This window comes from Variovorax pasteuri (assembly GCF_051216435.1).
In the GTDB taxonomy this organism is placed as follows: domain Bacteria; phylum Pseudomonadota; class Gammaproteobacteria; order Burkholderiales; family Burkholderiaceae_C; genus Variovorax.
The window spans coordinates 55,226-112,080 of sequence record NZ_JBPJZS010000014.1; the positions used below are offsets into that span (position 1 = coordinate 55,226).

Below are 56,855 nucleotides of genomic sequence, written 5' to 3' on the forward strand. Positions count from 1 at the left end.
CCGAGGCCAGCGCGGGCAGCGAGTCTTCGAGGTAGCCGTCGTCGTTGAGCGACTCGATCAGGAAGCGCAGCGCGGCGCTGTCGTTCTCGTTCAGGCGCAGGCTCAGCGCCTGGCGGTGCAGGAACGACTGCAGCGACTCCTGGCTGCGCGCGAGCTCGGTGGCGTCGGCGCGCTCGTCGTCGCCCAGGTTGTTCTGGCGCGCGGGGGCGTCGCTGCCCCACTCGCTGTCGTCGGGCGCGGCCATGTCGACGGTGCCGTCGCCTTCCCAGTCGGGCTCGCGCTCGGTGATTTCCGTGGCCGGGCCGTCGGAGTCGGCGGTGCTGGTCGTCGTCTCGGTGGAAGAAGTGGAGGTGCTGGTCGCAGGCGGGGCGAAGTCGCTTTCACCTTCGATGCCGTCGCCTCCATCGCCGCCGCCGTCATCGCGCGGGACCGGCGCATCGGCCGTGTCGAGCCCGAATTCCTCGCGCGCCGCTTCTTCCGCGGTGCGTTCGAGGAACGGGTTCTCGTCCAGCATCTGCTCGACCTCCTGGCTCAGTTCGAGCGTGGAGAGCTGCAGCAGCCGGATCGACTGTTGCAGCTGCGGCGTCAATGCCAGGTGCTGCGAGACGCGAAGGGACAGCCCTTGCTTCATGGAGAGCCCACCCGCCCTTACATCCGGAAGTGCTCGCCAAGATAGACGCGTCGTACCTCGGCGTTGTCGACGATCTCCGAAGGCGTGCCTTGTGCCAGCACATGCCCGTCGCTGATGATGAACGCGTGGTCGCAGATGCCCAGCGTCTCACGCACATTGTGGTCGGTGATGAGCACACCGATACCGCGTTCCTTCAGGAAACTGATGATCCGCTGGATCTCGATCACCGCGATCGGGTCGATGCCGGCAAAGGGCTCGTCCAGCAGGATGAAGCGCGGCTGGGTGGCCAGCGCGCGTGCAATCTCCACGCGGCGGCGCTCGCCGCCCGACAGCGCCAGCGCGGGCGAATCGCGCAGGTGGTCGACCCGCAGGTCGGACAACAGTTCGGACAGGCGCTCCTCGATGTGCTGGTTGGACAGCGGCGCCATCTTGCCGTTGGCGTCGGGCTCGCTCTGCAGCTCCAGCACGGCGCGCACGTTTTCCTCGACCGTGAGCTTGCGGAAGATCGAGGCTTCCTGCGGCAGGTAGCTCAGGCCCATGCGGGCGCGCCGGTGGATCGGCATGTGGGCGATGGGCTCGCCGTCGATGGTGATCTGGCCCGCGTCGGCACGCACCAGCCCCACGATCATGTAGAACGACGTGGTCTTGCCCGCGCCGTTGGGCCCGAGCAACCCGACCACTTCGCCCTTCTGCACGTCGAGCGAGACGTCCTTCACCACCGTGCGGCTGCCATAGCTCTTCTTCAGGCCGCGCGCCACCAGGCGGCTGCCCGGCGCGCCGTTGGCGTCGTGCGTTCCAGCGGTTTCGATCACTTGCGGGTTTCTCCGTCGTCGAGCGTGGTGCTCTGGCGCAGGCCCTTGCCGGGCGCCGGGGTGGGTGCCGGCGGCGCCTTCGCGCCGGCCGGGGCCGAGGCACCGGCGGCCGGTGCGGCCGCAGCCTTGGGGGTCAGGATGGTCTTCACGCGCCCGCCGGGGGTGGACGCGTTGACGGCGGTGTTCGCCGGCACGGTGGAACCGTTGACGGTGTAGGTGTCGTTGCTCTGGTCGTAGACGATCAGCGCGCCCTGGCTCTCGTCGTTCGGCGTGGCGCCCAGCAGGCGGCGCATGACGGCGTTGCGGATGAACTTGACGTTGTCGGCGCGGCTGTCGTACTCGATGACTTCGGACTCGCCCTCGATCCACTCGTCGGGCGCATTGCGCTTCTGCTTGTAGTAGGCGCGCTTGCCGGGCGCCGCCGTGACCACGCCGTACTGGTAGCCCTCGGCGTCCTGGCGCACGTCCATGCGCGCGCCGCGGATGATGATCGTGCCCTTCGTGACCAGCACGTTGCCGGTGAACACGCTGGTCTGCTTCAGGTCGTCGTAACGCATGGCGTCCGACTCGATGTTCATCGGCTTGGTGCGGTCGGCGGTTTCGGCCAGGGCGCCCGAGGCGAAGCCGGCCAGCAACAGCGCGGCGGCAGCCAGGCGGCCGATGCAACGGAGGAAGGAGGGAGTGGTGGGGTAAGAATGCAATGTCATAGAGGCACGAAACTTGCTCGGCATTGTATGCGGCTGATTGCGCCAGCCCCGCACGCACAGATGAAAAAGCCCGCCGAAGCGGGCCAGGTATCCCTTGCAAAAAGGGAGAAGGCAGCGGCAGGAAATGCGCGCAGCCCCGGGGGTCAGCCTTTTTTCGCTTCGCCGATCAGGTAGTTGACGACCTGCAGCACCTTGGTCATGTTACCGGCGGTCTCGCCATCCACATACCAGCGACCGGCCACGGCCATCGCCGGCACGCCCGCCACCTTGTAGGCGTCGGTCATCTGCGAAGCGCGCTTGGCCTTGCTGGCCACGCTGAACGAGGTGAAGGTTTCCTTGAACTTGGCGCCGTCCAGGCCATTGGCCGAAGCCCAGGCAATGATGTTGGCGTCGCCGTTCACGTTCTGGCGCTGGGCATGGATGGCATTGAATACCTTCGGCTGGAACTCGTCGACCTTGCCCATGGCTTCGAGCGCGTAGTACAGGCGCTGCTTGGCTTCGACGTCGTTGCCCACGAACGGCACGGGAATGCGGCGGAAGGCGACTTCCTTCGGCAGCGTCTTGACCCAGGCTTCGAGCGCCGGTTCGAAGTCGTTGCAATGCGGGCAGTTGTACGAGAAGAACTCGACCACTTCGATCTTGCCGGCCGGTGCGTCGACCGGTGCGCGCTTGTCGAGCACCAGGTACTCGGTGCCTGCCTTGGGCGCGCGCGCCTGGGCGTGGGCCGGGTTGGCGGCCAGGGACAGCAGCCCGAGCGAAGTGGCGGCCAGCGAAAAGTCACGACGTTTCATTGAAAGGGTTCTCCAGTTGGTACGGCAGACTGAGCCGGCGCGCGGCGGGGAGTTCCCGCGCAGCCGGTGCGCCCAGGCGCGATCGGGTCGATGAATGGTGGCGGCAAACGCCGCGGCGCGAAGCTTAAGGGCTATTCGTGTCGGAGGCCGGGGTCAGCGCTGCACGCGGACCAGCGCCGACTCCATGCCGCCGCCGTCGAGCCGGTCCTTCAGGCGGTCGGCGTCGTCCTTCTTGTTGAACGGGCCGGCGCGCACACGGTAGACGGTGCGGCCCGCCTGCTCACGCTCGGTGACCCGGGCCTCCACGCCCATCAGCGACAGCTTGGCGCGCTGCGCCTCGGCGTCGTCGGTGGTGCGGAAGGCGCCGGCCTGCACGAAGTACATGAACGGATCGGCGCCGGAGCTGCTGGCGGCGTTGCTGTTGGTGCTGCTGCTCGGGGCAGCAGACGCGGTGGTCACGCTGCCCGAGCGCGCGCGGGCGAGGTCGCCCAGCGGGTCGTTCGAAGCCGGCAGCGCGTTGGCCTCGGCCGGCACCGGCGCCGTGCGTGGCGGCTTGGGCGCCACCACCACGGGCACCGGCGGTGCGGTCGTGGGCGGCGGGGCGCCCGGTGCCACGGCGGCGGCCGGCTCGCCGGTGACCGGGTTGACCGGACCGGTGGCGACCGGCGCGGGCTTGGCTGCACCGGCCTTGCCAGCCAGCGGCGCATTCGGGTCCCAGTCGCGGTTCTTGCGGGCTTCGGCCTCGTCCTGTTCGGCGCCGCCCTTCTGCGTCTTGGTCACGAACGGGATCGGCACCTTGGTCACATAGACCGCGATGCCCAGCGCGACGCCAAGGCCGAGCACCAGCCCGATGATCAGGCCGATGACGATGTTGCCGCGTTGTCTGGTTGTCTTCTTCATGTTGAGGTTCACATCTTGCTCGGCGCACTGACGCCGAGAATCGCGAGGCCATTGTGCAGCACCTGCGCGGTCGCGGCGACAAGCGCCAGGCGGGCCAGTTTGACCTTTTCGTCGTCCACCAGGATGCGCTCGGCGTCGTAGTAGCTGTGGTAGCTGGCGGCCAGTTCGCGCAGGTAGAAGGTGACGTCGTGCGGGGCGAAATCCTTCGACGCCGCAGTGAGCATGGCCGGGTACTTGGCCAGCAGCAGCATCAGCGCCTGCGCGGCCGGGCTCTCGAGCGGCGACAGTTCGACATCCTTCAGCGTAGCGGCGTCTCCGCCCCAGCCGGCCAGCACCGAGCAGATGCGCGCATGCGCGTACTGCACGTAATAAACCGGGTTGTCGTTGTTTTTCGTCACCGCGAGGTCGACGTCGAAGGTGTATTCGGTGTCGGGCTTGCGGCTCAGGAGGAAGAAACGCACGGCATCGGTGCTGGTCCACTCGATCAGGTCGCGCAGCGTGACGTAGCTGCCGGCGCGCTTGCTGATCTTGACCTCTTCGCCGCCCTTCATCACGCGCACCATGGTGTGCAGCACGTAGTCGGGGTAGCCCTCGGGAATGCCTTCGCCCGCGGCCTGCAGCCCGGCGCGCACGCGCGCGATGGTGCCGTGGTGGTCGGTGCCCTGGATGTTGATGACCTTGTGGAAGCCGCGCTCCCACTTGGCGATGTGGTACGCGACGTCGGGCACGAAGTACGTGTACGTACCGTCCTGCTTCTTCATCACGCGGTCCTTGTCGTCGCCGTAGTCGGTCGACCTGAGCCACAGCGCGCCGTCCTGCTCGTAGGTCTTGCCGGCGGCCACCAGCCTGGCGACGGCCGCCTCGACGCGCCCGCTGGTGTACAGGCTGGACTCCAGGTAGTACTGGTCGAAGCGCACGCGGAAGGCCTGCAGGTCCAGGTCCTGTTCGCGGCGCAGGTAGGCCACGGCGAACTCGCGGATGGCGTCCAGGTCCTCGATGTCGCCGCTGCCGGTGACCTCGCGGTCTTCGGACTTGACGGTCTTCTTCGCCTTGAAGTCTTCGGCGATGTCGGCGATGTAGTCGCCGTTGTAGGCCGGGGCTTTTTCGCCGCTGGGCCATTCCGCGTCACCGGGCTTGAAGCCGCGCGCGCGCAGCTGCGTGCTGTTGGCCAGCGTCTGGATCTGCACGCCGGCGTCGTTGTAGTAGTACTCGCGCCAGACGTTTTCGCCCTGCGAGGCGCGCAGGTTGCAGATGGCGTCGCCCAGCGCCGCCTGGCGGCCGTGGCCCACGTGCAGGGGGCCGGTCGGGTTGGCCGAGACGAACTCGACCAGCACCTTCTCGCCCGTGGCCGGCTGCCGGCCGAAGGCCTCGCCCGCGGACAGCACTTCGCGCACGATCTGCTGCTTGGCGGCCGTCTTGAGGCGGATGTTGAGAAAACCGGGGCCGGCGATCTCGATGGCCTCGACCCATTGGCCGAAAGCGGGGGTGGCGAGCAGCGCGGTGCTCAGACGCTCGGCTAGCTCGCGGGGCTTCTGGCCCAGCGGTTTGGCGAGCTGCATGGCGGCCGTGCTGGCGAAATCGCCATGGGCAGCCACCTTGGGCGATTCGAACGCGGCTTTGGAGCCAGCGCCGGGCGAGAGGGATTCGAGCGTGTTCGCGAGCGCCGCGAGCAGCTCCTGTTTGACCAATAGCATCCGGGAATTTTACCGGGGGCAAACCCGGACTCAGTTGACGATCGTCATCCGATTGTTGCCTTCGCCCGTTAGGGTGGTCGGCCCCGGGGCGGGGCAACCGTCACTCCACCCAACCTTGCAAGGACACATCCCACCATGAAAAAGCTCCTTTCCCTGGTCGCCTCCACCGTCGCGCTCGGCGCCTGCCTGTCGTTCAGCGCCTTTGCGCAGGACAAGGCCGCCGCGCCCGCAGCAGCGCCCGCCGCCATGGCCGCCCCCGCCGCCGGCGGCAGCTGCGACGCCAAGGCCATCGACAAGAACGGCAAGCCCCTGGCCGGCGCCGCCAAGGCCAGCTCCATCAAGAAGTGCGAGAAAGACACCAAGGCTGCCGCCGCTCCCGCCTGCGCCGCCAAGGCCATGGACAAGAACGGCAAGCCGCTGGCCGGCGCCGCCAAGAACAGCTTCGTCAAGAAGTGCGAAGCGGACGCAGCCAAGGGCTGAAACAGCGTTGCGCTGAAGTTGTCGCCCAGCAGGCCCGCCGAGTGCGGGCCTTTTTCATGCGCGAGGCGCGAACCTACTTATCGAAACCGCGCGCCAGGAACACGGCCACCAGCGGAATCAGCGCGATCAGGTGGGCCTGCACCATCACCAGCTTGCGCGTCTTCCTGATGTCTTCTTCGGCCGGCAGCTTGCCGGTGGCGCGCAGCGTCTTGCGCCAGCGGAAGTAGGTCAGCGTCGGAAAGATCGAGAGCACGCCGACGATGATGAAGAGCCCCAGCTTCACGTGCAGCAGCGGGTTGGTCCAGTACCACGCCGTGCCCTTCACGCCCCACCAGGTGCGCGCGAGACCGGTGGCGAGCACCGCGATGGCGGCGATGCCGTAGACCATGTCGACCTTGGCGAGCCGCTCGACCACGGCCGCGTTGAGCCACTGCACGCGGCACAGGGCCGCTTCGCTCGAAATGAACACGACCATCGTGAGGATGGCCAGCAGATGAAGGTAGGCGAGGATGGCTTCGAGGGTCATCGATGGCTTTCTTCCGGAACGGGTTGCAAATGCAAACTCATTGTGACGCCGCTCACGCCTGTTCAGGCCGTCCGCCCCAGAATTCGGGCTGTCCGTATTGGTCCTTGAGGAAATCCAGCCACAGCCGCACCCGCAGCGGCAGGTGCTTGGCGCCTGCGAACACCGCGTAGATGCCGTTGGGCGGCGCGGCAAAGTCGTCGAGCAGCGGCACCAGCAGGCCGGCGTCGATCTCGGCCTCGACCTCCCAGGTGCTGCGCCAGGCAATGCCGTGGCCGGCCAGGCACCAGTCGTGCAGCACCTGGCCGTCGGAGCAATCGAGCGGGCCGCTGGGGCGCAGGTGGATCAGCTCCTGCGCGCCGCCCTCGGTGGTAATGCGAAAGGCCCAGCCGCGCGTCTGCGAGGCGTCGCTCGACAGCGTGAGGCAGGCAAAGCGCGACAGCTCGCCGGGGTGCAACGGCCTGCCGTGGCGCCGCACGAACTCGGGCGTGGCCACGCAGCGGCGGCGGTTGTCGGCCAGCCGCACGCTCACCAATGAAGAATCGGGCAGGTCGCCCACCCGCACCGCGCAGTCGAAGCTTTCGCCCGTGACGTCGACCACGCGGTCGCTCAGGTTCAGCGAAATGGTCACTTCCGGATGCAGCGCATGAAAGCGCGGCACCAGCGGCGCGACGTGGCGGCGGCCGAAGCCGGCCGGCGCGGTCACGCGCAAATGGCCGCTGGCCTTGACGCCGCCGGCGCTCACGCTGGCCTCGGCGTTGGCGAACTCGGTGAGCAGCCGCTGGCAGTCTTCGAGGAAGGCGCTGCCCTCGTGCGTGAGCGTGATGCGCCGCGTGGTGCGCACCAGCAGCTTCACGCCCAGGCGCTCTTCCAGCGCGTCGAGCCGCCGCCCCATGATGGCCGGCGCCACGCCCTCGGCCTTGGCCGCGGCCGTGAGGCCGCCCCGGGTCGCGACCGAGACGAAGGATTCGAGCTGCTTGAGACGGTCCATGGCGGCGGAACTATATCGCCCACGGCCGGGCAGGCTCGGCCTGTTCGGGCCTATTCAGGACGAACGCCGGCCGCGCGCACCGCCGCGCCCCAGCGCGCATGCTCCGACTTGATGTATTGCGCCGCCTGCTCCGGGCTGCCGCCGACGGGCGTGCTGCCTTCGGCCAGCAGCTGCGAGATGGTGGCCGGCTTGGCCAGCGCCTTGTCGACGGCGGCGTTGAGCTTCTTCACGATGTCGGCCGGCGTGCCGGCCGGCACCACCAGCGCCTTCCAGTCCACGGCCTCGAAGCCCTTGTAGCTCTCGCCCACGGTCGGCACCTCGGGCATCACCGGCAGGCGCTTGGCCGAAGTGACGGCCAGCGCGCGCAGCTTGCCGCCCTTCACCATGGCCAGCGCCCCCTGCGGCGTGGCGAACATGTAGTCGGTCTGCCCGCCGAGCAGGTCGGTGATGGCGGGCGCCGCGCCCTTGTACGGCACGTTCAGCACCTTGAAGCCGGCGCGCTGCGCCAGCACCTCGCCGGCCATGTGGCCCAGCGTGCCGGTGCCCGCGAGCGCCTGCTTGATCTCGCCGGGCTTGGCCTTGGCGGCGGCAATCAGCTCGGCGAGCGACTTGTACGGCGCGTCGGCGCGCACCACCAGCACCACGGGCTGCGAGGCCACGACCGCCACCGGCACCAGGTCCTTCAGCGCGTCGTAGGGCATCTTGGGAAACAGCGTCGGGTTGATCGCCAGGTTGGCGGTCTGGCCCAGGCCGACGGTGTAGCCGTCGGGCTTGGACTTGGCGACCACATCCATGCCGATGTTGCCGTTGCCGCCCGCGCGGTTGTCGACGATGAAGGTCCACTTCGTGTCCTCCACCAGCTTCTGCGCGATGAGGCGCGCCACGATGTCGGTGGCGCCGCCGGGCGTGTAGGGCACGACGAGGCGCACGGGCTTGTCGGGCCACGCCGTGTCGGCAAGGGCGGGTGCGGCGTTCAGGCATGCGGCGGCCGCGGCGCAGGCGAGCAGTGCGCGCCGTGTGGTGAAAAACATGGGGTCAGTCTCCGAGGGTGATGTGGCGTGTCTGGAGCGCAGCGATTTCTTCATCGCTGTAGCCCACTTCTTTCAGCAGCTCGCGGCTGTGCTCGCCGATGTGCGGCGGCTGCAGCCGGATGCCGGGCCGTTCGCCGCCCAGCGTGAACGGCGCCAGCGGCACCTTGGCCATGCTGCCGTCGTTCATGCGCACCGGCGCAAGGCCGCCGGTGGCGTTCAGGTGCGGGTCGTCGAACAGGTCCTGCGGCTTGGTGATGGGGGCGAAGGGCAGTTCGTTCTGCTCGAACACCGCCGCCAGTTCCGCCGCGCTGTGGTTCGCGAGGTGCGAGCGCAGGATCGGCATCATCCAGTCGCGCGCGCGCACGCGGTCGTTGTTGGTCTTCAGGCGCGGGTCGGCCAGCATGTCTTCCAGGCCGAAGGCCTTGCAGAAGATGGCCCACTGCTTGTCACTCACGGCCGCTAAAAAGATCTGCTCGCCGTCTTTCACCGTGAACACGTCGTACACGGCCCAGGCCGAGATGCGGCTGGGCATCGGGTCGGCGGGCTTGCCGGTGGCGGCGAACTGCATCATGTGTTGCGCGACCAGGAACACGTTGTTCTCGAACAGCGCGGACTGCACCTCGCAGCCCTTGCCCGTGAGGTCGCGCTGGCGCAGCGCGGCCATGGCGCCGATGGCGCCGAACATGCCGCCCATGATGTCGTTCACGCTGGTGCCCGCGCGCAGCGGGTCGCCCGAACGGCCGGTCATGTAGGCCAGCCCGCCCATCATCTGCACCACCTCGTCGAGCGCGGTGCGGTGGTCGTACGGGCCGGGCAGGAAGCCCTTGTGGCTCACGTAGATGAGCCGCGGGTTGAGCTTGGCCAGCGTGTCGTAGTCGAGCCCCAGCTTCTTCATGGTGCCGGGCTTGAAGTTCTCGCTCACGATGTCGGCCGTGGCAATGAGGCGCAGCGCGGCCTCCACGCCCTCGGGTTGCTTCAGGTCGAGCGCGATGCTCTTCTTGTTGCGGTTGAACGTGGGAAAGAAGCCCGAGCCCGAGCCGAGCAGGCGGCGGGTGTTGTCGCCCTCGATGGGCTCGACCTTGATGACCTCGGCGCCCAGGTCGGCCAGCAGCAGGCCGCAGGTCGGGCCCATGACCATGTGGGTGAACTCGACGACGCGGATGCCGGCATAAGGCAAGGTGTTCGCAAGCGGGTTGCTGGTGGGGGCTTCAGACATGTGCGGTGTATTCCTGGACAAAACCCTTGGGCAGCCCGGCCTCGGGCGTCATGCCGTAGACCGGTTCGCCGGGCAGGCCGGCCATGAGCGGCGCGCGCGCCGCGATGAGTTTTTCGATGTCGATGCCGGTGCGAACGCCCATGGCCTCGAACATGAACACGAGGTCTTCGGTGACCGCGTTGCCCGAGGCGCCGGGCGCATAGGGGCAGCCGCCGAGGCCGCCGAGCGACGCGTCGAAGGTGCGCACCCCCTCGTCCCACGCCGCCAGGCAGTTCGCGATGCCGAGGCCGCGCGTGTTGTGCATGTGGGCCGCGCCGGCGTGCTGGCCGATCTCGGCGCGCAGGCGCTTGAAGAGCCTGCGCACCTGCGCGGGGTTGGCATAGCCCACGGTGTCCGAAAGACCCGACTCGTCGGCCCCGGCCTCGATGCACTGCGCGGCCAGGCGGATCACGTCGTCTTCGGGCACCAGGCCCTGCAGCGTGCAGCCGAAGGCGGTGGAGATGCCGGCCTCCAGCTTCACCTGCGGCGCGATGGCGCGGCGCAGGTCGGCAATGGCGCGCACCTCATCGACCATCTCGGTCGGCGTCTTGCGCACGTTGGCCAGCGAATGCGCCACGCTGGCCGACACCGGCATCGTGAGCTTGTGCACGCCGGCTTCGAGCGCGGCCTGCGCGCCCTTGCGGTTGGGCACCAGCGCCATCACCACCAGGCCGGGCAGCGTGACGGCGTGGCGCACCACGTCGGCTGCGTCGGCCATCTGCGGCAGCAGCTTCGCGGGCACGAAAGAGGCGACTTCGATCTCGCGCACGCCGGCGGCGTAGAGCGCGTCGATCCAGCGCAGCTTGTCCGCGGTCGGCATGATGGCCTTGACCGATTGCAGGCCGTCGCGCGGGCCGACCTCGCTGATGAGGACGTCGGGGGGTGTCATCGACTTTGTCTCCTTGAAGCGGTCTGGCGTGGACCGCTTGACAGTTCTGTTAGACAGAACTAAATTCCGTTAAACAGAATTAGACCGCCGATCGACTTTCACTGTCAAGTCCACCCATGCCCCGCAAAGCCCAGACCGAGTCGGTGTCCGACCTCAATGCCGCCCCCGGCGGCGCCGCCGCGGTCGACCGTGCGCTGAGCCTGCTGTCGGCCTTTCAGCCGGGCGACGAGGCCCTGTCGCTCGCGCAGTTCGCCGAGCGCACGCAGCTCTACAAGAGCACGGTGCTGCGGCTGCTGGCCTCGCTGGAGCACGCACGGCTGATCCGCCGGCAGGACGACGGACGCTATGCGCTGGGCATGGAGATCGCGCGGCTGCACGGGCTGTACGCGGCGTCGCAACCGCTCGACCGCATCGTGCTGCCGGTGCTGCGCGCGCTGGCCGCGGCCACGGGCGAAAGCGCGGCGTACCACGTGCGGCAAGTCCAGGGCGACAGCTGGGCGCGGCTGTGCCAGTTCCGGGTCGATTCGTCGCACGTGGTGCGCGACCACGTGCGCGTGGGCGACCTGCTGCCCAACGACCGTGGCGCGGGCGCGCGGGTGCTGATCGCCTTCGGGCCCGAAGCCGAGCTGCCGCGCGGCGCGAAGGAGCGAAAGCTGTACGACGGGATTCGCGCGCAGGGCTACTGCGCGGTGGTGGGCGACCGCACGGCCGAGCTGGCCGGCATCTCGGCGCCGGTGTTCCATGCGGACGGCAGCCTGGCGGCAGCCGTCACGTTGACGATGCCCACGCACCGCTACGACGAGCGCCACATCGAGCCCGTGCGCGCCGCGGCGAAGGAACTCGGCGGACAGGTCTGAGCGCCTTCTTTTTCTTGCTCCTTCCCCTCCCGGGGGAAGGCTGGGATGGGGGCACGCGGCCTTCGATGAGCTGCTGATCTGCGATACGCCGCCTGCCCCCACCCCGACCCTCCCCCGAAAGGGGAGGGAGAAAGACCTCGGCGCATTCGCAGTCGGTGCGTTGTCTTGCCCCTTCCCCTCCCGGGGGAGGCTGGGATGGGGGCACGCGGCCTTCGACAAGCCGCTGGTCTGCGATACGCCGCCTGCCCCCACCCCCACCCTCCCCCAGCGGGGGAGGGAGAAACACAAACAAGGTCAGCGCAGCGCGGCGAGCAAAGCCTTGTTCTGGTCCGGCAGGCCGACGCTCACGCGCAGCCACTCCGGCAGGCCGTAGGGGCCGAGCAGCGAAACCTCGATGCCCGCGGCCAGCAGCCGCGCGTGCACGGCCTGCGCATCGCCGACCTGCACCATCAGGAAGTTGCCCGACGAAGGGATGTACGCCAGGCCCCGTTCGGTGAAGCCCGCGGCAAGCTGGTCGCGTCCGGCGGTGTTGAGTTCGTAGGTGCGCGCCAGAAAGTCCGCATCGCCCAGCGCGGCCACCGCCGCGGCCTGCGCCGGCGTGGTCACGTTGAAACGCGGGCGCTGCGCGTTCATGCGCAAGGCCAGCGGCGGCTGCGACACGCCGTAGCCGATGCGCAGCCCGGCCAGGCCGAAGGCCTTGGAAAAGGTGCGCGCCACGATCAGGTTCGGAAAGCGCCGCACCCACGCGATGCTGTCGTAGCGCTGCGCGGGCGAGAGGTATTCGGTGTAGGCCTCGTCCAGCAGCACCGTCACGTGCGACGGCACCGACTGCAGGAAGGCCAGCAGCGGCCCGGCGTCGATGAAGGTGCCGGTCGGGTTGTTCGGATTGGCGACGAACACCAGCCGGGTGTCGTCGCCGATGGCGGCGCGCATGGCGCCCAGGTCGTGGCCGAGCTCGCGCGCCGGCACGACGGTGGCATGCGCATGCGCGTGTGCCGCGGCCTGCGCATAGACGATGAAGCCGTATTGGGAATAGACGACGCCCTCGCCCGGCTTCACACTCACCTGCGCCGCCAGCTCGAGGATCTCGCTCGACCCGCTGCCCAGCGTGAGCCAGTCGGGCGGCACGTCGAGCCGGGCCGCGAGCGCGTTCTTCAGTGCGGTGCCGTTGCTGTCGGGATAGTTGCCCGCGCCTTCGAGCGCCGCGGCGGCCGCGCGCCGGGCCGATTCGGGCATGCCGAGGGGATTTTCGTTGGAAGCGAGGAGGATCGTGGGGATCATGGGAGCGAATCCGGATTCATTTAAGAAGTTAAATATATCCCGCGCATCCCGGCGGCCCGTCAGGGCCTACCCTTTGCACACCGGGGCCGCACGCCGTCGATTACATGCATTTTTGTCACAGATAAATCCCGCCGCCGGCTCTTACTGGCCAGCAAAGTATCGAATAAAGTTCGACCCAAGACTGCATCTTTCTCAAGGAGAACCCCCATGACTGCCCGCACCACCGCCCACGGACTCCAGGTCGCGACCGAGCTCCACCGCTTCATCGAAGACAAGGTCCTGCCCGCCACCGGCGTGGCCAGCGACGTGTTCTGGAAGGGCTTCGACGCCATCGTGAGCGACCTCGCTCCGAAGAACATCGCCCTGCTGGCCGAGCGCGACCGCCTGCAGACCGAGCTCGACGGCTGGCACAAGAAGAACCCAGGCCCGATCAGCGACATGCCCGCGTACCGCGCCTTCCTCGAAAAGATCGGCTACCTGCTGCCGGCCCCCAAGGGCGCCAAGGCCACCACCGAGAACGTCGACTCCGAACTCGCGCTGCAGGCCGGCCCGCAACTGGTGGTGCCGATCCTGAACGCGCGCTATGCGCTCAACGCCGCCAACGCGCGCTGGGGCTCGCTGTACGACGCGCTCTACGGCACCGATGCGATTCCCGAAACCGACGGCGCTGAAAAGGGCAAGGGCTACAACCCCGTGCGCGGCGCCAAGGTCATCGCCTTCGCGCGCGATGTGCTCGACCAGGCCGCACCGCTGGCCAACGGCTCGCACAAGATGGCCACCGGCTACAGCGTGAAGGACGGCCAGCTGGTCGTCGCGCTGCAGAGCAGCAGCACCGGCCTGGCCGACCCCGCGCAGTTCATCGGCTACCAGGGCGATGCCGCGGCGCCGTCTTCGGTGCTGCTGAAGCACAACGGCATCCACCTGGACATCCGCATCGACCGCAGCACCGCCATCGGCAAAAGCGACGCGGCCGGCGTGAGCGACCTGGTGCTCGAAGCCGCGCTCTCGACCATCCTCGACCTGGAAGACTCGGTCGCCGTGGTCGATGCGGCCGACAAGGTGGTCGCTTACTCGAACTGGCTGGGCATCGTCGAAGGCTCGCTCACCGAGGAAGTCGCCAAGGGCGGCAAGACCTTCACGCGCGGCCTGAACCCCGACCGCGAATACACGGGCGCCAACGGCCAGCCCGTGAAGCTGCACGGCCGCTCGCTCATGTTCCTGCGCAATGTGGGCCACCTGATGACCAACCCGGCCGTGCTGTACGCAGGCGGCAAGGAGATTCCGGAAGGCATCCTCGATGCCGTGGTCACCACCACCATCGCCACCATCGACCTGAAGCGCAAGGGCAACTCGCGCACCGGCAGCATCTACATCGTCAAGCCCAAGATGCACGGCCCGGCCGAAGTGGCCTTCGCGAGCGAGTTGTTCGGCCGCGTCGAACAACTGCTCGGCCTGCCCGCCAACACCGTGAAGCTCGGCATCATGGACGAAGAGCGCCGCACCAGCGTCAACCTGAAGGCCTGCATTGCCGAAGCGGCTGCGCGCGTGGCCTTCATCAACACCGGTTTCCTCGACCGCACCGGCGACGAGATGCACACCGCCATGCAGGGCGGCCCGATGATCCGCAAGGGCGACATGAAGTCCAGCGCGTGGATCGGCGCTTATGAAAAGAACAACGTGCTGGTGGGCCTGTCGTGCGGCCTGCGCGGCAAGGCGCAGATCGGCAAGGGCATGTGGGCCATGCCCGACCTGATGGCCGCGATGCTCGAGCAGAAAATCGCCCACCCCAAGGCCGGCGCCAACACCGCCTGGGTGCCCTCGCCCACCGCCGCCACGCTGCATGCGCTGCACTACCACCAGGTGAGCGTGACCGCGGTGCAGCAGGAGCTGGAAAAGATCGACGCCGACGCAGAGCGCGACAACATCCTGAACGCGCTGCTGCAGGTGCCCATCGCGGCCGAGGCCAAGTGGACGGCCGAGGAGCGCCAGCAGGAAATCGACAACAACGTGCAGGGCATCCTCGGCTACGTGGTGCGCTGGATCGACCAGGGCGTGGGCTGCTCCAAGGTGCCCGACATCCACAACGTGGGCCTGATGGAAGACCGCGCCACGCTGCGCATCTCGAGCCAGCACATCGCCAACTGGCTGCTGCACGGCGTGGTCACGAAGGCGCAGGTCGACGAGACCTTCCAGCGCATGGCAAAGGTGGTGGACGAGCAGAACGCGGGCGACGCGCAGTACCTGCCGATGGCCGGGCACTTCGACACCTCGGCGGCCTACAAGGCGGCGCAGGACCTGGTCTTCAAGGGTATCGAGCAGCCCAGCGGCTATACGGAGCCGCTGTTGCATGCGTGGCGCCTGAAGGTCAAGGGCGAGGCCTGATCCTTTCCCTGCCCGGCACCCCGCCGGGCTGGAGCGAACGAACCGAACGAACGGCGCCCCTGGGCGCCGTTCTGCATGAAGGGCGGCATGCCATTAGCATCCATGCCGCTCTCTCTTCTTCCAGCGCCCTCCCCTCTCGATGAACACGAACGCGGCCCCGCCGCCCCCGCCGCGCCCCGGCCATGCCGCGCAGGCATCGCCTCCTCCCCGTCCCCGTTGGTCGTCTTCGGCAGCCGCCATGCTGGTCGCGCTGGCCTCGGCCTTTGCGCTGAGCCAGGCCTTCCGCACGGTCGGCGCCATGATGGCCACGCCGCTCACCGGCTACTTCGGACTCACGCCGCAGCAGCTCGGCATGTGGGCCGGCACTTTCACTTCGCCTTCGGCATCATGCAACTCGCGATGGGCGTGTCGATCGACATGTTCGGCGTGCGCCGCACGGTGCTCACCGCCTTCCCCTTGGCCGTTGCCGGCGCCGCGCTGTGCGCGGTGGCGCCGAACTACCACGCGCTGCTGCTGGGGCAGGCGCTGATCGGCATCGGCTGCGCGCCGGCCTTCCTGGCGTGCACGGTGTTCATCGCGCGGCACTTCGATGCCTCGCGCTTCACCGCCATGTCGGGGCTGGTGATGAGCATGGCCGGCCTGGGCATCGTGTTCACCGGCACGCCGCTGGCCTTGCTGATCGAGGCGGCGTCATGGCGCGCAGGCTATGCGGTGCTGGCCGGCTTTGCGGTGCTCTCGTGGCTGGTCATCTTCTGGCGCGTGCGCGAACCTGCGCGTGCGTCTGACCAGGCGGACCACGCGGATCCACAGGCTGCGCCGGCCGAACGCAAGTCGCTGGGCAAGGCGGTGCGCGAACTGCTGCCGCTGTTCGCCATGCCCCACACGCTCGGCCTCGTGTGCTTCGCCTGCGTGTCGTACGCGGCGTTCATCACGCTGCGCGGCCTGTGGCTCGGACCGGTGCTGCACGATCGCCATGGCCTGTCGCTGGTCGCCAGCGGCAACGTGGCGCTGGTGATGACGGTGGCCGGCATGATCAGCCCGGCACTGTTCGGGCGCATGGACCCGGGCGGCGCACGGCGCGCCCGCTGGATGATGGGCTGCGCGCTCGCCGGCGCATTGATGTTCGCCGCCATGGCGTTCACGCATTCGAGCGCGATCGACATCGGCCTGCCGATCGTCTACGGCCTGCTCTCCGGCTACAGCGTGCTGCAGTACGCGTACACCAAGAACGCCTACCCCGCGGCCATGACGGGACGCGCCCTGGCGCTGATGAACATGGCCATGTTCCTCGGCGTGTCGCTCATGCAATGGACCACCGGTGTGGCCGCGTCGTGGGCCGTGGACCACGGCGCGGAGCCCTTCCGCGCGGTGTTCCTCACAGTGGCGGGCATGCTGGCCGCCGGCACCATCGCGTTCCTTCTGCTGCCGCGCTCGCCGGGCACCGCATCGGCGCCGGCCGCCTAGCGCCTTCACTGCCTGCCGCCCAGCCGCGCACGCACTTCGCGGCGGTTGAGCTGGCGCTTGGCCACGGCGTAGACGAAGGCGCGCGCGTAGCTCACCGGCCGGTGCGACATGCCGGCCATGACGTGGCACACGCCGTGCCGCGTCACGAGGCAGCCGCGCATCACGTCGAAGCGCTTGTCGTTGTCGGTACCGTCCCCGCTGGGGGGAAACGGCGCCAGGCGAACCTCGAACCAGCAACCGTCGACCCGATGCCACTCGGTCAAGGCGTCGACGACGAGGCGATCCACGGCCTGCGTCTTGCCCTGCCCCACCGCCCGCTGCCGCGCCTTGAGTCGCAGCCGGTTGGGCAGCAGGATGCCGGTGCCCGGATGCACGAACAGCTCGACGTGCGAGGCATCGCTCAGCGGCACACGAGCAACGTCGCTCCACCGGCGCGAGCGCACCCACACCTGGCCGTCACGAAGCACCGCCTTGCGTTCGACGAAGTCGTCGATGTGCTCGAAGATGTGCGCCTGCACCGTGCTGCGCCGGTCGATGCCGCTGCACAGTTCGGCGTACACCTTGTCCCACGGCCGGTGCACCTGCTTGTGCAGCCAGCGCTTGAGCGGCGCGAGGTTTTCGTTGAGCCCCTTCGGATGGCTGTAGCCCCGCGTCATGCCCAGGTGCGAGCCCCGGTCCTTGCTGTTGCGCCACTTGCGCCCGTCGCCCTGCACGCCGCCGCCGCGGCGCGGCCGCTCGACGATGACCTTGTCCATGTCTTCACGCATGCCGTCAGTCCTCCCCGTGCAGGCTGCGCGCGGCCTTCTGCAGCGCCACCTTCTGCGCACGCCGCTCCGCGCGGTGCGTGCGCAGGTGGCGGCCTGCGCCCTGGCTGGATTCGCCGCGGGCCATCGCGGCCACCACGGGATTGCGCGGTGCCGCCATGGGCACCGAAAAGTAAAACCGGCCCAGACGCTTGTCGTCGTCGCGGGCCCTTCGTTGAGCACTCATATGTGCGCACACTCCAGAAACAAGAAAGCCCCGGCGAATGGCTGCGCGGGGCCTTTGTCGTCAGGGCCTCGGGCGGATGCATGGGTGCACATCCGGCCGGGGCGGTCGGTGTGCGGGTCAGGTGTTCAGGAAACGGTTCATTGATTGCGTTGAGCGCCCGGGAGGTCGATCGTCACCAGGCGCGGTGAAAAGAAACTGTTGCTGAAAAACGAAGGGCGGATTCTGGCGAGCACGCGCGCGATGCGCAAGCGCGCCCTGCGCGGCTGTGGCGCAAAGCCGACGCGCAACAAATCTGAAACCGGCTGCGAATCCAAACGCGAAGCGCCCCCGTATTCGATTCAAGCGCATCGCGCCTCCGAGCTGTTGGCGGTTTCCACAGACACCTCAAGAACCATTCTTTCCAGGAGCCTCCAATGAAAAAACTCATGATTGCAGTCGGCGTTTCGGTCTTGCTCGGCGCTTGCGCGGGCGGCATGGGCATGAGCGGCAGCGGCAGCACCGGCATGACCTCGAACCCGATGGTCGGCGGCGCCGCGATGTACCCGACGAAGGACATCGTCGACAACGCCGTGAACTCGAAGGACCACACCACGCTGGTGGCTGCAGTGAAGGCCGCCGGCCTGGTCGACACCCTCAAGAGCCCCGGCCCGTTCACCGTGTTCGCACCGACCAATGCGGCCTTCGCCGCACTGCCGGCCGGCACCGTCGACACGCTGCTCAAGCCCGAGAACAAGGCCACGCTGACCAAGGTGCTGACGTACCACGTGGTGCCCGGCAAGATGGACGGCCCGGCCCTGATGAGCGCCATCAATGCAGGCGGCGGCAAGGCCGTGCTGAAGACCGCCAGCGGCGGCACGCTGACCGCCACGATGAGCGGGGGCAACGTGCTGGTGACCGACGCCAAGGGCGGCACGGCGATGGTGACCATCGCCAACGTGTACCAGTCGAACGGCGTGATCCACGTCGTGAACAAGGTGCTGCTGCCGGGTTGATTCTTTCCCGGCGAGGCACCGGCGCGGCGGGCCTTCAGGTTCGCTGCGCAGCCTCTGCCTCGTCGCGCAGCCACTGCGCGAACTCGAGCGCGTCGCGGTTGCCTGCGGCGCGCTTTGCCGTTTCCACGAAGTAGCCGCGCCGCGACACGGCCTGCTCGCCCAGCGGCGCCACCAGCCGGCCCTCGCGCAGCAGTTCGCGCAGCAAGGGCAGGCGCCCGATCACCACGCCCTGCCCCGCCACCGCGGCGGCCACCGCATCGGCGTACTGCGTGAAGCGCAGCGTGCTCTTCATGCGCAGGTCTTCCAGCCCCATCACCTTGAGCCAGGGCTCCCAGTCGGCCAAGGGCGCCTCGCTGTGGTCGGGATAGTCGACCGTCAGCAGCGTGAGCGTGGCCAGGTCGGCGGGCACGCGCAAGGCATCGGCCAGCGCGGGCGAACACAGCGGCACCACCGACTCCTCGAACAGCGCCGGCCCCACCCCCTTGCCGATGGGCATGAGCCGCACGGCGACGTCGATGCGGCTGCGCTCCATGTCGAGCACGTCCAGCGTGGCCGACACGCGCACGTCGACCTGCGGATGGTTGCCGGTGAAGCGCGCAAGACGCGGAATGAGCCACAGCGACGCGAAGCCCGGCGTGGTGGTGATCGCGACCTGGCGCGGCGCGGAGGCCGCGCGCACGCGCGCGGTGGCGTCGCGCAGGCGCTCGAGGCTGTCGGTGACGGCGCGCTGCAGCACGCCGCCTGCCTCGGTGAGCGCAAGCGCGCGGTGCCGGCGCTCGAACAGCGGCACGCCCAGGCTGGCTTCCAGCTGCTGGATCTGCCGGCTCACGGCCGATTGCGTCAGGTGCAGTTCGCCGGCCGCCAGCGTGAAGCTCAACCGGCGCGCGGCCGCCTCGAAACTGCGCAGCAACTCGAGCGGCGGCAGTTCGGCGGTGGAGGCTTTCGCATTCTCTGGATGCATGCAACGAGTTCCGAATGACCGCGTGTAAAGGGAAGCTCGGCTCACTATATTCATTCGTATCACGAATGCAATGGAGCTTGCCATGAGCACCGCCCGCCCTTCTTCCTACCCGTCGGCTTATCCGTCTTCGGACGCCTCCCGCTTCCACCTCAGCCTGCCGCACCGCGCCGTCTTCGCCGTGCCCGACGGCGCCGGCGTGGGCATCGAATGCCGCAGCGGCTCGGTCTGGGTCACGCTCGACCGCGACCCTCGCGACATCGTGCTCGCCCCGGGCGAACGCTTCGAAAGCACCGACCACCGGCGCGTGCTGGTCTCCGCGCTGGAGGCCTCGTGCATCACCGTGTCGGACGCGCAAGCCGCCGCGATCCCCCTGACGCGACGCACGCCTGCGCGGTCGCCTTGGCGACTCCTGTCCCACGGGTTGTCCCCGGCTTGACCGGACCCCATGGGCATCGAACCATCGATGCCCATGAGTCACTGCGCTTCGAAGGCCGCCGTTGTCTGTGACGGGCGGCCTTCCTGCCTTGGGGCCCCCCGCATTCCCGTTACCTGAAGGACTTGAACATGGCAGAGGCATACATCGTGGCCGCGGCACGCACGGCCGGTGGCCGGCGCGGCGGCAAGCTCGCGGGCTGGCACCCGGCCGACCTGGCGGCGCAGGTGATCGACGCGCTGGTGGCGCGCAGCGGCATCGACCCCGCGGCGGTGGAGGACGTGATCCTGGGCTGCGTGAGCCAGGTAGGCGAACAGGCGACCAACATCGCGCGCAACGCGGTGCTGGCGTCGAAGCTGCCCGAGTCGGTGCCGGGCACCTCGGTCGACCGGCAGTGCGGCTCGTCGCAGCAGGCGCTGCACTTCGCGGCGCAGGCCGTGATGTCGGGCGCGATGGACGCGGTGATCGCGGGCGGCGTCGAGAGCATGACGCGCGTGCCCATGTTCACGCCCAACGCGCTGCCGGCCAAGGCGGGCCTGGGCACCTACATGAGCCCGGCGATGAAGGCGCGCTACCCCGGCGTGGAGTTCAGCCAGTTCACCGGCGCGGAGATGATCGCGAAGAACTACGGCATCGAGAAGGACGCGCTCGACCGCTACGCACTCGAGAGCCACCACCGCGCCATTGCGGCCACACGCGCGGGCGCGTTCAACGAGGAGATCGTGCCTATCGAGATCCTGTTGGCCGACGGCACCAGCGCGGGCGAACGGCACACGGTGGACGAAGGCATCCGCTTCGAGGCCACGCTGGAAGGCATTGCGGGCGTGAAGCTCATCGCCGAGGGCGGGCGCTGCACCGCGGCCACGGCCAGCCAGATCTGCGACGGCGCCAGCGGCGTGCTGGTGGTGAACGAGCGCGGCCTGAAGGCACTGGGCGTGAAGCCGCTGGCGCGCATCCACCACATGAGCGTGATGGGGCACGACCCGGTCATCATGCTGGAGGCGCCCCTGCCCGCCACGCAGCGCGCGCTGAAGAAGGCCGGCATGAACATCGCCGACATCGACCTGTATGAAGTGAACGAGGCCTTCGCGCCCGTGCCCATCGCCTGGCTGCAGGCGCTCGATGCCGACCCGGCGCGACTGAACGTGAACGGCGGCGCCATCGCGCTGGGCCATCCGCTGGGCGCCTCGGGCACCAAGCTGATGACCACGCTGATCCATGCGCTCGGCCAGCGCGGCAAGCGCTACGGCCTGCAGACCATGTGCGAAGGCGGCGGCATGGCCAACGTGACCATCGTCGAAAGGCTGTGAGCATGACCGCGCAGCCCTTCGTCCTGTACGACCTGACCGACGGCATCGCCACGCTCACGCTGAACCTGCCCGCCAAGCTCAACCCGATCGCGCGCGACCTGCAGGTGGAACTGCGCGACGCGCTGGAGCGCATCCGCGACGACCGCGCGGTGCGCGCCGTGATCCTCACGGGCGCGGGCAAGGCCTTCTGCGTGGGCGCGGACCTGAGCGCGATGGCGCCGGGCGAGGCCGGCAAGTCGCTCGGCACGCAGACCGCCGAGGCAATGCAGGCGTTGAGCAACCCGCTCATCGAAACGCTGCGCACGCTGCCCGTGCCGGTGGTGGCCGCGGTGAACGGACCGGCGGCGGGTGCGGGCGTGGGCCTGGCGCTGGCGGCCGACGTGACCATTGCGGCACGCAGCGCCTACTTCTACCTGCCCTTCCTTCCCAAGCTGGGCATCGTGCCGGACCTGGGCTGCACCTGGGCCATTCCGCGCCTCGCCGGCAAGGCGCGCGCAATGGGCATGGCACTGCTCGACGAGCGCCTGAGCGCGGGGCGCGCGGTGCAATGGGGCCTGATCTGGGCTTGCGCCGACGACGAGCAACTGATGGACGAGGCACGCGCCATCGCGCAGCGCCTGGCACGGCTGCCCGCGCACGCGGTGGTCGAGGCGCGCGAAGCCTTCGAGGCCGCCGAGCGCCACACGCTCAAGGAACAGCTGCACTACGAAAGCGAGCGCCAGCGCGTGCTGATCGACGGACCGAGCTTTCGCGAAGGCGTGAGCGCCTTCCTGCAGAAGCGCCCGCCCGAGTTCGAAAGCCGCTGAGCACGCTGACACTGGCGCCTGACGGAGGGCTGCGGGAGAATGCCCGCATGCCCATCCTCAACGCCTTCTACGCCCAGTCGGGCGGTGTCACCTCGGTCATCAACGCGTCGGCCTGCGGCGTGATCGAAACGGTGCGCCAGCACCCTCAGCGCATCGGCAAGCTCTACGCCGGACGCAACGGCATCATCGGCGCGCTGACCGAGGAGCTGATCGACACCGGCGCCGAATCGGCCGAGGCCATCGCGGCGCTGCGCTCCACGCCCTCGGGTGCTTTCGGCTCGTGCCGCTACAAGCTCAAGTCGCTGGAGAAGAACCGGCGCGAGTACGAGCGCCTCATCGAGGTGTTCAAGGCGCACGGCATCGGCTACTTCTTCTACAACGGCGGCGGCGACTCGGCCGACACCTGCTTCAAGGTGAGCCAGCTGTCGCAGTCGATGGGCTATGCGCTGCAGGCCATCCATGTGCCCAAGACCATCGACAACGACCTGCCGCTGACCGACTGCTGCCCGGGCTTCGGCTCGGTCGCGAAGTACGTGGCGGTGTCCACCATCGAAGCCTCGTTCGACGTGCGCTCGATGGCGGCCACCTCCACCAAGGTGTTCGTGCTTGAGGTGATGGGCCGGCATGCGGGGTGGATCGCCGCGGCCGGCGGGCTGGCGGCAGACCAGGGCATTCCGGTGGTGGTGCTGTTCCCTGAGATCGAGTTCGACAAGGCGCGCTTCATCGCGCGCGTCGACGAACTGGTGAAGCAGCACGGCTACTGCTCGGTGGTGGTGTCCGAAGGCTGCCACCACCCCGACGGCACCTTCCTGGCGGAACAGGGCACGCGCGACGCCTTCGGCCATGCGCAACTGGGCGGCGCAGCGCCGGTGGTGGCGCAGATGGTGAAGGACGCGCTGGGCCACAAGTTCCACTGGGCGGTGGCCGACTACCTGCAGCGCGCGGCACGGCACATCGCCTCGGCCACCGACGTGAAGCAGGCCTACGAGCTGGGCCAGCGCGCGGTCGAACTCGCGCTGGAAGGCCGCAACGCGGTGATGCCGACCATCGAGCGCACGTCCGACGTGCCCTACGCCTACCGCCTGGGCAGCGCGCCGCTCGAGTCGGTCGCCAACGTCGAGAAGCCGATGCCGCGCGATTTCATCTCGGACGACGGCTACGGCATCACCGAGAAATGCAGGCGCTACCTGCTGCCGCTGATCGAGGGCGAGGATTACCCGGCCTACAGCGGCGGCCTGCCGGTGTACGTGACGCTGAAGAACGTCGCGGTGGCGAAGAAGCTGCCGGCTTTCGAGATCGCATGACCTCCACCGCCGCGGTCATCGACGCCACGCGCTGCCCGCTGTGCGGCGTCCCGAACCGCTGCGCGATGGAGATCGAGCGCGAGACCGGCCAGGCGCAACCCGCGTGCTGGTGCATGCAGGTGGACTTCAGCAACGCGCCGCTGACGAACCTGCCGGCCGACATGCGCGGCCTGGCATGCATCTGCGCGCGCTGTGCAACGGGGACGACAGACGCGACGGGCGGGCCCGCGCCTCAGGACTGAACGAAATCCTGCGGCTGGGTTTGCGACTGCGGCTGCGACTGCGACTGCGACTGCGACTGCGATTGCGATTGCGACTGTGATTGGCTTTGCGACTGGCCCTGCGATTGCGACTGCAGGGGCGCGACGGCCTCGGGCGCGGGCGCCGGTGCCGCCGTCACCTCGCTGGCCACCACCATCGTCGGCGCGCTGCCCAGCCGCTGCTCGGTGACCACGCGGTGGATGAACTGCAGCTTGCCCACCGCCGCGCGCGGCAGCACGAAGGGGTAGTAGTCGGGCTGGCCCATGCTGCGCGACAGTTCGTTGAGCACGTTGGTGAGCTTGACCCAGCCGTTGATGAAGTCCAGAAACTTGCCCGCGTCGGCATGGTCGGGCTGCCACAGGTCGTCCGCGGTGAAGAGGTCGCTGGTCAGCTCGACGTTGGAGGCGTCGACGCCGAAGCTCATCGCGGTGTCGGCCGTGTCTGCCATGTGCAGGTAGTGGGCCCAGGTCTCGGCCCAGTCTTCCCACGGGTGCGTGCTGGCGTAGCTGCTCACGAAGCGGTCGGCCCAGTCGGGCGGCGGGCCCTGGTCGTAGTGCACCTGCAGCGCGGCCGCGTAGTCGGCGCGGTCGTCGCCGAACAGCGCGCGGAAGTCGTCGATCCACGGCGTGGGCAGCACCAGCAGGTCCCAGTAGTAGTGGCCGATCTCGTGGCGGAAGTGGCCCAGCAGCGTGCGGTAGGGCTCGCGCATCTCGGCGCGGATGCGCTCGCGCACCGCGTCTTCGGCCTCCTCGGCATTCAGGGTGATCACGCCGTCGTCGTGGCCCGTCATCACGTGCGGGCCGCCGGGCATGTTGCTCAGGAAGTCGAAGGCCAGGCCGTGCACCGGGTCTGCGTGGCGGCTCACCACCGGCAGGCCCAGCGCCAGCAGCTGCGAGATGAGCCGGCGCTTGGCCTGTTCGAGCTTGCCCCAGAAGACGCCGTTGGCCTCCTGCGACAGATCGGGAATGGTGCGCGTCACGCTGCAGGCCAGGCAATAGCCCGGCGCGAGGCCGTGCACGTCGACCGGCAGCGCGTCGCCGTCGCGCGCGGCGGGCACCATCCAGCTGCAGGCTGCGGGGGTCATGAGGTTGGCGCAGCGACGGTAGACGGGGCCCTGCGGGTCGCCGAACACGGTGAAGGTGTCGGGCGGCGCGCCCTCGCCCTGCGCCGGTGCCAGCGGCATGACGCCGAGGCGGTCGGCCACGTAGCCGAGCGGCGTGCGGCAGGCCAGGCACTGGCTGTTGCGCAGGAACACGGGGCGCCCGCACTGGCATCGGTACGAACGGCTGACGGTGGGTGCGGCAAGTTCGGTGGCAAGCGTGGTCGCGCCTTCGGACTGTGGCGCCAGGTCTTGTGCAGGGGCGGCTTGTTCGTTCACGGGGGAATTCATGGGGTGTCGGTCTTGACGCGGAGGGCACAGCCGCTGCATTGTGCAATTGCCCGCCGCGCCCTTCGCCATGCAATCGCCGATATGCTTGTAGGACGACGGACCCCCACACCATCCGCCGCTCCATGACCTCCCCACAGCCTTCCGAAGCCGCGACCGCGCCGGCCCCACCGTCCATCGGCACCCTGCGCGAACGCTACGGCGAGCGCTACCGCTGGTACCTGCTGCTGTCGGTGATGGTGGGGACGATGGCGTCGATCATGTCCTCGACCATCGTCAACGTGGCGATCCCCGGCATGAGCCACCACTTCTCGCTCGGCCAGGAGCGCGCGCAATGGGTGAGTTCGGGCTTCATGGTGGCGATGACGGTGTCGATGCTCACCACGCCGTGGCTGCTGTCGCGCTACGGCTACCGGCGCACCTACGTCGGCACCATGTTGCTGTTGCTGCTGGGCGGCATCGTGGGCGGCCTGGCCAACAACTTCTCGCTGGTGCTGTTCGCGCGCGTGGCCGAAGGGCTGGCGGCGGGCGTGGTGCAGCCCATTCCGGCCATCATCATCCTGCGCGCCTTCGAGCCGCACGAGCAGGGGCGCGCGAGTGGCATCTTCGGCATGGGCGTGGTGCTGGCGCCGGCCATCGGGCCGAGCATCGGCGGGGTGCTGGTCGACCTGTTCGGCTGGCGCTCGATCTTCTTCATGGTGGTGCCGTTTTGCCTGGCCTCGATCTGGCTGGCCTACAAGTTCGTGCCGAAGACGGCGCCGGGCGGCGTGGCCGCGGTGCGCGGCAGCGGGCTGGACGCACGCGGGCTGGCGCTGGGCACGGTGGGCACGCTGTGCCTGCTGAACGGGCTGGTGGCGCTGCGCGGCGACTCGCCGCTGCAGGCCGCGCTGCTGCTGGTGGGCGCGCTGGCGGGGTTCGCCGCGTTCGTGTGGTGGCAGCGGCGGCTGGCGGCCTCGGGCGGCACGCCGCTGATGAACCTGGCGCTGTTCCAGTACCGGCAGTTCGCCATGGGCAGCGTGGTGGCCTTCATCTACGGCACGGCGCTGTTCGGCTCGACCTACCTGCTGCCGGTGTACATGCAGGTGGGGCTGCAGCTGTCCGCATCGCACGTGGGCACCATCCTGCTGCCGGCGGGCCTGGTGCTGGCGCTGACCATCGCCGGCGTGGGCCGGCTGGCCGACCGGCACCCGACCTGGCTGCTGGTGACCATCGGCCTGGCGCTGCTGGCCGCGTCGTTCGCGCTGATGATCGTGCTGCGGCTGGACAGCGCGCTGTGGCTGCTGGTGGTCTTCGCAGTCATCGGGCGCATCGGGCTGGGCTTCATCTTGCCCTCGCTCAACCTGGGCTCGATGCGCCCGCTGGCCAAGCCGCTGATTCCGCAGGGCGCCAGCGCCATCAACTTCGTGCGCATGCTGGGCGGCGCGGCCGGCGTGAGCCTGTGCGCCATCGTGCTCGAGTGGCGGCTGGCGGCGCACGGCGATTCGCTGGCCAACCCCATGACCAGCCCGGCGCGGCTGGCGGCCTTCGACGAGGTGTTCGCGATGCTGGCCGGGCTGTGCGCGCTGGCCATCTGCGCGGCCTGGCAGTTGCGCACGGGCGCCACGCCGGCCGGTGGGCCTGTACGCAACACGGGGTAAACCCCGGCGACGGATGCGGGGACTTTGGCATTCAATTGTTATCAGTTGTATCCAAATGGTCCAGATCGCAATCGGGTTCCCATGCACCGCAGAAACTTCATCGCCGCCTCGGCCGCGGCCGGGGCCGTCTTTGGCCCTCTTGGCCCTCTTTCGTCCGCCTTCGCCGCGGAGAGCGGTGTCACCGACACCGACATCGTCCTGGGCCACACCGGCATCCTGAGCGGCCCGCTGGGCGTGCCGGTCAAGGTGGTGATGGCGGGGGCCGGGCTGGCCTTCGATGCGGTCAATGCGCAGGGCGGGCTGTCGGGCCGCAAGATCAAGGTGGTTTCGCTCGACGACGAACTCAAGCCCGAGAAGGCCCTGGCCAACTACGAGAAGCTGCTGGCGGAGCACCGCGTCTTCGCCTTCTTCGGCTGCGTGGGCTCGGGCACCACGGCCGCCGGCGCCAAGGTGGTGAACCAGAGCGGCGCGCCGACGGTGGGCGGCTATGCGGTGTCGGACTCGGCCCGCGAAAAGATGGGCGGCGCCGGGTACTTCGTGCGCGCCACCTTCGCCCGCGAGGCCCAGGCGCTGGTGCAGCACCTGACCACCATCGGCGTGACGCGCATCGGCGTGGCGTACCTGGACAACCCCGGCGGCGCGGAAGTGGCCCAGCTGGTCGAAGCCGCGCTGGCCACGCTCAAGCTGAAGCCGGAGGCCGCCGTGGCGGTCAAGGGCGACGGCACGGGCAACGAGGCATCGGGCAAGGCGATTGCCGACAGCAAGGCGCAGGCCGTGATCATGTACCTGGGCGGCGGCATCGGCGGCGAGGTCATGAAGGCGGCCTGGGCGGCCGGCGGGCGCCAGATGTACTACGGCATGTCGATCGTGCCGGGCGACGTCACGGCCAAGCTCGTGGGCGACAAGACCAGCGGGCTGGCCATCTCGCAGATCGTGCCCTACCCGTGGAGCGAGGTCGACACGGCCGCGCGCGAGTTCCGCCAGCTGGCCGAACGCGCCAAGGTGGACATCGGCTACCTGGCCTACGAGGGCTATGTGAATGCGCTGGTCATGATCGAGGGCCTGCGCCGCACCGGCCGCGACCTGACGCGCGCCAGGCTGCACACCGCGCTGAAGGCGATGAAGCTGCGCATCGGCGGCATGGAGATCGACTTCACCGGCACGAGCAACACGGGTTCGCGCTTCATCGAGATGGTGCGGGTGACCAAGGAAGGCAAATTCATCCGCTAGCGGCAACCCGATGGTCGGGCAAATCGCACGGCGGGCAGGGGCCGGCGCGAATCGCGGTCTAATCGCTGCCATGTGCCAATTGCTAGGGATGAACTGCAACACGCCGACCGACGTGACCTTCAGCTTCACGGGGTTCGCGCAACGCGGCGGCCGCACCGACCACCATGCGGACGGCTGGGGCATCGCGTTCTTCGAGGACCTGGGGCTGCGCCACTTCGTGGACCACCAGCCGGCGTGCGAATCGCCGGTGGCGGAGCTCATTCGCCGCTACCCCATACAGAGCCGCAACGTCATCGCGCACATCCGCAAGGCGACGCAGGGCGAGGTGAACCTGCAGAACTGCCACCCCTTCGTGCGCGAGCTGTGGGGACGCTACTGGGTGTTCGCCCACAACGGCGACCTGAAGGACTTTCGCCCGCGCCTGCACGGCAACTTCCACCCGGTGGGCAACACCGACAGCGAACACGCCTTCTGCTGGCTGATGCAGGAGCTGGCCAAGTCGCACGCCGGCGTGCCGAGCATCGAGGAGCTCACGCTCACGCTGCGCGAATTGGCGCCGCAGCTCGCGAGCCACGGCACCTTCAACTTCATGCTGTCCAACGGCCAGGCGCTGTGGGCGCATGCCTCCACCAACCTCTGGTACGTGGAGCGCCAGCACCCGTTCGTGACGGCGCAGCTGTCGGACGAAGACCTGGCGATCGACTTCGCGCAGCACACCACGCCCACCGACCGCGTGGCCGTGGTGGTGACCGCGCCGCTCACCACCAACGAGACGTGGACGCAGTTCGCACCGGGCGAGCTGCATGTGTTCGTGGACGGGCGGTTGTCGGGGGTCTGATTGCAAACAAAAGTGCGGTCTTTTGACTGACACTTTTTAGCAACAGTGCATGAAAGTATCGGTGGGTGGATGCAAACGGGAGAACAATAACGGTTCTCATTTGCATTGTTCGATCCGCCCATGTTCACTCCTTCGTTCCATCTCCGGCCTACCGTGGTCGCATCGCTGCTCGCGCTCAACGCCGTGGCAGCATTGGCCCAGACCCCCGCGGCCGAACCTGCTGCTGCGGCGGCGTCGAGCGGCACGCTGTCCACGGTGAACGTGGAAGCCAGCGCCGACGCCTCGGCGGAAGGCCTGACCAAACCCTACGCCGGCGGGCAGGTGGCGCGCGGTGGGCGCGTCGGCATCCTGGGCAACCAGGACATGATGAGCACGCCGTTTTCCAGCACCAACTACACCAACGAGCTGATCCAGGACCAGCAGGCCAAGAGCGTGGCCGACGTGCTGCTGAACGATCCGTCGGTGCGCCAGGCCCGCGGCTTCGGCAACTTCCAGGAGCTGTACGTGGTGCGCGGCTTCCCCGTGTACTCGGACGACGTCTCGTACAACGGCCTCTACGGCATGCTGCCGCGCCAGTACATCGCCTCCGAATTCTTCGAGCGCGTGGAAGTGTTCCGCGGCGCCAACACCTTCCTGAACGGCGCGGCCCCCGGCGGCAGCGGCATCGGCGGTGCGATCAACCTGCTGCCCAAGCGCGCGCCCAACGAACCGCTCACGCGCGTGGGCTTCGGCGTGCAGACCGGCGGCCAGGGCTTCGTCAACCTCGACCTGGCTCGCCGCTTCGGTCCCGACGACAGCCTGGGCGTGCGCGTGAACGCGGTGCGCCGCGAAGGCGGCACCGGCATCAAGAACGAGAGCCAGCAGCTCAGCGCCTTCGGCGTGGGCCTGGACTGGCACAGCCGCAACGTGCGCCTGTCGGCCGACTTCGGCTACCAGGACTACGACCTGAAGGACGGTCGCCCCAGCGTCACGCCTTCTTCCACGCTGCCGATCCCGCGCGCGCCCGACGCCCGCACCAACTTCGCCCAGCCCTGGACCTATTCCAAGGAAAAGGACAAGTTCGCCACCTTCCGCGGCGAAGTCGACATCACCGACAACATCACGGCCTGGGCCGCCGGCGGCGTGCGCCGCAGCGACGAAGACAACGTGCTGTCGAACCCGACGCTCACCAACGCCTTCGGCGACACCAGCAACACGCGCTTCAGCAACACCCGCAAGGACCGCATCGGCACGGCGGAACTCGGCGTGCGCGGCACCTTCGCCACCGGCCCCGTGAAGCACACCGTGGTGGCCTCGGTGGCCAAGTACAGCAACGACCGCGACAACGCCTACGCCATCTCGTCGGGCAGCGTGCGCAACAACATCTACGCGCCGTATGCCTCGATCTATCCGATCGCCAACGGCGCGGGCGGCTTCGTCGGCAACACGCTGGCAGACCCGCGCCTGACCGACAAGATCGACACCTCCAGCGTGGCCGTCGCCGACACCATGGCCTTCATGGACGACCGCCTGCTCGTCACGCTCGGCGCGCGCCGCCAGACCATCGAGCAGACCAGCTTCGCCTACACCACGCTCAAGCAGACCAGCAGCTACGACAAGAGCAAGACCACGCCGGTGGCCGGCGTCGTGTTCAAGATCACGCCGACCGTGTCGGCCTACGCCAACTACATCGAAGGCCTGGTCAAGGGCGAAGTGGCGGGCACCACGGTGAACAGCCGCCCCGTCACCAATGCCGGTGAAATCTTCGCGCCGTACCAGGCCAAGCAGAAGGAAGTCGGCGTCAAGTACGACGGCGGCACGCTCGGCGCCAGCGCCGCGTTCTTCACCACCGACCAGCCCACCTACTACTACTCCGGCCAGACCTACGGCCTGTACGGCAAGCAGCGCAACCAGGGCCTGGAGTTCTCGGTGTTCGGCCAGCCCACCAAGGGCCTGCGCCTGCTCGGCGGCCTGACGCTGCTCGACGCCAAGCAGAAGAACACGGCCGGCGGCGCAACCGACGGCCTGGACGCCATCGGCGTGGCCAGGCAGCAGGCCAACCTGGGCGCCGAATGGGACGTGCCCGGCCTGCGCAACCTGTCGCTGAACGCTCGCCTGCTCTACACCTCCAAGCAGTACGCCAACGCCACCAACACCCAGTCGGTGCCGTCGTGGACGCGCGTGGACATCGGCGCGCGCTACCTGGTCGACCTGGGCAACGGCCGCGCGCTCACGCTGCGTGCGCGCATCGACAACCTGTTCAACAAGTCGTACTGGGCGTCGGTGGGCGGCACGCAGGGTTCCAACTACCTGGTGCTGGGCGCGCCGCGAACCTTTGCAGTGAGCGGCACGATCGACTTCTGACCGCCGACGCCCTCGCGCTACCGCGCGAGGTGCGCCTCCAGCGCGTCGATGAACATCTTCGGCACGTCGAAGCCCGTCTGTTCGGTGATTTCCTGAAAGCAGGTCGGGCTGGTCACGTTGATCTCGGTGACCGAGTCGCCGATCACGTCCAGCCCGATCAGGAGCAGTCCGCGCGGCGCCAGCACGCTGCCGATGGCCTCGGCGATCTCGCGGTTGCGCGCGGTGAGCGGCTGCGCCACGCCCTTGCCGCCGGCCGCCAGGTTGCCGCGCACCTCGGTGCCCTGCGGAATGCGTGCCAGCACGAAGGGCGCCGGCTCGCCCGCGATGATCAAAATGCGCTTGTCGCCCTGCACCACCTCGGGCACGAATCGCTGCACCATGATCGTCTCGGCGCCGTCCTTGTTGAGCGTCTCGACGATGGAGCCCAGGTTCAGCGCGTCCTGCTTCACGCGGAAGATGCCCATGCCGCCCATGCCGTCGAGCGGCTTCAGGATGATGTCGCCGTGCTCGGCATGGAAGTCGCGCACGGCCTGCGCGCTGCGCGTGACCAGCGTGGGCGTGACGAACTGGGGAAACTCCATGATCGCGAGCTTCTCGGGGTGGTCGCGCAGCGCGCGCGGCGAGTTGACCACCTGCGCGCCTTCGCGCTCGGCCTGCTGCAGCAGGTGCGTCGAGTAGATGTACTCGGCGTCGAAGGGCGGGTCCTTGCGCATCAGCACGGCGTCGAAGTCCTTCAGCGCCTTGCTTTCGGTGATGTCGACCGTGTACCAGTCTTTCGCATCCCCGGTCAGCGTGATCTGCTGCACCGTGGCCGTGACCAGCCCGCCCGACTTCCACTGGATGTCCTGAGGCAGGCAGGCCGCGATGCGGTGGCCGCGGCGCTGGGCCTCGCGCATCATCGAGAAGGTCGTGTCCTTGTAGATCTTGAACTGGTCGAGCGGATCGGCGACGAAGAGGATGTTTTTCATCAGATGTTCTTTCCGGCGCCGGGAGCGGCGGCCTCAGGGATGTCGGGCGCGATGTTGCCGGAAGGGGCGATCTCCTTGCCGGGCGGGGCCTTTTCCACGCCTTGCGACCGGCCGATCTGCTGCACCGCCAGCGCCACCGCCCCGGCCACCACGCCCCAGAAGGCGGAGCCGATGCCCGCCAGCGTCACGCCCGAGAGGGTGACCAGGAAGGTGATCAGCGCCGCCTCGCGGTGCGACTCGTCGCGCACCGCAACCGCCAGGCCGCCGCCGATGGTGCCCAGCAGCGCCAGCCCGGCGATGGCCGCGACCAGCTCTTTCGGAAAGGCCGTCAGCAGCCCGGTGACGGCCGCGCCGAACAGGCCGATCACCACGTAGATGGCGCCGCAGCTCACGGCGGCCGTGTAGCGCCGCGCCGGGTCTTCGTGCGCCTCGCGGCCCATGCAGATGGCCGCGGTGATGGCGCTCAGGTTCAGCGCAAAGGCGCCGAACGGCGCCAGCACCAGCGTGGTCAGCCCGCTGATGGTGATGAGCTTGCTGACCGGCAGCCCGCCATAGCCCGCCGCGCGGATGGCGGCCACGCCCGGCAGGTTCTGCGAGGCCATGGTCACCACGAACAACGGCAGCGCCAGGCTGACGATGGCCTGCCAGCTGAAGACCGGCATCGTGAACACCGGCCAGGTGAGCGAGAAATGCACCGCCGACCACGCCAGCTGGCCGCGCGCCGCGACGAACACGATGGCCACCAGCAGCGTGAGCGGCACCGCGTAGCGCGGCAGCAGCCGCTTGGCGACGAGGTAGGTGCCGAGCATCAGCAGCACCAGCGGCAGCGCCGTTTGCGCCGCGATGAAGGCGCCGAGCCCGAAGCGCGCCAGCACGCCGGCGAGCAACGCGGACGCGATGGCCATCGGGATCTTGTTCATGACGCGCTCGAACCAGCCGGTGGCGCCCGCCAGCACCATCAGCACCGCGCAGACGATGAAGGCGCCGACCGCCTCGTTCATGCTGTAGCCCATGCCCGCCACCGCCAGCACGGCCGCGCCGGGCGTGCTCCAGGCAATCATGACGGGCTGGCGCCACCACAGCGAGGGCAGCACCGAGGCCAGGCCCATGCCGATGCCCAGCGCCCACATCCACGAGGCCGCCATTTCCGGCGTGGCGCCGAAAGCCTGGGCGGCCTGGAACACGATGGCCACCGAGCTGGTGAAGCCCACGAGCACGGCCACGAAGCCCGCGGTGAAAGCCGAAAGGCTCAGGTCCTTGAAAAATCGCATCGCGCGATTGTGCCGCCGTGCCGGAGGGCGCCGGCACGGCGGCTTCAGGGCTTCAGAGACTCAGGCCGCGCCCAGGTAGGCCTTGGCCAGCGCGCCGTCGGCCGCGATGTCCGCCGCGCTGCCCTGCGCCACGATGCGCCCGCCTTCCATCACATAGGCCCGGTCGCACAGCGCCAGCGCGAGCGCGGCCATCTGGTCGACCAGCAGCACGGTGAGCCCTTCGGCGCGCAAGCTGTCGAGCGCCTCGAACAGCTCCGAGATGATCTTCGGCGCCAGCCCGAGCGAGGGCTCGTCGAGCAGCAGCACGCGCGGCTGCGACATCAGCCCGCGCGCGATGGCCAGCATCTGCTGCTCGCCGCCCGACAGCAGCCCCGCACGCTGGTGCAGCCGCTCGCGCAGGCGCGGAAAGCGCACCAGCATGGCCTCGGTGCGCGCGTCGATGCCGCGCCCGTCGAGAAAGGCGCCCAGGCGGATGTTGTCGCGCACGCTGAGTTCGGGGAACACCTGCCGGCCTTCGGGCACCAGCACCAGCCCGCGCGCCACGATGCGCTCGGCGGGCAGGCCCGCCAGTTCCGCGCCTTCGAGGTGGATGCCGCCCTGCACCGGCCGGTGCAGCCCGGCCAGCGAGCGCATCAGCGTGGACTTGCCCGCGCCGTTGGCGCCCAGCAGTGCCACCAGTTCGCCGCGCCGCACGCGCAGGTCGATGCCGTGCAGCACCGGCTCGGCGCCGTAGCCGGCCACCAGCGCGCCGATGCCCAGCACCTCGGGCGCGTCCGCCGGCAAGGCGGGGCGCGGTGCCTTCGGGGACGCGCCGGCCGTCATCGCCTCGCCCAGGTACGCCTTGCGCACCGCCGGGTCGGCCTGGATGGCCGCGACATCCCCCACCGCCAGCCGCTGCCCCGCGTCGAGCACCACGAGGTGGTCGGAGATGCCCATGACCAGTTCCATGTCGTGCTCGACCAGCAGCACGCCGATGCCAGCCGCCGCGATGCGCTGCAGCAGTGCGGCAAGCTGCGTCTTGTCTTCGCGCGAGAGGCCGGCCGCGGGCTCGTCGAGCAGCAGCGCCTGCGGCGAGGTGGCCAGGGCGCGTGCGATCTCGACAAGGCGGCGGTCGACGTGCGCGAGGTCGGCGGCCGGCGTGTCGGGCGAACCCGCGTAGCCACAGAAGGCCAGCAGCTGCCGCGCCTGCGCGCGCGCCGCGGCCGAGCGGTAGCGCCGCGCGCCCAGCAAGGGCCCGAGCGTGCCGCGCCCCAGTGCGAGCGCCACGTTGTCTTCCACGCTCAGGCTGCCGAACAGCTGCGAGGTCTGGTAGGTGCGCGCCACGCCGGCGCGTGCGATGCGGAAGGCACGCAGGCCCTGCAGCGGCGCCTCGCCCAGGCGGAAGCCGCCACCCGTGGGCCTGTAGAAACCGCTCAGCATGTTCAGCACCGTGGTCTTGCCCGCGCCGTTCGGGCCGATCAGGCTGGTGATGCCGCCCGCGTGCGTGCCGAAGGCCAGGTCGCTCACGGCGCGCACGCCGCCGAACTGCATCGTGAGGCCTTCGGTGCGGATCGGTGCGCCCGATGCGCCAGGCGCGCGGGGCGGCAGGCCCGTGGCATCCGCGCGCAATGGCAGCAGCGCCGGCTGCCTGGCGAAGCGCGCAAGCACGGGGGCCATCACGCGCCGCCACAACCCGGCCGCACCGTCCGGTGCCGCCCACAGCACGACCAGCAGCAGCAGGCCGAAGAACAGCAGCCGGTATTCCTCCAGGCTCGCGAGCACCTCCGGCAGCAGCGCCACCACGAGCGCGCCGACCACGGGCCCGGCCACCGAGCCCGCGCCGCCGATCATCACGACCAGCACGAACAGAATCGACTGCCCGAAGCCGAAGGTGTGCGGCGTGACGAAGCCCGACAGCGGCGCGAACAGCCCGCCCGCCGCGCCCGCGCACAGCGCCGACAGCGCGAAGGCCACGGTCTTGATGCGCAGCGGATCGAGTCCGATCGACTCGGCCGCCGTCTCGCTGTCGCGCACCGCGCGCATTGCAGCGCCCCAGCCGCCGCGCGACAGCAGCGCGAAGGCCACGAGCGCCACGCCGGCCGTGAGCACCGCCAGCATGGCCGCCGCGCGCTCGCCCTGCGCCAGCCCGAAGAGCGAAGGACCCGCGATGCCCATGATGCCGTTCTGCCCGCCCGTGAGGTCGCGCGCCTCGACGATCGCGTGCTCCACGATGAAGCCGAAGGCGATGGTGATCATCGCGAGGTACGGCCCCTTGGCGCGCAACGCCGGCAGCGCGAGCAGCGCACCCATGGCGCCCGCGATGAGCGCACCCACCGGCCATGCGGCCCAGAAGCTCCAGCCGGCCTTGCTCGTGAGAATGGCGACGGCGTACGCGCCGATCGCATAGAAGCCCACGTGCCCGAACGACATCTGCCCCGTGAGCCCGAGCAGCACGTTGAGCCCGATGCCGACGATCGCGAACAGCGCCACGTTGGCGAGCACGAACACGTAGTAGCCGTTGACCGTGGCCGCGAGCGCAACGCCCACCGCCATTGCCGACACGAGCACGAACAGCGCGGGCCAGCGCATGCCTGCCGATCTCATACCTTCTTCACCGCCGCGCGGCCGAACAGCCCCTTGGGCCGCAGCGCGAGCACCACGATCACCAGGGCGAAGGTCAGGATCTGCGTGTAGCCCGAACCCAGCGTGGCGGTGATCAGCGCTTCGGCCAGGCCGAACAGCAGCCCCGCGCCCATCACGCCCCATGCGCTGGTGATGCCGCCCAGGATCGCGACCGCGAAGGCTTTCAGGCCGAACAGCGTGCCCATGTCCGCCTGCACGTTGAACAGCGGCGCGATCAGCACGCCCGCCACGCCCGCGAACACGGCCGACAGCGCAAAGGCCGCGGCCACCGCGCGCCGGATCGGAATGCCCATGAGCCGCGCGGCGGCCGGGTTCTGCACCACGGCCAGCATGCCCACGCCCCAGCGCGTGCGCCGCGCCACCACGTGCAGCGCCGCGGCCAGCGCCAGGCCCGCCACCGGAATCAGCAACTGCAGCGGGTACACGCCCAGCCCCACGTCACCCACCTGCAGCGGCGTAACCGCCAGCGGCGACGGCAGGCTGCGCGGCTCCTTGCCGAAGGTGAACATCACCAGGTTGTCGACCACGATGCCCAGCGCCACCGTGGCCATCAGCCAGGCTTCGGAGCCGCGGCTCGCGAACGGGCGCACCGCCACGAACTCGACCACCAGCCCGTACACGCCACACAACACGAGCGCCAGCGCAATGGCCAGCGGCATCGGCCAGCCCAGGGTCTGCGCGAACCCGAAGGTGAAGACCGCGCCCAGCATCATCGCGCTGCCCTGCGCGAAGTTGACGGTGCCCGAAACGGCGTAGGTGACGTAGAAGCCCAGGGCGATCAGCCCGTACATGCTCCCCAGCCCCAACCCGCTGATCCATGCGGAAAGCAGCATTGCGCGCAGCCCTCTTCTTTTCTTACTTCGCCGCGACCATGCCCACGGGCAGGATGCGGTTGTCGATGAACTGCGCCCACACGTAGTCGTTGGCGGTCACGGCGTCGTGCACGGCGGGCGAGAAGGGCTTGTCGTAGGTCTTGATGAGGCCTTCGTACCTGCCGATCTTGTAGAAGCCCTGGCGCACCGCGTCGCCGTCGGTCGAGCCGGCCGCCGCGATGGCCAGCGCCGCGAGCTGCATTCCGTCGTAGGCGTTGGCCACACCCACGGCGGGCGTGATGTCGTCCGGGCCCTTGATGGCGGGGTACTTGGCCTTCAGCGCGGCGATCACCTTCTCGCCCACCGGCGACTGCTTGCCGAAGAAGCTGTAGGTCTGCACGAAGTGCACGTTCTTGCCGTTGGGGCCGGCCAGCTCGGTGAAGCGGCCGCCCGCCGGGCCCCAATGCGACACGATGGGCACCTGCCAGCCCATGCGGTCGAGCGACTTCACCACCTGCGCCGACGGGCCCACGTTGCCGACCATGAACAGCGTGTCGGCGCCCGCGGCCTTCAGCCGCGTGAGCTGCGGCACCACGTCGACGTCGTTGCCGTCGAACTTCTCCACGGCCACGGCCTTCAGGCCCTTGGCGGCGAGCGCGGCGTGCAGGCCCTTCTCGTTCGATTCGCCCCACGGGTTGTTGACGAGGATCATGCCGAACTTGCCCGCCTTGAAGTTCTTCTGCGCGTAGTCGAGCATGCCCACGTTGACGATCTCGTCGACCGCCGACACGCGGAAGGCGTAGTTGGGGTTGGCACCGTTTTTGGTGATGGGCGTGCCCGCGGCCCAGGGGCCCATGAAGGGCGTCTTCTCCTGGTTGGCGATGGGCACGATGGCCATCGACACCGGCGTGTCGAGCCCACCGAACAGCACCGCCACCTTCTCCTTGAAGATGAGTTCGCGCGCGGCCACCACGCCCTTGGCGGGGTTGGCCTCGTCGTCGCGGCGCACCAGCTCGAGCTTGCGCCCGCCGAGCAGCCCGCCCTTGGCGTTGATCTCGTCGATTGCCACCGTGAGGCCGCGCGTGATGGCTTCGCCGGCCAGTGCCGACTGGCCCGACAGGGCCGTGACCAGGCCGATCTTGATCGGCTCGGCGGCGAAGGCCGCACCGTGGGAAAGGCAGGCAGCGGCAACGGCTGCAAGGCACAGCGTGCGGCGGTTGAAGCGAGGCGAACGGGACATGGCGGACTCCTGGGTCGAAGAGAAGCAGGGGATGGACAAGGGATGAGGCACCCAACAAGGTGCATCGAAATGCGCCGAAGCGACTGGCCAGCCCCGGATGCAAGCGGCATGCCAAGTTGACAATTTATCCATCGAATTGTCGACAATCCAAATTCGAGTGTGTCAACAATCAGGCACAGGAATTGCACGATTCCGCCACGACATACCGCCGTGCACCGCCATGGCTCACAACGACTGGAGAACCGCATGACCACGCCCGCCGCACCGCCCCCCCACACGCTCGACCCCGCCGCCGTGGTCGACGAGTTCCTTCGCCTGGTGATGATTCCCGACCCGCAGTCGGCCTCGCGCTTCACCGCGCCCGGCATCCGCATCCGCTTCACCGGCAACCGGCCGATGCAGGCGCCCGGCGACACCTCGGCCTTCAATGCCAAGCGCTATGCGTGGGTGAAGAAGAAGATCGAGCGCACCGAAACGGTGGCCGGCGGCACGCCCGAGGCCACCGTGGTCTACAGCCTGGGCACGCTGTACGGCGCATGGCCCGACGGCACCGCTTTCGAGGACAACCGCTACGTCGACCGCTACGTGGTGAGCCACGGCCTCATCGTGCAGATGGACGTGTGGAACGACAGCGCCGAATGGCTGCTGGTGCGCGCCGGCCTCGCGGTGCTGTGAGGACCGGCGCATGACCACGCGCTGGCCCGAACTGCTGCCCACGCACGACCGCTTCGACTACCGGCCCATCACCCGGCGGCCCGACCACGTGTGGCCCAACGGCGCGCGGCTGGCGGTGTACCTGGGCTTCAACGTGGAGCACTTCGCCTTCGGCGACGGGCTGGGCGCTTGCATCGGCCCGGCCTCGCCGCAGCCCGACGTGCTCAACCACGGCTGGCGCGAGTACGGCAACCGCGTGGGCGCATGGCGCTGCCTGGAGCTGTTCGACGCGCTCGCATTGCCCACGGGTGCGCTGATCAACACCGCGCTGTACGACCACTGCCCGGAGCTGGTGCAGGCGCTGGTGGCACGCGGCGACGAGCTGATCGGCCACGGCCACAGCAACGCCGAACGCCAGGGCGTGCTCGACGAAGTGCACGAGCGCGCGCTGCTGCAGCGCTGCCGCGAACGCATGGTGCGCGAGAGCGGCCAGACGCCTTCGGGATGGCTGTCGCCGTGGATCTCGGAGAGCGCCGTCACGCCCGACCTGCTGGCCGAGACAGGCTACGGCTACACGCTGAACTGGTGCCACGACGACCAGCCGATTCGCATGCGCACGCGCGGCGGCGGTGCACTGTGGTCGGTGCCCTACCCGCAGGAGCTCAACGACATTCCGATGATCGTCGGCCGCCTGATGGACGCGAAGGACTTCAGCGCGATGGTGGTCGACAACTTCGAAGAAATGCTCACGCAGGCGCGCAGCCAGCCGCTGGTGATGGGCCTGGCGCTGCATCCGTACATCGTGGGCCAGCCTTACCGGCTGCGGCATTTGCGCACCGCGCTGGCGCACCTGGCGCAGGCGCGCGACCGGGGCGACATCTGGTTCACCACGCCGGGGGCCATTGCGGCGCACATGACGCAGCTGGCCGCGGAGCGGCCCGGAGAGTTCGACTGAACCACAGGGTGCGTGGGCGGGCTCGATAATCTGCGCGTTCCCACCGCCCGCTTTCCACCCCATGGCCCGTTCCCCCTCGCCGCCGAAGCCCGCAGCCGCCCGGCGCAAGCCGTCGCCATCCGCCGAACCCACCGCGACGGCTGCGCCGGTCACGCCGGCCACGCCAGCGGGGGGCGAAGGTGACATCGAGGAACGCATCTACCGCTCGGTCTTCGAGGGCGTGACCAACCAGCGCCTGGCACCCGGCACCAAGCTGCCCGAGGCCTCGCTGTGCGAGCTGTTCGGCGTGAGCCGCGCGCTGGTGCGCAAGGTGCTGCAGCGGCTGGCGCACGACCACATCGTGGACCTGCGGCCCAACCGCGGCGCCATCGTCGCGATGCCTTCGCCGGAAGAAACGCGGCAGATCTTCGAGGCGCGCCGCGCGCTCGAGGCCGCGCTGGTGCGCATGGCGGTGCGCAACGCGACCAAGGCCGAAGTGGCCGAACTGCGCCGGCACCTGAAGGAAGAACACGCGGCCATGCACCGCCACACGCAGCCCGAGTGGGCGCGGCTGGCCAGCTCGTTCCACCTGCGCGTGGCGCGGCTCGCGCGCAATCCGATCCTGGAGCGCTACCTCACGGAGCTGATGTCGCGCTGCTCGCTGATCGTGGCGCTGTACGAGCCGCCCGGCAACGCCGCGTGCGAGCACGGCGAGCATGCGGAGGTGGTCGACGCCATCGCACGCGGCGATGCGGACACGGCCGTGCACCTGATGGAAGCGCACCTGCTGGTGCTGGAGCGGAACATCGCGCTGGACCGCCCGGCCGCGCAGCGCAGCCTGGGGCAGATGCTGGGGCTGGGCTGAACCGGCCCGGCCGCACACCCCGCGGCCGCGTCAGATCTCGATCTTCGAGCCCAGCTCCACCACCGCATTGTTCGGCAGCCCCAGGAAGGCGGCCGCGCCACTTGCGTTGTGGTGCATCTGCGCGAACAGCTTCTCGCGCCACGGCGCCATGCCGCTGCCCAGCGTGGGAATCACCACGTCGCGCGACAGGAAGTAGCTGGTCGTCATCGGCTCCAGCTGGCAGCCGCGCAGGCGCGCGTTGTCGAGCGCGCGCGGCAGGTCGATGTCGTTCTTGAAGCCGTAGTGCACGATCACCTGCCAGCAGTGGTTGCCCAGCGCGTCGATCTCGATGCGCTTGTCCATCGGGATCCAGGGCACCTCGTGGTTGCGCACGGTGACGAACATGTTCTGCTCGTGCAGCACCTTGTTGTGCTTCAGGTTGTGCAGCAGCGCGTTGGGCACGGTGCCGGGTTCGGCCGTGAGGAACACCGCCGTGCCTTCCACGCGCACCGGCGGGCTGACGAACACCGAGCCCAGGAAGGACTTCAGGTCGATGGCATCGGCATGCTGCGCCTCGCCCATGAGGCGCCGGCCTTCCTTCCACGTGATCATCAGCGTGAAGACGAAGCCGCCGATCATCAGCGGGAACCAGCCGCCTTCGAACAGCTTGAGCAGGTTCGACGCGAAGAACATGAAGTCGACGAAGAAGAACAAGGCCGTCGAGCCGATGCAAAGCACCAGCGGCAGCTTCCACGCGTAGCGGATCACGAAGAAGGTCAGGATGGTGGTGATCAGCATGTCGGTGGTCACCGCGATGCCGTAGGCCGCCGCCAGGCTGCTCGATGTGCGAAACATCACCACCGCCAGCACGATGGCCACGAACAGGCCCCAGTTGACCAGCGGAATGTAGATCTGCCCGGCCGTGCGCACGCTGGTGTGCTCGATGTTCAGGCGCGGCAGGTAGCCCAGCTGAATCACCTGGCGCGTGACGCTGAACGCGCCCGTGATGAGCGCCTGCGACGCGATCACCGTGGACATCGTGGCCAGCAGCACCAGCGGAATCAGTGCCCACTCGGGCGCCATCATGAAGAAGGGGTTCTTCACGGCCTCGGGGTTCTCCAGCAGCAGCGCGCCCTGGCCCAGGTAGTTGAGGGTGAGCGCCGGCATGACGACCGAGAACCACGCAATGCGGATCGGCTTCTTGCCGAAGTGGCCCAGGTCGGCGTACAGCGCCTCGGCACCGGTCACGCACAGCACCATGGCGCCCAGCAGGATGAAGCTGGTGCCCGGGTTGTCCCAGATGAACTTCAGCGCATACCAGGGGTTGAGCGCCTTGACGATCTCGGGGTGGTGCAGGATCTGCCACACGCCCAGCACCGCAATGGCCGCGAACCACGCCAGCGTGACCGGCCCGAAGAACTTGCCGATGCCCGCGGTGCCGCGCTTTTGCACCGCGAAGAGGCAGAACAGCACGACCAGGGTGATGGGGATCACGTAGTGCGAGAAGTGCGGCGACACCACCTCCAGGCCCTCGACCGCCGAGAGCACCGAGATGGCCGGGGTGATGACCCCGTCGCCATAGAAGAGCGATGTGCCGAAGATGCCCACCACCAGCAGCACGTGGCGCAGCCGGGGCTTGTCGGCCACCGCGCGGGACGCCAGTGCGAGCATGGCGACAAGGCCGCCCTCGCCTTCGTTGTCCGCCCGCAGCACCAGCACCACGTACTTGATGGAGACGATGACCGTGAGCGTCCAGAAGAACATCGACAGGATGCCGTAGACGTTCTCGACCGTGAACGGCACGTGGCCGTGGCCGAACACTTCCTTGACGGCATACAGCACGCTGGTGCCGATGTCGCCGTAGACGACGCCGATGGCGCCGACGATCAGGCCGGCTGAGAGGTTTTTGGGGGCTGACACGAAGTCGATGGGAAAAGGGCAGGCTGCTGGAATCGACGCGTCAGACACGCCGGGGTGCGACGAAGGCGAACGTCCGTACGCTCGCCCGCATCACCCCTCCCGCCCTTTTGTTTCCGTTGCTGTGGGGCCGCTATTTTGCCGTTGCCCGCCGCCGCCGCAAGCTGCGGCCCTTCATTTAGATCTTCATTCGTAGATTTCGGCGTCCGGGTCGGTCGCCTCCATCTCGTAGCTGGCGGCCACCATGGCCAGCCGGCCGACCACGCCGTACATGTAGAAGCGGTTCGGCGCGCTGGCACCGGGCTTGGCGCCGGGCTGCGGCATGTGCGCGCTTTCAGAGAAGGCCAGCGGCACGAAGCTCGCGCCGGGCAGCTTGAGGTTCTCGTCGGCGGCCTGCTCGGCATGCACGCGGTAGAAGCCGCCCACCACGTAGCGGTCCATCATGTAGACCACCGGCTCGGCCACGCCGTTGTGCACGCGCTCGTTGGTCAGCACGCCTTCCTGCACGATCAGCTCGGTGGGTTCGCGCAGGTCGCGCCCGCCCGAGATCCTGGCGGCCGATGACGTGCTGGTGCGCGACTTGCCGATCAGCGCCTCGACCTCCTTGGCGTCGCGCACCGTCACCACGCCCGGGCTGCCGCTGCCGCTGTGGCCGCCCTTGACGACCACGAACGGCTTCTCGTTGATGCCGTATTCCTTGTACTTGCGGCGCACCTTGGTGAGCACCGCGTCCACGTGGCTGGTCAGCACGTCGATGCCGCGGCCTTCGGCCACGTCCACGCCCTCGGCGCGCGCATAGATCGGGTTGATGAGCCAGGGGTCGATGCCCAGCAGCTTGCCGAAGCGCTTGGACAGCTCTTCGTAGCTGTGCAGGTGGTTGCTCTTGCGCCGCACCGACCAGCCTGCGTGCAGCGGCGGCAGCAAGTACTGCTCGTGCAGGTCTTCGAGGATGCCGGGCGTTCCTGCCGAAAGCTCGTTGTTGAGCAGGATTGTGCAGGGATCGAAGTTCTTCAGGCCCAGGCGGCGCTTGGTACGGACCACCGGTTCGAGCGTCACGGTCTCGCCGTTGGGCAGCTCGATCTTCTTGGGCGACTTGATGGCCGGATCGATCGACCCGATGCGCACGTTGAGCCCCGCCATGTGGAAGATGCGCACCAGTTGCGCGACGTTGGCCAGGTAGAAGGTGTTCTTGGAGTGATTTTCCGGAATGACGAGCAGGTTGCGCGCCTCCGGACAGATCTTCTCGATGGCGGCCTGCGCGGCCTGCACGGCCAGCGGCAGCATCTCCTTGGTGAGGTTGTTCCAGCCGCCGGGGAACAGGTTGGTGTCGACCGGCGCCAGCTTGAAGCCGGCGTTGCGGATGTCCACGGCGCTGTAGAACGGCGGCGTGTGCTCCATCCATTCGAGCCGGAACCAGCGCTCGATGGCAGGCATCGAGTCGAGCACCCGCTGCTCCAGTTCATTGATCGGGCCGGTCAGGGCAGTGACGAGATGCGGAACCATGCGGCGGCCTTGTTGGTTTTGTGCTTAAAGGTGGAGCGGAATTGTAGGATTTGGGGATGGCCGCCCCAATGACAAGACTGCGCGCGGGCGCATCAAGTCCGGACCTCGCCCTGCCCGAGCACCACGTACTTGAGCGAGGTCAGGCCTTCGATGCCCACCGGGCCGCGGGCGTGGAACTTGTCGGTGCTGATGCCGATTTCGGCACCCAGCCCGAACTCGAAGCCATCCGCGAAGCGTGTGCTCGCATTGACCATCACGCTGGCCGAATCGACCTCGCGCAGGAAGCGCTGCGCATGCACGTGGTCGCGCGTGACGATGGCGTCGGTGTGGTGGCTCGAATAGCGGTTGATGTGGGCAATGGCCTCGTCCACGCCCGCCACCACCTTGATGCTGATGACCGCGGCGAGGTATTCCTCGGACCAGTCGGCCTCCACCGCATCGAGGATCTTCGCCTTGGCACCGGCGGCGCCCAGCGCCTCGCTGGCCCGCAGGATCGCGGCGGCAGCCGGGTCGCAGCGCATTTCCACGCCCTTGGCCGCGAAGATGGCGGCGATGTCGGGCAGGAAGTGCTCGGCCACCGTGGCCGACACCAGCAGGCCTTCGGCGGCGTTGCAGGGGCTGTACTTCTGGGTCTTGGCGTTGTCGACGATGCGCAGCGCCATGTCGAACTCGGCCGTGTCGTCCACGTACACGTGGCAGTTGCCGTCCAGGTGCTTGATGACCGGCACCTTGGCGTCGCGGCTGATGCGCTCGATCAGGCCCTTGCCGCCGCGCGGAATGATCACGTCGACGAATTCGGGCATGGCGATGAGCTGGCCGACGGCTTCGCGGTCGGTGGTCTGCACCAGCTGCACGGCTTCGACCGGCAGGCCGGCTTCGGCCAGCGCCCCGGACACCAGCAGCGCCAGCGCCTTGTTCGACTCGATGGCTTCCGAGCCGCCGCGCAGGATGGCCGCGTTGCCGCTCTTGATGGCCAGGCTCGCCGCCTCGATGGTCACGTTGGGGCGGCTCTCGTAGATCATGCCGAACACGCCGATCGGCACGCGCATCTGGCCCACGCGGATGCCGCTGGGTTGCTGCTTCATGCCGATGATCTCGCCGATCACGTCGGCCATGCCGGCGAGCTGCTCGCAGCCCAGGGCCACGGTCTCGATGACCTTGGGCGTGAGCTTGAGGCGGTCGACCATCGGTGCCGACAGGCCGGCGGCCGTGGCGCGCGCCAGGTCTTTCTCGTTGGCGACGGCCAGCACCGGGCCGGCTTCGCGCAAGCGCCGGGCCAGCGCCTTCAATGCTATGTTTTTGGTAGCTGCATCCGCACGGGCCATGAGGAATGCAGCGGCCTTGGCTTGCAGACCCAGGGTCTGCATGTGCTCGCTGACGTTGAACGCATTCATCCGGGTATTTTCCCACGCCAACCTGTGGCCCGGATGACACAGGCTTTTTGATGGCTCGCGCCACCGGAACAGACGCCCTTGGCGTGGATCAGCCGCGTCGCGGTGCAGCCGCCGCACTGCTGCACGCGCGGCACAGCATCAGCGCCAGCCGCTGCAGCGACTGCCAGCCGCTCGCGGGCCAGTCGGGCTGCTTCAGGCCCTTCACGATGCCGTCCACCAGGTGGGCGGCACGCAGCAGCCGCGCCAGCATGCGGTCGTCCAGCCGCGGCAGCACGCGCTCGAAGGCGCGCTCGCGGGGCCCCCAGATGCGGTTCTCGCGCAGCGCCATCGGCAGCGGGCGGCCCGACGCCATGGCGTCCTTCACGCGCTTGAGCGCCCGGATGTCCTCGGCGATCGTGTAGTGCACCAGCACCTCGGCCTCGCCCTCGGCCTGCAGGCCGTCGAGCATGCGCGCCACGCGCTGCGGGTTGCCGGCCAGCACGGCCTCGGACAGCTTGAACACGTCGTAGCGCGCCACGTTGTTCACCGCGCCTTCCACCTGCTCCCAGCTCAGCTCGCCGGCCGGATGCAGCAGCGCGAGCTTCTGGATCTCCTGGTGCGCGGCGAGCAGGTTGCCCTCCACGCGGTCGGCAAAGAACTGCAGCGTGCGCTGGCCTTCGTCGCCGGGCATCACGCGCTGGCCCTGCAGGCCCAGGCGCTGCGCGATCCATTGCGGCAGCGCATTGCGCTCGATCGGGTCGACCTGGATGCTCGCGCCGTTGTTCTCCAGCGCGGAGAACCAGGCGCCGGTGCGCGTGGCCTTGTCCAGGCGCGGCAGCATCACCAGCGTGAGTGTGCTGTCGTTGCCAGGCGCGGCCTCGGCCATGTGCTGCAGCGCCGCGCTGCCGTCCTTGCCGGGCTTGCCCGAGGGGATGCGGATCTCCACGATCTGCTTGTCGGCGAACAGCGAAAGCGAGCCCCCGGCCGCCAGCACCGCGCTCCAGTCGAAATGCGCGCCCGCCACGGTGTACGAACTGCGTTCGGTATAGCCCTGCGCGCGCGCGGCCGCGCGGATGGCGTCGGCCGCCTCCTGCGCGAGCAGCGGCTCGTCGCCGTGGATCGTGTAGAGCGGCTTCAGGCCCTTTTGCAGGTGGGCCCCGAGTTGGGCGCTGGCAAGTTGCATGGAAATGGAATGACCGGGGATTGACCTGGGCGCAGCGGCTCAGAGCTCCTTGACGGCGGCGATGCGGCGCATCAGCTGCTGGGCGATGTCCGACTGCATGTCGCGGAACAGCAGGTCGGCTTCGCCTTCCTTGGCCAGCGCGTTGGTCTCGTTGAAGCTCAGGTCGCGCGTCTGCGAGACCTCGGTGGACGGCAGCACGTCCTTGCCGCCCGGCGTGCGCAGCCGAAAGCGCACGCGCAACCGCAGCTGCAGCTCGCGCACCAGGCCGGCCGAGTTGGTCGAGATGACGAGGCGGTCGCGATCCTCGCCCAGGATCTCGAGTATCACGTCGGGGGCCGAGGCCGAGGGCGGGCTGCCGGCCACGGCAGACTCGGCGGTCACCAGCGTCACCGAGCCCGTGGCCCGCAGCTCGCGCCGGATCTGGTTGATCATGGCCGTGTTGCCCGATATCGACAGCGTCTTGAACGCGAAGACCGGCGCCTTGCGCAGCTCGAAGCCGCAACCGGCCAGGCCGAGCGAGGCGCCCGCCACCGTCAGGCCCATGAGAAAGCCGCGGCGCGGCAGCGAGACATTGCGAGTGTTCATGCTTGAGTCGTTCGTCAGAGAACCACGTTGACCAGGCGGCCGGGAACCACGATCACGCGCTTGGGCGGCGCGCCTTCGGCGAAGGTGACGAAGTCGTCGCAGGCCAGCGCCAGCTTCTCGATCTCGTCCTTGGAGGCGCCGGCGGGCACCAGCAGCTTGCCGCGCAGCTTGCCGTTGACCTGCAGCATGAGCTCGATCTCGTCCTGCACCAGCGCGCCGGCGTCGACCGTGGGCCAGGCCGCGTCGAGCAGGCCGCCCAGGTCCTTGTCGTAGCCGAGTTCGTTCCACAGCTGCTGGGCGATGTGCGGCGTGGCCGGGTACATGCAGCGCAGCAGGATGCCGAAGCCCTCGCGCAGCGCGGCCGCGTCGCCCTTGCTGCCGTCGGGCTTGAAGCCTTCCAGCGCATTGAGCAGCTTCATGGCGCCCGACACCACGGTGTTGTATTGCATGCGCTGGTAGTCGTAGTCGACCTGGCGCAGCACGGTGTGCACCTCGCGGCGCAGCGCCTGGGCGCCCTTGCCCAAGGTCTGGCCGGCAAGGGCCACCGGGGCGGCCTCCGCCTGCGCGGCGCCGAAGTTCCACACGCGGCGCAGAAAACGGTAGCTGCCTTCCACGGCCGCGTCGTTCCACTCGAGCGTGGCCTCGGGAGGCGCGGTGAACATGGTGTACAGGCGCGCGGTGTCCGCGCCGTACTTCTCGATCAGGTCCTGCGGGTCGACGCCGTTGCGCTCGCTCTTGCCCATCTTGCCCACGCCGCCGTACTCGACCTTGGTGCCGTCGGCGGTGGTGCCGCCAATGATGCGGCCCTGCGCGTCGAGCACGGTCGTGACCTCGGTCGGCGGAAAGTAGTCCTTGCCGCCCTTCTCGTTGCGCTTGTAGAAGATGTGGTTGAGCACCATGCCCTGCGTCAGCAGCTTGCTGAAGGGCTCGTCGGCCTTCACCAGGCCCAGGTCGCGCATCACCTTGGTCCAGAAGCGCGCGTAAAGCAGGTGAAGAATGGCGTGTTCGATGCCGCCGATGTACTGGTCCATCGGCATCCAGTAGTCGGCGCCGCCGGCCACCATCGCCTGGTCGTTCTTCGGGTCGCAGTAGCGCATGAAGTACCACGACGAGTCCACGAAGGTGTCCATGGTGTCGGTCTCGCGCCGCGCGGCCTTGCCGCACACGGGGCAGACCACGCCGGCATGAAAGCCTTCGTGCTTGTTCAGCGGGTTGCCCGAACCGTCGGGCACGCAGTCGGTGGGCAGCACCACCGGCAGGTCCTTCTCGGGGACCGGCACGGCGCCGTGCTCGTCGCAATGGATGATCGGGATCGGCGTGCCCCAGTAGCGCTGGCGGCTCACGCCCCAGTCGCGCAGGCGCCAGGTGGTCTGCAGCTCGCCCAGGCCCTTCTGGCCCAGCGCATGCGCCACGGCGGCCACGGCCTCCTTGTAGGTCATGCCGCTGAAGTTGTCGGAGTTGATGGTCACGCCGCGCTGCTTGTCGCCGTACCAGTCCTGCCACTTGTGATAGTCGAAGTGCGGCTCGTCGTCCACCAGCACCACCTGGATGATCTCGATGCCGTACTTGTTGGCGAAGGCGAAGTCGCGCTCGTCGTGCGCGGGCACGCCCATCACGGCGCCGTCGCCGTAGCCGATCAGCACATAGTTGCCGACCCACACCGGCACCTGCTCGTCGGTGATGGGGTGCGTCACCGTGAGGCCGGTGGGCACGCCTTTTTTCTCCTGCGTGGCGAGCTCGGCCTCGGTGGTGCCGCCGTTCTTGCACTCCTCGATGAAGGCCGCGACCTTGGGGTCGAGCGTGGCGGCGTGCGCGGCCAGCGGGTGCTCAGGCGCCACGGCGCAGAAGGTCACGCCCATGATGGTGTCGGCACGCGTGGTGAACACGTACATGCGCCCGTCCTGGATCGCCTTGCCGCTCGCATCCTTGATGTCGTGGGTGAAGGCGAAGCGCAGGCCCTCGCTCTTGCCGATCCAGTTTTCCTGCATCAGCTTCACGCGCTCGGGCCAGCCCGGCAGCTTGTGCTGGGTGTGCTCGAGCAGTTCCTCGGCGTAGTCGCTGATCTTCAGGTAGTAGCCCGGGATCTCGCGGCGCTCGACCGTGGCGCCGGTGCGCCAGCCCTTGCCGTCGATCACCTGCTCGTTGGCCAGCACGGTCTGGTCGACCGGATCCCAGTTCACGACCTGGGTCTTGCGGTAGGCAATGCCCTTCTCCAGCATCTTCAGGAACAGCCACTGGTTCCACTTGTAGTAGCTCGGATCGCAGGTGGCGATCTCGCGGCTCCAGTCGATGGCCAGGCCCATGGCCTGCAGCTGGCCCTTCATGTAGGCGATGTTCTCGTAGGTCCACTTGGCCGGCGGCACGCCGTTCTTCAGCGCCGCGTTCTCGGCCGGCAGACCGAAGGCGTCCCAGCCCATGGGCATCAGCACGTTGTAGCCGCTCATGCGCAGGTAGCGCGTGAGCATGTCGTTGATGGTGTAGTTGCGCACATGGCCCATGTGCAGCTTGCCGCTGGGGTACGGCAGCATCGAGCAGGCGTAGTACTTCTTGCGGCTCGCGTCTTCGGTGACGCGGTAGGCATCGGCGGCGCTCCATTGCGCCTGGGCAGCGGACTCGACGTCGCTGGGTTTGTAGCTGGGGTTCATGACGGTTCGGCAAGAGCCCGGCGCAAGGCGGCCGGGAACGGCGGATTATCGCGCCCGGGCAAAGCCCCCGGCCCGCAGACTCCGGACTTGGGGCACGTAACCTGTGTGTCGCGCAGGTAACGCGCGCCGAGCTGCAGGTTCTTGGCGCCACCCGCCGCCCCTGCAACTGCGCCTGAAACACCTCGCCGTGGCCGTCGCGGCCACCGGCAGCGCGCAGCGCGAAGGACGGGGCAAGGCCGTATCACTGGCCCGAATTTCGCATGCCACAATGTTTTTCGACCACAGGGACCGGCATGGGCAGCAAAAGCGACAGCAGGAACAGCCACAGCGACTGGTGGCGCGGCGCGGTGATCTACCAGATCTACCCCCGAAGCTTCATGGACAGCAACGGTGACGGCATCGGCGACCTGCCCGGCATCACCTCCCGGCTCGACCACGTGGCCAGCCTCGGCGTCGAAGCCATCTGGGTCTCGCCCTTCTTCCGCTCGCCGATGAAGGACTTCGGCTACGACGTGTCCGACTACCGCGCGGTCGACCCGCTGTTCGGCACGCTGGCCGACTTCGACGCCATGCTCGCACGCATGCACGCGCTGGGACTGAAGCTCATCATCGACCAGGTGCTCTCGCACACCTCCGACCAGCACGCCTGGTTCGCCGAGAGCCGCAGCAGCCGCGACAACCCCAAGGCCGACTGGTACGTGTGGGCCGACCCCAGGCCCGACGGCACGCCGCCGACCAACTGGCTGTCGGTGTTCGGCGGCTCGGCCTGGCAGTGGGACGCGCGCCGCAGGCAGTACTACCTGCACAGCTTCCTGGCCGAGCAGCCCGACCTGAACTTCCATTGCGCCGAGGTGCAGGAAGCGCTGCTGGGCGAGGTGCGCTTCTGGTGCGAGCGCGGCGTGGACGGCTTCCGCTTCGACGCCTGCAACCACCAGTTCCACGACGCGCTGCTGCGCGACAACCCGCCGGCCACGCTGGCGTCCATCGACGAGGTCAGCACGGTGCGCGCCGACAACCCCTACGCAATGCAGCAGCACCTGTACGACAAGAGCCAGGCCGAGAACCTGGCCTTCCTCGAAAACCTGCGCCGGCTGCTCGACGGCTACGGCGCGGTGGCGCTGGGCGAAGTCGGCGACGAGAACGCACCGCCCGTCATGGCGCAGTACACCGAACTCGGCAAGCGCCTGCACCTGGCCTACAGCTTCAGCCTGCTGACGGCCGAGCACAGCCCGAAGCACCTGCGCCACCAGGTCGAGGCGCTCGACCATGCGCTGGCGCCCACCGGCGGCTGGGGTTGCTGGGCGGTGTCGAACCACGACGTGCCGCGCGTGGCCACGCGCTGGAGCGGCGGCACATCGACACGGGTCTCCGCCCCGGCGGACACCCGGCGCGACCGGCTCTGGCTGACGCTGCTGCTCACGCTGCGCGGCAGCGCCAGCATCTACCAGGGCGAGGAATTGGGCCTGCCCGAGGCCGAGGTGCCGTTCGAACTGCTGCAGGACCCGTACGGCCGCGCCTTCTGGCCCGAGTTCAAGGGCCGCGACGGCTGCCGCACGCCGCTGGCCTGGACCGCCGAGGCGCCGAACGGCGGCTTCAGCACCGGCACGCCCTGGCTGCCGGTGTACGGCCCGCACCTGCCGCTGGCCGTCGAACGGCAGGCGGACGACCCCGATTCGATGCTCGCCTTCACCCGCGCCCTGCTGCACTGGCGCCATGACCAGCCCCTGCTGCGCACCGGCGACATCGCCTTCATCGACGCGCCCGAGCCCCTGCTGCATTTCGAGCGGCGCGGCGCCGGCGGGTCGCTCCACCTCGTCTTCAACTTCGCCGGCGAGCCGGTGTCGATTCCCTTGCCGATGTCCGGGTCGAAGGGCTTGTCGCCCCTTGCCGGGCAACCGCTGTCGACCACCGCCGCCGTGCAGGGCGAAGGTGAAAGGCGCATGCTGGTGCTGGCGCCGTACGGCGTCTTCATCGGCGCGCCCGCCGACGCAGGAAACCACTGACCACCATGCCCCTGAAGCCACTGCCCGAGTCCGAAATCCATGCGCTGATGCGCGCCGAGCACGGCGACCCGTTCGCCGTGCTGGGGCCGCACGAGACGCCCGAGGGCCTCGTCGTGCGCGCCCTGCTGCCCGGCGCCCAGCGCGTGGCCGTGCTGCACGCGCGCACCGGCTGGCCGCTGGCCATCCTCACGCGGCACGACGGGTCGGACTTGTTCAGCGGCCTCGTGCCCGCGGCCGAGGCCCGCATGGGGTATTTGTTCCAGGTCGACTGGGACTCGCACACCTCGCGGCTCGAAGACCCCTACCGCTTTCCCTTCGTGCTGGGCGACACCGACGTGTGGCTGCTGGCCGAGGGCACGCACCTGCGGCCCTGGGAGCGGCTGGGCGCGCACCTGCGCGAGATGGACGGCGTGAAGGGCGTGGCCTTCGCCGTCTGGGCGCCGAATGCGCGGCGCGTGTCGGTGGTCGGCAACTTCAACAACTGGGACGGCCGGCGCCATGCGATGCGGCTGCGCCGCGAGTGCGGCGTGTGGGAAATCTTCGCGCCGCACGTGACGGTGGGCGACCGCTACGAATTCGAGATTCTTTCGGCGCAGGGCGAGGTGCTGCGCAAGGCCGACCCGTTCGCCTTCTCTTCGCAGCTGCGCCCCGACACCGCCTGCGTGGTGCAGCCGCTGCCCGCGCCGGTGAAGCTGCCCGAGGGCCGCGCCGAGGCGAACGAGCGCCATGCGCCCATCAGCATCTACGAGGTGCACCTGGGTTCGTGGCGCCGCAAGAACGGCCACGAGTGGCTGGACTACCGCGAGCTGGCCGACACGCTGGTGCCCTACGTGCGCGACCTGGGCTTCACGCACATCGAGCTGCTGCCGATCAGCGAGCACCCCTTCGACGGCTCGTGGGGCTACCAGCCCATCGGCCTGTACGCGCCGACCTCGCGCTTCGGCACGCCGGGCGACTTCCGCCACCTGGTCGAGGCCGCGCACGCGGCGGGGCTGGGCGTGATCCTCGACTGGGTGCCTGCGCACTTTCCGACCGACGCGCACGGCCTGGGCAACTTCGACGGCACGCCGCTGTACGAGTACGCCGACCCGCGCGAGGGCTTCCACAACGACTGGCAGACGCTGATCTTCAACTACGCGCGCACCGAGGTGCGCAACTACCTGGTCGGCAATGCGCTGTACTGGCTGGAGCGCTACGGCGTGGACGGCCTGCGGGTGGATGCGGTGGCCTCGATGCTTTACCGCGACTACAGCCGCAAGGCCGGCGAGTGGGTGCCCAACGTGCTCGGCGGGCGCGAGAACCTGGAGGCCATCGACTTCCTGCGGCGCATGAACCATGTGGTGGGGGTCGAGCGGCCCGGCGCCATCACGGTGGCCGAAGAATCGACCAGCTTCCTTGGCGTGACCCGGCCGCCGGAAGACGGGGGGCTGGGGTTTCACTACAAGTGGAACATGGGGTGGATGAACGACACGCTGGCGTATGCCGGCACCGACCCGGTCTACCGCAGGCACCATCACCAGCAGATCACCTTCGGGCTGATGTATGCGCACAGCGAGAACTTCGTGCTGCCGCTGTCACACGACGAGGTGGTGCACGGCAAGGGCTCGATGATCGGGCGGATGCCGGGCGACGAATGGCAGAAGTTCGCCGGCCTGCGCAACCTGTATGGGTACCTGTGGGCTTATCCGGGGAAGAAGCTGCTGTTCATGGGCGGCGAGTTCGCCCAGTACGCGGAGTGGAACGCGGACCGCGGGCTGGACTGGCACCTGCTGGAGCATGCGTCGCACCAAGGGGTGCGGCGGCTGGTGCGCGACCTGAACAACGTGTACAGGCACTTTCCCGCGTTGCACGAGCTGGACAACGAGGGGGCGGGGTTCGAGTGGATCGTGCACGACGATGCGGAGCAGTCGGTGTTTGCCTTCGTGCGACGGGCACGCGACGGGTCGTTCGTGGTTGCCGTGTGCAACTTCACGCCCGTGCCTCGGCATGGCTATCGGCTGGGGGTGCCTTGTGCGGGGGCGTACCGCGAGATCGTCAATACGGATGCTTCGGTTTATGGCGGGAGTGGGGTTGGCAACGGGGTGGTTCAGAGCGATTCTTTGCCCTGGCATGGGAAGGCGGACTCTGTTTCCGTGAGCTTGCCGCCGTTGGGGACGGTGATGTGGGTTCTGGTTTGAGGGCGTTGGGCCTGGTTTTTGTTCCGGGGCCGGGACTCGCCCCGGCGGGCAAGCTACTTTCTTTTGCTTCGCCAAAAGAAAGTAGCCAAAGAAAAGGCGACCCTGCTGGCTGCGTCCCTGCGCTTCGCTGCGGGCAACCTGCGGTGCTCACGTTTCGCGGGGTCTCGCCCAAACTCGCTTCGCTCAAACAAGGGCGAGCCCTGACCCGCGAAACGCTGCGCTCCTCGGCGCATCCAGAAGGGGTTGGGACACCGACACGCCTTCGCTGTGCTCGGCTCCCAACAGCAAACATCCAGCAGCCAACCCCAAAGAGCCAATACCAACCGCCGCTGGCGCGCAGCGCCAGCGGCGACTTGGTGGCCGAGCGAAGCAAAGGCCCGGGTGGTCTCCACCCCCTCTGGCTGCGCCGAGGAGCGGAGTGTTTCGCGGATCAGGGCTCGCAGCTGTTTGAGCGAAGCGAGTTCTGCGAGACCCCGCGAAACGCGAGCACCGCAGGTTGCCCCGTAGCGAAGCGCAGGGGTCGCAGACAGTGGGGTCGCCTTTTCTTTGCTTACTTTCTTTTGGCGAAGCAAAAGAAAGTGAGTCGCCTGCCGGGGCGAGTCCCGGCCTCGGGAAGCAAGCCCCAAAGAAAGCAAGCAGCATGCTGAGCCCCGGCAACCCATTCCCCCTCGGCGCGACAACGTCACCACAAGGCGTCAACTTCGCCCTGGCAGCCCCCTCCGCAGAATCCGTAGACCTCTGCATCTTCGACAGCACCGGAAAGAACGAGCAGCAGCGCCTGCAACTACCGTCCTGCACAGACGGCATCTGGCACGGCCACCTCCCCAGCGCCCGTCCAGGCCTGGTCTACGGCTACCGGGTCCACGGCCCATGGACACCGCATGACGGCCAGCGCTTCAACCCCGCCAAGCTGGTGCTCGACCCGTACGCCCGCCAGATCGTCGGCAGCTACGACGGCAGCGACCTGTTCCTGGGCCACGTCCCCGGGGCCCCGGCAGAGCGGGACCCGCGCGACAACGCCGCCGTCGCCCTCAAGGCACGTGTGGCCCCGGCATCAGCAGCAGAAAGCCCGGGACACGTCCGCATCCCCGCCGCAGACCGCGTCCTCTACGAGCTCCACGTCAAGGGACAAACAAGGCTGCACCCCCAGGTGCCCGAAGCACTCCGAGGCACCTACGCCGGCCTCGCCGAGCCCGCCGTGCTCGACCACCTGCAGCGCCTGGGCGTCACCACGCTGAGCCTCATGCCGGTGCAGCACCGCGCCGACGAACAGCGCCTGCAGCGCATGGGCCTGAGCAACTACTGGGGCTACACCACCATCGGCTGGTTCGCGCCCGAGGCCCGCTACTGGAGCGGCCGCCCCGGCACCACGCCCGCCGGCGAGTTCCGCGCGATGGCCGACGCCATCCACGCGCGCGGCATGGAGCTGGTGATCGACGTGGTCTACAACCACAGCGCCGAGACCGACGAGCTCGGCCCCACGCTGTCGCTGCGCGGCATCGACAACGCCCTGTACTACCACCTGCGCCCCGACGACCGCGCCCTGTACGAGAACTGGACCGGCTGCGGCAACTGCCTGAACCTGGGCGAGCCGCGCGTGCTGCAGCTGGTGATGGACAGCCTGCGCTTCTGGGCCTGCGAGATGGGCGTCGACGGCTTCCGTTTCGACCTGGCACCGATCCTCGGACGCGACGCGCAGCGCGGGTTCGATGCGCGCGCGCCCTTCTTTGCCGCCGTCGCGCAAGACCCGGTGCTCTCGCGCACCCTGCTCATCGCCGAGCCCTGGGACATCGGCCCCGGCGGCTACCGCCTGGGCGAGTTCCCGCCCGGCTGGCTCGAATGGAACGACCGCTACCGCGACACGCAGCGCGGCTTCTGGCTGCGGCAGGCGCACGACGACAAGGCCGGCCTGGGCGACTTCGCGCACCGCGTCACCGCCTCCAGCACGCAGTTCGCCCACCACGGCCGCGCGCCGACGGCCAGCGTCAATTTCGTCACGGCGCACGACGGCTTCACGCTGCGCGACCTCGTGAGCTACAACGAGCGCCACAACCTGGCCAACGGCGAAGACAACCGCGACGGCCACGGCCACAACCTGAGCGACAACTGCGGCGTCGAAGGCCCGAGCGACGACCCCGGCGTGCAAGCCCGACGCGCCCGGCTGCAGCGCGCGCTGCTCGCCACGCTGATGCTGTCGCAGGGCACGCCCATGCTGCTGGCCGGCGACGAGCTCGGCCACAGCCAGCAGGGCAACAACAACGCGTACTGCCAGGACAACGAGACCGCCTGGCTCGCATGGCAGAGCGCGTCGGCACCCGACGGCGACGCGGCGCAACTCAGCGCCTTTGTCGCCCGGCTCGCCGCCCTGCGCCGCGAGGCCCCCGCCTTGCGCAGCAACCGCTGGTGGCCCAGCGAGCCCCCGCAAGGCATGCCGCCGGGCATCCGCTGGCTGCGCCCCGACGGCGCGCCGATGACGCCCGGCGACTGGCAGACGGGCACGGCCCTTGCACTCCACTTTCCGAATGCAGCAACCCCGACGAACCCCGACGAAAGCGACTGGCTGGTGATGGTGAATGCGGGCCCGCAGGACGTCGCCTTCCGCATGCCCCCCGGTGCGTGGCGCCTGTGCCTGGCGAGCGATCCCGCGCTCGACCCGGGCCATGCGGCCCCACCCCTCGGCGACACGGCAACGGTGCCTTTCCCGGGCATCTGCATTGCAAGAACGTAGGAGCCAGATGCATGTCGCGGTGCTAGTCTCGATGCAGAAACTCTGACGACGAATTCCAACGAACAAACGAACGAACGGAGACACAGGATGGACAAGTTCACACCCACACAGCCCCAGCACGAGCTGCAGGCCCATCAACTGGTTCGTCGCACCATCGCCCTGGTGCTGGCCGGCGGACGCGGCTCCCGCCTCAAGCAGCTGACCGACCGGCGCGCC

General features: G+C 68.8%; 48 protein-coding genes and 1 pseudogene (2 of these 49 running past the window's edge). 22 read left to right on the forward strand and 27 right to left on the reverse strand.

The window, feature by feature from the left end; all coding sequences use genetic code 11:
* The 6 genes from rpoN to argS form a co-directional block, all read right to left on the reverse strand.
* Positions 1–631 carry the beginning of an RNA polymerase factor sigma-54 gene (gene rpoN, locus ACSFBM_RS31720; protein WP_435487943.1) on the reverse strand. The gene continues 983 nt to the left of window position 1, outside the view, so only the first 631 of its 1,614 coding nucleotides appear in the window; the start codon lies at positions 629–631; its stop codon lies beyond the left edge, outside the window.
* A gap of 17 nt (positions 632–648) precedes the next feature.
* The gene (gene lptB, locus ACSFBM_RS31725) at positions 649–1,443 is read right to left on the reverse strand and encodes an LPS export ABC transporter ATP-binding protein (RefSeq protein WP_435487944.1); all 795 of its coding nucleotides are present in this window, start codon (positions 1,441–1,443) and stop codon (positions 649–651) included.
* Positions 1,440–2,150: a lipopolysaccharide transport periplasmic protein LptA gene (gene lptA, locus ACSFBM_RS31730; RefSeq protein WP_435487945.1), complete on the reverse strand. Its 711-nt coding sequence runs from the start codon at positions 2,148–2,150 to the stop codon at positions 1,440–1,442. The genes lptB and lptA overlap by 4 nt, the downstream gene beginning before the upstream one ends.
* A gap of 143 nt (positions 2,151–2,293) precedes the next feature.
* Complete coding sequence (locus ACSFBM_RS31735) at positions 2,294–2,941, reverse strand: thiol:disulfide interchange protein DsbA/DsbL (protein WP_435487946.1); 648 nt, start codon at positions 2,939–2,941, stop codon at positions 2,294–2,296.
* A 153-nt stretch (positions 2,942–3,094) separates the two neighbouring features.
* On the reverse strand, positions 3,095–3,841 hold the full coding sequence (locus ACSFBM_RS31740) for an SPOR domain-containing protein (RefSeq protein WP_435487947.1): 747 nt from the start codon (positions 3,839–3,841) through the stop codon (positions 3,095–3,097).
* A gap of 8 nt (positions 3,842–3,849) precedes the next feature.
* On the reverse strand, positions 3,850–5,535 hold the full coding sequence (gene argS / locus ACSFBM_RS31745; RefSeq protein WP_435487948.1) for an arginine--tRNA ligase: 1,686 nt from the start codon (positions 5,533–5,535) through the stop codon (positions 3,850–3,852).
* A gap of 135 nt (positions 5,536–5,670) precedes the next feature.
* On the opposite strand from argS, the gene ACSFBM_RS31750 reads away from it, so the two are divergent.
* Complete coding sequence (locus ACSFBM_RS31750) at positions 5,671–6,015, forward strand: hypothetical protein (RefSeq protein ID WP_435487949.1); 345 nt, start codon at positions 5,671–5,673, stop codon at positions 6,013–6,015.
* A 73-nt stretch (positions 6,016–6,088) separates the two neighbouring features.
* On the opposite strand, the gene ACSFBM_RS31755 is transcribed toward ACSFBM_RS31750, so the two are convergent.
* The 5 genes from ACSFBM_RS31755 to ACSFBM_RS31775 are packed head-to-tail and all read right to left on the reverse strand — an operon-like array spanning position 6,089 to position 10,704.
* Positions 6,089–6,541 carry a DUF2214 family protein gene (locus ACSFBM_RS31755; RefSeq protein WP_435487950.1) on the reverse strand — a complete coding sequence of 151 codons (453 nt, stop codon included), beginning with the start codon at positions 6,539–6,541 and terminating at the stop codon, positions 6,089–6,091.
* A gap of 52 nt (positions 6,542–6,593) precedes the next feature.
* A complete protein-coding gene (locus ACSFBM_RS31760) occupies positions 6,594–7,529 on the reverse strand; it encodes a LysR family transcriptional regulator (RefSeq protein ID WP_435439005.1) in 936 nt (311 codons plus the stop codon).
* Between the two features lie 50 nt (positions 7,530–7,579).
* Positions 7,580–8,560, reverse strand: coding sequence for a Bug family tripartite tricarboxylate transporter substrate binding protein (locus ACSFBM_RS31765; protein ID WP_435487951.1), 981 nt, complete (start codon positions 8,558–8,560; stop codon positions 7,580–7,582).
* Between the two features lie 4 nt (positions 8,561–8,564).
* A complete protein-coding gene (locus ACSFBM_RS31770; RefSeq protein WP_435487952.1) occupies positions 8,565–9,776 on the reverse strand; it encodes a CaiB/BaiF CoA transferase family protein in 1,212 nt (403 codons plus the stop codon).
* The gene (locus ACSFBM_RS31775; RefSeq protein ID WP_435487953.1) at positions 9,769–10,704 is read right to left on the reverse strand and encodes a hydroxymethylglutaryl-CoA lyase; all 936 of its coding nucleotides are present in this window, start codon (positions 10,702–10,704) and stop codon (positions 9,769–9,771) included. The genes ACSFBM_RS31770 and ACSFBM_RS31775 overlap by 8 nt, the downstream gene beginning before the upstream one ends.
* Before the next feature lie 116 nt (positions 10,705–10,820).
* On the opposite strand from ACSFBM_RS31775, the gene ACSFBM_RS31780 reads away from it, so the two are divergent.
* Complete coding sequence (locus ACSFBM_RS31780) at positions 10,821–11,561, forward strand: IclR family transcriptional regulator (RefSeq protein ID WP_435487954.1); 741 nt, start codon at positions 10,821–10,823, stop codon at positions 11,559–11,561.
* 294 nt (positions 11,562–11,855) lie between these two features.
* On the opposite strand, the gene hisC is transcribed toward ACSFBM_RS31780, so the two are convergent.
* Complete coding sequence (gene hisC / locus ACSFBM_RS31785) at positions 11,856–12,842, reverse strand: histidinol-phosphate transaminase (RefSeq protein WP_435487955.1); 987 nt, start codon at positions 12,840–12,842, stop codon at positions 11,856–11,858.
* Between the two features lie 207 nt (positions 12,843–13,049).
* Here hisC and ACSFBM_RS31790 point away from each other — a divergent pair, with 207 nt between their 5' ends.
* Both ACSFBM_RS31790 and ACSFBM_RS31795 read left to right on the forward strand, forming a co-directional pair.
* Positions 13,050–15,224 carry a malate synthase G gene (locus ACSFBM_RS31790; RefSeq protein ID WP_435487956.1) on the forward strand — a complete coding sequence of 725 codons (2,175 nt, stop codon included), beginning with the start codon at positions 13,050–13,052 and terminating at the stop codon, positions 15,222–15,224.
* Between the two features lie 139 nt (positions 15,225–15,363).
* Positions 15,364–16,688 (forward strand): annotated as a pseudogene (locus ACSFBM_RS31795) (MFS transporter).
* A gap of 5 nt (positions 16,689–16,693) precedes the next feature.
* Here ACSFBM_RS31795 and ACSFBM_RS31800 read toward each other — a convergent pair.
* On the reverse strand, positions 16,694–17,455 hold the full coding sequence (locus ACSFBM_RS31800; protein WP_435487957.1) for a hypothetical protein: 762 nt from the start codon (positions 17,453–17,455) through the stop codon (positions 16,694–16,696).
* A gap of 4 nt (positions 17,456–17,459) precedes the next feature.
* Positions 17,460–17,678, reverse strand: a complete 219-nt coding sequence (locus ACSFBM_RS31805) for a hypothetical protein (RefSeq protein ID WP_435487958.1) — start codon at positions 17,676–17,678, stop codon at positions 17,460–17,462.
* 198 nt (positions 17,679–17,876) lie between these two features.
* On the opposite strand from ACSFBM_RS31805, the gene ACSFBM_RS31810 reads away from it, so the two are divergent.
* Positions 17,877–18,095 (forward strand): hypothetical protein, encoded by a 219-nt coding sequence (locus ACSFBM_RS31810; RefSeq protein ID WP_435487959.1) that lies wholly within the window; start codon positions 17,877–17,879, stop codon positions 18,093–18,095.
* Entirely contained in the window at positions 18,092–18,670 is a 579-nt protein-coding gene (locus tag ACSFBM_RS31815) for a fasciclin domain-containing protein (protein ID WP_435438993.1), read from the forward strand. Before ACSFBM_RS31810 ends, ACSFBM_RS31815 begins: the two co-directional genes overlap by 4 nt.
* 34 nt (positions 18,671–18,704) lie before the next feature.
* Here ACSFBM_RS31815 and ACSFBM_RS31820 read toward each other — a convergent pair whose 3' ends face one another.
* Positions 18,705–19,631, reverse strand: coding sequence for a LysR substrate-binding domain-containing protein (locus tag ACSFBM_RS31820; RefSeq protein ID WP_435487960.1), 927 nt, complete (start codon positions 19,629–19,631; stop codon positions 18,705–18,707).
* A gap of 82 nt (positions 19,632–19,713) precedes the next feature.
* Here ACSFBM_RS31820 and ACSFBM_RS31825 point away from each other — a divergent pair, with 82 nt between their 5' ends.
* The 5 genes from ACSFBM_RS31825 (at position 19,714) to ACSFBM_RS31845 (ending at position 23,726) form a co-directional block, all read left to right on the forward strand.
* Positions 19,714–20,067 (forward strand): DUF2917 domain-containing protein, encoded by a 354-nt coding sequence (locus tag ACSFBM_RS31825; protein ID WP_435487961.1) that lies wholly within the window; start codon positions 19,714–19,716, stop codon positions 20,065–20,067.
* A 128-nt stretch (positions 20,068–20,195) separates the two neighbouring features.
* Positions 20,196–21,374: an acetyl-CoA C-acetyltransferase gene (locus ACSFBM_RS31830; protein WP_435487962.1), complete on the forward strand. Its 1,179-nt coding sequence runs from the start codon at positions 20,196–20,198 to the stop codon at positions 21,372–21,374.
* 2 nt (positions 21,375–21,376) lie between these two features.
* On the forward strand, positions 21,377–22,180 hold the full coding sequence (locus tag ACSFBM_RS31835; RefSeq protein ID WP_435487963.1) for an enoyl-CoA hydratase-related protein: 804 nt from the start codon (positions 21,377–21,379) through the stop codon (positions 22,178–22,180).
* Positions 22,181–22,227: 47 nt separating this feature from the next.
* Positions 22,228–23,484, forward strand: a complete 1,257-nt coding sequence (locus ACSFBM_RS31840) for a 6-phosphofructokinase (protein ID WP_435438988.1) — start codon at positions 22,228–22,230, stop codon at positions 23,482–23,484.
* Positions 23,481–23,726 (forward strand): cysteine-rich CWC family protein, encoded by a 246-nt coding sequence (locus tag ACSFBM_RS31845; protein ID WP_435487964.1) that lies wholly within the window; start codon positions 23,481–23,483, stop codon positions 23,724–23,726. Before ACSFBM_RS31840 ends, ACSFBM_RS31845 begins: the two co-directional genes overlap by 4 nt.
* Here the strand turns inward: ACSFBM_RS31845 and ACSFBM_RS31850 are convergent.
* Complete coding sequence (locus ACSFBM_RS31850; RefSeq protein ID WP_435487965.1) at positions 23,717–25,135, reverse strand: zinc-binding metallopeptidase family protein; 1,419 nt, start codon at positions 25,133–25,135, stop codon at positions 23,717–23,719. The genes ACSFBM_RS31845 and ACSFBM_RS31850 overlap by 10 nt on opposite strands.
* A 122-nt stretch (positions 25,136–25,257) precedes the next feature.
* On the opposite strand from ACSFBM_RS31850, the gene ACSFBM_RS31855 reads away from it, so the two are divergent.
* From ACSFBM_RS31855 to ACSFBM_RS31870, 4 genes are all read left to right on the forward strand, one after another.
* On the forward strand, positions 25,258–26,769 hold the full coding sequence (locus ACSFBM_RS31855; RefSeq protein ID WP_435487966.1) for a DHA2 family efflux MFS transporter permease subunit: 1,512 nt from the start codon (positions 25,258–25,260) through the stop codon (positions 26,767–26,769).
* Between the two features lie 81 nt (positions 26,770–26,850).
* On the forward strand, positions 26,851–27,999 hold the full coding sequence (locus ACSFBM_RS31860) for an ABC transporter substrate-binding protein (protein ID WP_435438985.1): 1,149 nt from the start codon (positions 26,851–26,853) through the stop codon (positions 27,997–27,999).
* A 70-nt stretch (positions 28,000–28,069) separates the two neighbouring features.
* Complete coding sequence (locus tag ACSFBM_RS31865; protein ID WP_435487967.1) at positions 28,070–28,837, forward strand: class II glutamine amidotransferase; 768 nt, start codon at positions 28,070–28,072, stop codon at positions 28,835–28,837.
* A gap of 120 nt (positions 28,838–28,957) precedes the next feature.
* Positions 28,958–31,180 carry a TonB-dependent receptor gene (locus tag ACSFBM_RS31870; protein WP_435487968.1) on the forward strand — a complete coding sequence of 741 codons (2,223 nt, stop codon included), beginning with the start codon at positions 28,958–28,960 and terminating at the stop codon, positions 31,178–31,180.
* Positions 31,181–31,197: 17 nt separating this feature from the next.
* On the opposite strand, the gene gshB is transcribed toward ACSFBM_RS31870, so the two are convergent.
* From gshB to ACSFBM_RS31895, 5 genes are read right to left on the reverse strand one after another with little or no spacing between them, the layout of a single operon-like run.
* On the reverse strand, positions 31,198–32,148 hold the full coding sequence (gene gshB / locus ACSFBM_RS31875; RefSeq protein WP_435487969.1) for a glutathione synthase: 951 nt from the start codon (positions 32,146–32,148) through the stop codon (positions 31,198–31,200).
* A complete protein-coding gene (locus tag ACSFBM_RS31880) occupies positions 32,148–33,419 on the reverse strand; it encodes a benzoate/H(+) symporter BenE family transporter (protein WP_435487970.1) in 1,272 nt (423 codons plus the stop codon). The genes gshB and ACSFBM_RS31880 overlap by 1 nt, the downstream gene beginning before the upstream one ends.
* A 60-nt stretch (positions 33,420–33,479) precedes the next feature.
* Entirely contained in the window at positions 33,480–36,002 is a 2,523-nt protein-coding gene (locus tag ACSFBM_RS31885) for a branched-chain amino acid ABC transporter ATP-binding protein/permease (protein WP_435487971.1), read from the reverse strand.
* On the reverse strand, positions 35,999–36,874 hold the full coding sequence (locus ACSFBM_RS31890; protein WP_435487972.1) for a branched-chain amino acid ABC transporter permease: 876 nt from the start codon (positions 36,872–36,874) through the stop codon (positions 35,999–36,001). Before ACSFBM_RS31890 ends, ACSFBM_RS31885 begins: the two co-directional genes overlap by 4 nt.
* A 22-nt stretch (positions 36,875–36,896) precedes the next feature.
* Positions 36,897–38,093 (reverse strand): ABC transporter substrate-binding protein, encoded by a 1,197-nt coding sequence (locus tag ACSFBM_RS31895; protein WP_435487973.1) that lies wholly within the window; start codon positions 38,091–38,093, stop codon positions 36,897–36,899.
* A 246-nt stretch (positions 38,094–38,339) separates the two neighbouring features.
* On the opposite strand from ACSFBM_RS31895, the gene ACSFBM_RS31900 reads away from it, so the two are divergent.
* The 3 genes from ACSFBM_RS31900 (at position 38,340) to ACSFBM_RS31910 (ending at position 40,546) form a co-directional block, all read left to right on the forward strand.
* Positions 38,340–38,768 (forward strand): nuclear transport factor 2 family protein, encoded by a 429-nt coding sequence (locus ACSFBM_RS31900; protein ID WP_435487974.1) that lies wholly within the window; start codon positions 38,340–38,342, stop codon positions 38,766–38,768.
* A gap of 10 nt (positions 38,769–38,778) precedes the next feature.
* Positions 38,779–39,702 carry a polysaccharide deacetylase family protein gene (locus ACSFBM_RS31905; protein ID WP_435487975.1) on the forward strand — a complete coding sequence of 308 codons (924 nt, stop codon included), beginning with the start codon at positions 38,779–38,781 and terminating at the stop codon, positions 39,700–39,702.
* Between the two features lie 61 nt (positions 39,703–39,763).
* A complete protein-coding gene (locus ACSFBM_RS31910; protein ID WP_435487976.1) occupies positions 39,764–40,546 on the forward strand; it encodes a GntR family transcriptional regulator in 783 nt (260 codons plus the stop codon).
* Positions 40,547–40,576: 30 nt separating this feature from the next.
* Here ACSFBM_RS31910 and ACSFBM_RS31915 read toward each other — a convergent pair whose 3' ends face one another.
* From ACSFBM_RS31915 to leuS, 6 genes are all read right to left on the reverse strand, one after another.
* Complete coding sequence (locus tag ACSFBM_RS31915) at positions 40,577–42,445, reverse strand: potassium transporter Kup (RefSeq protein WP_435487977.1); 1,869 nt, start codon at positions 42,443–42,445, stop codon at positions 40,577–40,579.
* 183 nt (positions 42,446–42,628) lie between these two features.
* Positions 42,629–43,945: a glutamate--cysteine ligase gene (gshA, locus tag ACSFBM_RS31920; RefSeq protein ID WP_435438974.1), complete on the reverse strand. Its 1,317-nt coding sequence runs from the start codon at positions 43,943–43,945 to the stop codon at positions 42,629–42,631.
* Between the two features lie 92 nt (positions 43,946–44,037).
* Positions 44,038–45,339 carry a glutamate-5-semialdehyde dehydrogenase gene (locus ACSFBM_RS31925; RefSeq protein WP_435487978.1) on the reverse strand — a complete coding sequence of 434 codons (1,302 nt, stop codon included), beginning with the start codon at positions 45,337–45,339 and terminating at the stop codon, positions 44,038–44,040.
* An 88-nt stretch (positions 45,340–45,427) separates the two neighbouring features.
* Positions 45,428–46,501: a DNA polymerase III subunit delta gene (holA, locus tag ACSFBM_RS31930; protein WP_435487979.1), complete on the reverse strand. Its 1,074-nt coding sequence runs from the start codon at positions 46,499–46,501 to the stop codon at positions 45,428–45,430.
* Between the two features lie 39 nt (positions 46,502–46,540).
* The gene (locus tag ACSFBM_RS31935; protein WP_435487980.1) at positions 46,541–47,086 is read right to left on the reverse strand and encodes an LPS-assembly lipoprotein LptE; all 546 of its coding nucleotides are present in this window, start codon (positions 47,084–47,086) and stop codon (positions 46,541–46,543) included.
* 14 nt (positions 47,087–47,100) lie between these two features.
* Entirely contained in the window at positions 47,101–49,731 is a 2,631-nt protein-coding gene (leuS, locus tag ACSFBM_RS31940; protein ID WP_435487981.1) for a leucine--tRNA ligase, read from the reverse strand.
* A gap of 293 nt (positions 49,732–50,024) precedes the next feature.
* Between leuS and ACSFBM_RS31945 the strand changes: the two genes are divergently transcribed.
* The 4 genes from ACSFBM_RS31945 to glgC form a co-directional block, all read left to right on the forward strand.
* On the forward strand, positions 50,025–51,734 hold the full coding sequence (locus tag ACSFBM_RS31945; RefSeq protein WP_435487982.1) for an alpha-glucosidase: 1,710 nt from the start codon (positions 50,025–50,027) through the stop codon (positions 51,732–51,734).
* Positions 51,735–51,739: 5 nt separating this feature from the next.
* A complete protein-coding gene (gene glgB / locus ACSFBM_RS31950) occupies positions 51,740–53,911 on the forward strand; it encodes a 1,4-alpha-glucan branching protein GlgB (RefSeq protein ID WP_435487983.1) in 2,172 nt (723 codons plus the stop codon).
* Positions 53,912–54,551: 640 nt separating this feature from the next.
* Entirely contained in the window at positions 54,552–56,639 is a 2,088-nt protein-coding gene (gene glgX / locus ACSFBM_RS31955) for a glycogen debranching protein GlgX (protein ID WP_435487984.1), read from the forward strand.
* An 87-nt stretch (positions 56,640–56,726) separates the two neighbouring features.
* Positions 56,727–56,855: the 5' end (the start) of a glucose-1-phosphate adenylyltransferase gene (gene glgC, locus ACSFBM_RS31960; RefSeq protein WP_435487985.1), read on the forward strand. 1,179 nt of this gene lie beyond the right edge of the window; 129 of the gene's 1,308 nt are visible here — the first part of the coding sequence; the start codon lies at positions 56,727–56,729; its stop codon lies off the right edge, out of view.

Bases quoted from the DNA above. Each gene is read 5' to 3' on its own strand.
- lptA (WP_435487945.1), bottom strand. From the start codon at position 2,150: ATGACATTGCATTCTTACCCCACCACTCCCTCCTTCCTCCGTTGCATC.
- ACSFBM_RS31735 (WP_435487946.1), bottom strand. From the start codon at position 2,941: ATGAAACGTCGTGACTTTTCGCTGGCCGCCACTTCGCTCGGGCTGCTG.
- ACSFBM_RS31740 (WP_435487947.1), bottom strand. From the start codon at position 3,841: ATGAAGAAGACAACCAGACAACGCGGCAACATCGTCATCGGCCTGATC.
- argS (WP_435487948.1), bottom strand. From the start codon at position 5,535: ATGCTATTGGTCAAACAGGAGCTGCTCGCGGCGCTCGCGAACACGCTC.
- ACSFBM_RS31750 (WP_435487949.1), top strand. From the start codon at position 5,671: ATGAAAAAGCTCCTTTCCCTGGTCGCCTCCACCGTCGCGCTCGGCGCC.
- ACSFBM_RS31755 (WP_435487950.1), bottom strand. From the start codon at position 6,541: ATGACCCTCGAAGCCATCCTCGCCTACCTTCATCTGCTGGCCATCCTC.
- ACSFBM_RS31760 (WP_435439005.1), bottom strand. From the start codon at position 7,529: ATGGACCGTCTCAAGCAGCTCGAATCCTTCGTCTCGGTCGCGACCCGG.
- ACSFBM_RS31765 (WP_435487951.1), bottom strand. From the start codon at position 8,560: ATGTTTTTCACCACACGGCGCGCACTGCTCGCCTGCGCCGCGGCCGCC.
- ACSFBM_RS31770 (WP_435487952.1), bottom strand. From the start codon at position 9,776: ATGTCTGAAGCCCCCACCAGCAACCCGCTTGCGAACACCTTGCCTTAT.
- ACSFBM_RS31775 (WP_435487953.1), bottom strand. From the start codon at position 10,704: ATGACACCCCCCGACGTCCTCATCAGCGAGGTCGGCCCGCGCGACGGC.
- ACSFBM_RS31780 (WP_435487954.1), top strand. From the start codon at position 10,821: ATGCCCCGCAAAGCCCAGACCGAGTCGGTGTCCGACCTCAATGCCGCC.
- hisC (WP_435487955.1), bottom strand. From the start codon at position 12,842: ATGATCCCCACGATCCTCCTCGCTTCCAACGAAAATCCCCTCGGCATG.
- ACSFBM_RS31790 (WP_435487956.1), top strand. From the start codon at position 13,050: ATGACTGCCCGCACCACCGCCCACGGACTCCAGGTCGCGACCGAGCTC.
- ACSFBM_RS31800 (WP_435487957.1), bottom strand. From the start codon at position 17,455: ATGCGTGAAGACATGGACAAGGTCATCGTCGAGCGGCCGCGCCGCGGC.
- ACSFBM_RS31805 (WP_435487958.1), bottom strand. From the start codon at position 17,678: ATGAGTGCTCAACGAAGGGCCCGCGACGACGACAAGCGTCTGGGCCGG.
- ACSFBM_RS31815 (WP_435438993.1), top strand. From the start codon at position 18,092: ATGAAAAAACTCATGATTGCAGTCGGCGTTTCGGTCTTGCTCGGCGCT.
- ACSFBM_RS31820 (WP_435487960.1), bottom strand. From the start codon at position 19,631: ATGCATCCAGAGAATGCGAAAGCCTCCACCGCCGAACTGCCGCCGCTC.
- ACSFBM_RS31825 (WP_435487961.1), top strand. From the start codon at position 19,714: ATGAGCACCGCCCGCCCTTCTTCCTACCCGTCGGCTTATCCGTCTTCG.
- ACSFBM_RS31830 (WP_435487962.1), top strand. From the start codon at position 20,196: ATGGCAGAGGCATACATCGTGGCCGCGGCACGCACGGCCGGTGGCCGG.
- ACSFBM_RS31835 (WP_435487963.1), top strand. From the start codon at position 21,377: ATGACCGCGCAGCCCTTCGTCCTGTACGACCTGACCGACGGCATCGCC.
- ACSFBM_RS31840 (WP_435438988.1), top strand. From the start codon at position 22,228: ATGCCCATCCTCAACGCCTTCTACGCCCAGTCGGGCGGTGTCACCTCG.
- ACSFBM_RS31845 (WP_435487964.1), top strand. From the start codon at position 23,481: ATGACCTCCACCGCCGCGGTCATCGACGCCACGCGCTGCCCGCTGTGC.
- ACSFBM_RS31850 (WP_435487965.1), bottom strand. From the start codon at position 25,135: ATGAATTCCCCCGTGAACGAACAAGCCGCCCCTGCACAAGACCTGGCG.
- ACSFBM_RS31855 (WP_435487966.1), top strand. From the start codon at position 25,258: ATGACCTCCCCACAGCCTTCCGAAGCCGCGACCGCGCCGGCCCCACCG.
- ACSFBM_RS31860 (WP_435438985.1), top strand. From the start codon at position 26,851: ATGCACCGCAGAAACTTCATCGCCGCCTCGGCCGCGGCCGGGGCCGTC.
- ACSFBM_RS31865 (WP_435487967.1), top strand. From the start codon at position 28,070: ATGTGCCAATTGCTAGGGATGAACTGCAACACGCCGACCGACGTGACC.
- ACSFBM_RS31870 (WP_435487968.1), top strand. From the start codon at position 28,958: ATGTTCACTCCTTCGTTCCATCTCCGGCCTACCGTGGTCGCATCGCTG.
- gshB (WP_435487969.1), bottom strand. From the start codon at position 32,148: ATGAAAAACATCCTCTTCGTCGCCGATCCGCTCGACCAGTTCAAGATC.
- ACSFBM_RS31880 (WP_435487970.1), bottom strand. From the start codon at position 33,419: ATGCGATTTTTCAAGGACCTGAGCCTTTCGGCTTTCACCGCGGGCTTC.
- ACSFBM_RS31885 (WP_435487971.1), bottom strand. From the start codon at position 36,002: ATGAGATCGGCAGGCATGCGCTGGCCCGCGCTGTTCGTGCTCGTGTCG.
- ACSFBM_RS31890 (WP_435487972.1), bottom strand. From the start codon at position 36,874: ATGCTGCTTTCCGCATGGATCAGCGGGTTGGGGCTGGGGAGCATGTAC.
- ACSFBM_RS31895 (WP_435487973.1), bottom strand. From the start codon at position 38,093: ATGTCCCGTTCGCCTCGCTTCAACCGCCGCACGCTGTGCCTTGCAGCC.
- ACSFBM_RS31900 (WP_435487974.1), top strand. From the start codon at position 38,340: ATGACCACGCCCGCCGCACCGCCCCCCCACACGCTCGACCCCGCCGCC.
- ACSFBM_RS31905 (WP_435487975.1), top strand. From the start codon at position 38,779: ATGACCACGCGCTGGCCCGAACTGCTGCCCACGCACGACCGCTTCGAC.
- ACSFBM_RS31910 (WP_435487976.1), top strand. From the start codon at position 39,764: ATGGCCCGTTCCCCCTCGCCGCCGAAGCCCGCAGCCGCCCGGCGCAAG.
- gshA (WP_435438974.1), bottom strand. From the start codon at position 43,945: ATGGTTCCGCATCTCGTCACTGCCCTGACCGGCCCGATCAATGAACTG.
- ACSFBM_RS31925 (WP_435487978.1), bottom strand. From the start codon at position 45,339: ATGAATGCGTTCAACGTCAGCGAGCACATGCAGACCCTGGGTCTGCAA.
- holA (WP_435487979.1), bottom strand. From the start codon at position 46,501: ATGCAACTTGCCAGCGCCCAACTCGGGGCCCACCTGCAAAAGGGCCTG.
- ACSFBM_RS31935 (WP_435487980.1), bottom strand. From the start codon at position 47,086: ATGAACACTCGCAATGTCTCGCTGCCGCGCCGCGGCTTTCTCATGGGC.
- leuS (WP_435487981.1), bottom strand. From the start codon at position 49,731: ATGAACCCCAGCTACAAACCCAGCGACGTCGAGTCCGCTGCCCAGGCG.
- ACSFBM_RS31945 (WP_435487982.1), top strand. From the start codon at position 50,025: ATGGGCAGCAAAAGCGACAGCAGGAACAGCCACAGCGACTGGTGGCGC.
- glgB (WP_435487983.1), top strand. From the start codon at position 51,740: ATGCCCCTGAAGCCACTGCCCGAGTCCGAAATCCATGCGCTGATGCGC.
- glgX (WP_435487984.1), top strand. From the start codon at position 54,552: ATGCTGAGCCCCGGCAACCCATTCCCCCTCGGCGCGACAACGTCACCA.